Genomic DNA, 57,671 nt, shown 5'->3' on the forward strand with positions numbered 1-57,671 from the left:
TATTGGGGGTCAGTTCAATTGCAGGGCTTTTTACTTTCTGCCGCCACCTCACTTCCCTCCCCCTTCTCTGAAAGTTTAAGAAATGAACAATCACCTACAGAGATCAAGGTTTTCTACTTCTGTTCTAAACAATCAGTCAGAATTGACGCATTAGGCATACAGCATTGGACATGCTGACACTCAAAATCTAAAAAGAGTGGCTCATTAGAAGGGAACACAACCTGTAACGATCGATAATAATCACTGATTTTAGCTTTGCTTACTTTTTGTCAAGCTAATTTTATATTTTTTGAGGTGTTTCAAATCCCCGACAATTGCAGTATGTCACTCAATGGCTGTCATCTAGAGTTGAGTCAGACGTGTCATCAAAAGAAAAGCAGTCCACTGCTTCTGAACGTCTGACAAAAGACGTCGTACACAATCTACATGCGTTTCGAGAGAGGGATGATTCATGCGTAAAAATCGCCAGGTAACTGATCGTGAGGTCATGCTGGACACCAATGCTCAGTTAGTCACAACAACGGATCTGCAAGGTGTCATCACCTATGCAAACGAAGAGTTTGTCGCAATCAGTGGCTTTAGCAGTGAAGAGCTGGTTGGGCAACACCACAATATTATCCGCCACCCGGATATGCCCAGAGCGGCCTTTGGCGATTTGTGGAGCCACCTCAAAGCAGAAAAGCCCTGGCGTGGTATTGTCAAAAACCGTTGTAAAGATGGCAGTTTTTATTGGGTCGATGCCTATGTCACCCCGCTTTATGAGAACAACCAGGTTTGTGGTTATCAGTCTGTTCGCCGTAAACCGACCCCAGCAATGATTCACACCGCAACACAGATCTATCAGCAACTGAACGATCAGAAAAACCCGTACGGCGTTCGATTATCCAGTTGGGCCAAACTGGGCATTACCGCCTTCTTTACCGCATTGACCGCGGGTCTGACTCACTGGTATTTCCCTGGCTATGATTACCTCTCCGCTGCAATACCATTTATCTTCATTGCGATCCTTTGCCGGGGTGAATTTTTTGCAGTACCCCAATTTTTTCGTCAACTTTCAGAAGATTATGACGCCCTGACCCGCATCGTCTATTGTGGCAATGGCCCGACTTCCATTGCTGATTTTCACCTGAAACTCAACGATGCCAGGCTAAAAACGGTGCTGGGCCGTGTGGATGATGCCGCAACCACCATCCGGGAAGTCACCGATGAACTGACCGACGTCACCATTCATACCCGAGACTCCATCACCAATCAGGATAAAGACACACAACATATTGCATCCTCGATCAACCAAATGTCGTCCGTTGCCACAGAAATTGCTCAGAATACCCAGCTCACAACCGACAAGGTACTGACAGCGCAGCAAAAATGTGCCCAAACGACCAAAGTTCTTCAACTGACTCAGGACAACATCAACGATCTGGCCCGGGACACAGAAAAAGCCGCCGAAACCGCTCAATCACTGGTCAAAGTTTCAGAGCAAATTGAAACCATGATGATGGAAATTCAGGGTATCGCGGAACAGACCAACCTGTTGGCTTTGAATGCTGCCATTGAAGCTGCCCGTGCCGGTGATCAGGGCCGTGGTTTTGCCGTGGTCGCCGATGAAGTTCGCGCCTTATCACAACGTACTCATGGTGCCACAGAAAACATTCAGGCCAGCATCGTGAACATCAATGCCACCCTGAACCAATGGCAATCGACCTCATCAGAAAGTATTGAAAAAACACAGCAGTGTGTATCCCACACCAATGACACCGCCGCGAGCATCATGGAAGTGGTGGCGATGGTCGATGAAATTGCCGAGATATCGACGCAAATCGCGACCGCAGCAGAAGAACAGGGAGCAGTGGCCCAGGAAATCAGCAACAATGTTCACCAAATTTCCACGTCCTCTTCCAATAACCTGTCCATGATGACGCGCATGGAAGAAGCCGCGACGCAAATGCGCGAAAAAGTGACCTCTCTGGAGGGTCTGAGTAAATCTTTCGGATAAACCCGTTCAGTTCCCCCTGAAACCGCAGTGGCTTTCCGGTTACTGCATCTAAGAGAAAGGCCGCAGATGCGGCCTTTGTTCTCTGAGCGGTTTACAATTCAGGCAAATCCCAGGCTGAAATCGATTTGTTCAGCAAGATGCGGGAAATCAATCAATGGATTCCGGTTCCCCTGTACCGCAAAAATCGTACTATTCCGATGGCGCTCATAACGGCTGACCGGATGTTGCTGATGCCACTTCAGCAAAATATTCAGCCGATCCAGTTTCATCTCATTGTGATCATCACCAATGACAAACGGGTAACGCAGCAAGAAATAGAGTGTTGCACGGGCAACTGCCCCGCGCCCGTTTTCCGGTTCAAACTTATTCCCTTCACGACGACCGCAAGCGGTATGCAACGATTCATCCAGCGGATCAAACTGCCAGTAAGGAATATTACTTCTGAAACTGTTACAGTCGGGTTCACAGGCAAACAGATGGTGCATATCCGCCCGCATCGGGTTGCGTTTTTCAAACCAGGATTGCGGCACCACATGTTCACAATTGAACGGGAGTGAGGCTTCCAGTATATCTAACGCCTCTGCCCTTGCGGCTTCAGAGAGCAACCCTTCCGATTCAACCTTCATCCGCATTTCCTGCGCATGCTGCTGAATCATAGCTTTCTCAGCACGAACCACCTCTTCAGGATCAAGCACTGTTCCGGAATAGATATTTCTCAGTTTGCCGAATTCATGGCGATCAACAACCGGATACAAGTGCTCCAGACGGGCCTCTCGATAAGACAACTGCGTCGTATGTGTTTGACTGAGCAATTTCGACAACGCTTTATACAAATCTTCCGGCGGCAGCGTCAGATCAACATTGGCGTAATAGATCTCTTGACTGACTTTATCCGCATCAGGGTCGTAATAATCAAGTCGGGTCCGGTCTGGGGGACTGTCCGGAATGTGATCTGCGTGTGTACCTGAAATGACAATCGGAGGTTCCCGGCGTTCTGCATCTTTAACAACATGCGTTCCGGGGTGCTGGGTTCCCAACAGGCTGAGACGCAGCTTTTCTTCGGTCATCGGCGCAATATTGATCCGCAAATACAAGTTCGTTGAATCCTGCCCGTCATGACCAACCACTTGTGTGTTCGGTTGAAGTTGCGGATGAACGGTCGATTCAACATCACCTGTCGGCGGTGTTGCCGTGAAAATGGCCTGATAGAGTTGTTGCGCTGAAGCAGTCATGCCAGTCACAACGTCATCCGTTTTTTTCAGAATTTCGCTGATACGAACCCCTTCATTGGCCTCCCAGTGGATTTGCCCCTGCGTCATCGGATTACCGTCCCAGACACTGCCATCGATCAGCAAAATATTCCCGCGTTCATCCCGCTTGGGTTTACCAGCATGGTGAAGCGCCACTACATCCCACGCATCATTACAGACAGGTGAGCCGGATGACCCCTGCTGGGTATCGGTCACGTAATGCAGGAACGGTCCTTCCTTGCCAATAATTTTATTTTGACGCACAGAGATCTGTTTCGGCTCCCCGAGCGGATGCTGAATGATGTTCACGTGTTCGCCGACCAGTGCCTTCCCCGTCTGCCGGATGAGCGGGTTAAATCCATAATCGGCAATTCGGTCCCCTTGTGAATTCACCGCTTCGACAGCGACCAAGGTGAAATCTAAGTGCTCGTCTGTAAAAAAGAATGTATCTGGTAACAGCCGGAAAAAAGAAGACTGACTCATACCGGCAGACGTTAGCCGAAAGTTCATCTCCAACATACTGAACCGGGCCGTCGTTTCATTTTCCAGCACATGGTTATTGGTCATCATCAGCCGGGGGGATACCATAAAGCCCGTGCCATGACCAATCAGTCCAAATTCAGACCGGACATTCACCCGGCCAACGGTTTTCGCAATCCGTGCCCCCCGATATAAGAAAGAAATGGGTAGTAATTCATTAAACAAGATAATTCGTTCCAGCAAACTGCCATGACGATCGTCCAAATCAATTAATTTTTCATCTTCTCTTTCCTGAGTAATATTCTTTAATCTGAACATTACCCGTTCTTTCTCTTCGACCGACTGCCAGCTTTTCTTCCCTTTCAGCACATTATCCAGTTGATTCAATTGTGCATCTACATCTGGAATTCGTTTTTCCACTTCACTCAGCAGCTTATAATATGATTTCGTACGTTCTTTCATCACCTAGCCCTTCATGCTGCAAACTGAACATTGCAAACCACTGACACCAGAGATTTCAAGCACTGAAACGATGCCATTGGGAGGAGTATTACAGCCTAATGGCCGTGGGAGTCTCTTAAGTTTGATAATCCTTTCACACAATACAAAATCAAGCAGGTTCACTTATAAAACCCCTCATTTTTCAACGACTCATTATAAATAATTATTTAACCTAACATATTAACTCCTATCATCGATATCATTTCGCCATACCTCGAACAAACAACAATGTAAACAAGCACCTGAACAGAAATCAGCAATTCTCACAATAGAAACAATAAAGTAAGATGAATTATATTATCTATTTTATATGATAACCCTAAAGGCTAGTAAATATTATGGTCAATGAAGATGATCTCCATATCCTAGAGACGCAGATTAATCACTCTGCAAATGAAATTCGATTCATTCTCTTATTTCTTCTAATTGCAGAGGTGTTTATATTAATCACCCTTTCAGGAATTTCCGATCTACAACTATTGATGCGAAAAGACATGTATGCTATTCCATTTTTAGGATTCAGCGTGGACGTTGTAAACTTTTTTATTTTTGCACCTCTCTTTATTGTCACCTTAACCTATATTGTAAACTCATCACTTTTTGAACATTGTAAGATTCTTAAGTTATTTGAAAACAATAGCCATGAGACTAAAAACATAAAAACAAACTTTATAAACAGAATATATTGCCACAATAACTCATTAGAAAAGAACTTAATAATTATCAGTATTTCAGCTCTTACATGCATCACCCCTAATTATATACAGTTTTATTTGATGGCACGATTCCTTGATTATCAAAGCTGGATAATTAGCCTCTACCACCTCTTAATTATAACTACCACCACATTCATTTCCATTTACTTTTGGATTAGAACATCAAACGAAAACCTCATGAATGAGAGCTACAATGATCTAAAAAAAACTTTATCATACATACGAAAAAATATATATTTAAAAGGCATTGAAAATAGTCCGAGATTACCTGCCCCTATAAATTACCTCATGACTATAATCTTGTTTTTTTTATTCAATTACTTTCACTCACTATTAATAAAACACTACGACTTCACAATTAATGATACTATCAAAATTTATAGTACAATAAACTTAAAAAACCTGCATACAATAATAAACCCCAATTACTCAATGTTTATAATCAATCTAATTTCAGTTATTTCAATATCAATTGTATACAGGCGACTTCACTCTACAACAATCGCACTTATAATACTCTTTGCCTTCATAGAATTTATATTTTTTCTGAAAAGAGATGATATTATATCCAATGTAAACACAATTATACACCACATAAACAACATGGGATACATATACCTAATCATTATAGCTTCATCCATTGCTTACAAGTCAAAGTTTATTCGATTAACAATCTACAAATTATTATATAAAAAAACATATAATTATAGAAAAACAAAGTTAAGTGAAATATGCTTTTCAGGCATAGAGCTATGGAATTTCATTGAGATATCAATGATCCTAACATTAATAATATGCTCATTTTTTTTATTCATGATTCTAATAACACTACTAACATTTGGTAAATTTCACTCGACACATCTTTCTTTTATTAACGATATCTATCCAAGAATAGATGTCTCTGACAAACAAGTATTTGAGCTATCAAAATCATCAAATCTTTTTGAAATAAACAATCTTGATAGTTATGAATTCACTCAAAGTATAAAAACATTAAGAGGTTGTGTTAGTTATAGCAATGAAACCTGTCATTACATTGATCCGATAAAAATAAAAAACAGAAATCTATTGTTTGCAAATTTTTCAATGAGTAAAATGTATCAAGTTGAAATAACTAATAGTGATTTAAGGTTTAGCAATTTCTATAAATCTCATTTAGAAGGTTCTAAAATTCATTTCAGTAACCTTAGTAGTTCGAACTTCACCCTTGCTTTTCTACAAGGTTCTGAATTCCTACAAGTGATATGGGATAATTCAAAATTAATGTATACTAATTTATCTGAATCCGGAATATACGCATCTAGCCTAATAGACGTAAACATGTGCCATGTCTCACTAAATTACTCAAGCATAAGAGAAAATAAAATATCTTGTTCATCAGAACAAAATATCGATAAAAATTGTAACTGCAACATAAGCATTTCAAATTTTTCCCCATTAATTATAATTGACAATAAAATTTCCAATTTAAGTATAAACTTCTTAGACAATAAAAACAAAAGCAACCCTATAATACTATTTCGTAACAATAAAAAAATTGATGGTCCTGAAAATTCCGCCGTGGAGTTTAACATGCGAATGGGTTTTAACTCAGGGTTAATATACATTACAGAAAGTGATTATAAAATAACGACCGCAGATTCAGAAAATTTAAATAACTTCCAAAAAAAACTCGAATCAAAATTAATTCCATTCACTGAAACTTCTTCCAATGAAACTTTTTCAAGCCTCAAAGAAAAATATATTAATCATATCCATAATAATTTCAACCACAACTCTCCACCTCAAACACACCTTTATATTATAATGATATTAAGCAGCGTGTTATACAACTCTTTGAGTCATAATGAAATACGCTACAATCTTATTGGAGCTGAGTCGGAATTAATACAGCTTCTATTTTGTAAATTTTATAAATCCAGTAATAAAACATTCGAAACAGAGCAAATCATTAACTATTACAAGCAAATCATTAACAATAACCGTCATCTTGAACAAAATAAAAAAGATTTACTAATAGAAAATATATTTACACCTAGTGAAACAAATATTGATTGCTTCAAAGAATACATAAACAAAAAAACTAATGGGGCAAAACCCCATTAGTTTATAGTTTACAACAATTATTATTATTACAACGTACCCACCCATCCGGGCATGCACTTGCAGTAAAGCTTATAGGCGTACAAGTCAAAGCGATCAGTGCGATTAGAATCAATAACTTTTTGTTTCCTCTTAATTTGACCATCACTCTGTCCTCTTGCTGATTCAAATACAACACCTTATGCAATAAGTATGATACTGAAAGTTGACTATTTCCAGTTCGTGATTTTAGGGTTTATTTTAAGGCACTTACGACTTGGGGATACACTATCAGGAAAGACACATCAAGGAAAAGTCATTACTCCTCATTCCAGCTCCAATGAATTCATATCAGAGCCTTTTCAAAGAAATAAACCAACCGTATTACGGTTTCAATTGCGAATATTTCTGTCCTCGCAGTTTATATTTTACAACAATGCCCACCGTGACACGGCACCCATCCATCCGGGCATGCACTTGCTGTAAAACTAATTGGCGCACAAGTCAAAGCGATCAGTGTGATTAGAATCAATAACTTTTTGTTACCTCTTGATTTGACCATCACTCTGTCCTCTTGCTGGTTTAAGAACAACACTTTACTCAGTAAGTATGATGCTGAAAGCGGGTTGTTTCCAGTTTGTATTTTTTGGGTTTATTTTAAATCACTTACTGTTGGATGACTCCTGATCGTCAGCATGTCATCTAAAATACGCATAAAAACACATATTGATTACAAGAAAGACGGCTACAACGCATTAAATTGCTACCCAAAGTACTGGGCTGAATGCCTTAGTAATTTCCCCTGAAGCCGCGTGAATCAACGATATCAACGTAAGACACTAATATAAAACAGTTTCTCTTGCCTTCCTTGATTGTTCACACCCGTTTTCATTTGCCTCTTTTTTGTCCCCATCAGCACATTTCGAACGATTTTTCGAAGCGTTTGCCCCTTTTTTGCCCCCATAATTCCAGGTCAGACAGACGACAAAGCCTGAGCCAGATTTCATTAGATTTTCCTGTCTTCCCTTTGTAAGACTTATCCCACCAAAAGATAAACTTCTAACAAGGTTCTGGACAGAAATGAGTTGAAAAATTCGATTTTATCAACTCATTATCATTAGATAAACTTATGATGAAACCATAAATGATTGGTAGTAAAAATCAACGTATATTCAGATACTTCCTATATGCAATGTGTACAGACCATGTAATTTGACCTTCTCTATTTTGGTGCGTTCTGAACAGGTCTGGATCATCACAATAATGAGTGAAATATCTACCACATTCACTTTTCTTAGATATTAAACCCAGCTTATATACGAAAGCACCAAGATCTTCTGCATCTTTATATTTAACACCATCAATGATAGGAATCTCACTTATTTCTCGACCACGAATAAAGTTCGCTTCAAACAAATCAACCAACTCGTTAAACGTATACTCCTTTTGCTTTGCTCTAAAACAATCAATTAAATTATCAAGTTCTTCAAATTGGTGTTTATGTTCTTTAATCAAGTCACTTTTTCGGTTTTTACCAAATTCACTCAATATTTCATCTATATGATGAAGGTATACCCTCTTTCCTTGTGAGTTTGACCTTTTAGCTTGTTTCGCTGACATTCTACACAATTGTCCCATCCAACGCGGACGTTTATTAGAGAAAGATGAAATTGCATCGAACATTGATGTTTCTTCTTTGTTCACCCAACTAATAGGGTACTCAAATACTAATTGAAATAACTTATTATAGTCTTTTGTATATTTATATTTCGCTTCTGGACTGCTTGGGTGTTTCCGCTTTACATAAGATAATATTTTGTTGGACAACATATCTCTCAAGTGTCTATTGGTCCACACTATTTCAATGATATACTGCTCCCATTTATCTAAGTCTTCAAGGTGCCTAAGGTTTTGCCAAACATCAGATCTAACAGTAGCTCTAATATTCAATTTTTTCATATCGAAAGCTAAAGAGCGAACTGCACTGAAAAACGACCCTACTCTTGCTTGATACTCTTCAGTATCAACATATTTAGCGTCAATATCATCAATAAGCAACCATACCGATGAATCTTTATGCTTGCTTTGATAATTAGATAACACAGACTCTAAATTTTCTGGAATATTATCTTTCACCTCTGTATTAATAACAGGAATCTTACCTTTAATTCGAGATAATATACCGCCAATAAAGTTCTTACTTTTTAAACCATCAAGCTCTGCAACCTCTACCATTGAAATTGAGTTACTTGAAGCTGCAAAGCCAATAGTATTTCCAATTTCAATAATAACTTTTTTGCATATAATACGCTTCCAGTAGTTTTCAAGATATGCTTGATCTTGACCACGAAAGTCACCTAAACCAAGTAATTCATTACCTGTAACCCTTACAACTATCGGATTATCATATTCATCATTATGCCTCAACTCATAATCTAACTTAGATAAAAGAGCAGATTTTCCCATTCCTTTTCGAGCACTTGCAACACATAGCTTATTATCTTGATCATAAAAATCATAAAAATCCTCATGATCAATATAATAGGAATTGAGAACTTCTAATATTTCATCTTCTCCAGCGTCATTTCCAAATAAATTTTTATCTTTTAAATTTACAACGATCATCCATTTTCCTATTAACGCTAACTAGACAACATAAGTCGTAATTTGTGCCTCTATGATGCCGACCTCACGAATAAAATTCAAATATTAATCAATGCGTTAGCTCTAATTTTGAGAGCTTAGGTAATGATGTGTAGCCTAAACCGATACACTCGTCACTTCGGATAACTTAAAATAAGGCTAATTGACATCAGTAGCGTATAAGTCAGCTTTCCCACTAAACGATTTTGGGGTAAAACCTTGCTAAACACCTACACATCCAATAAATCGAAATATAGAACTTCTACTAACCAATTCCACTTTCAATCAATTAAACGTTAATCAAGTCACGTTACGCATAACGCTATTTGAAGCGCATCAACAAAAGCGGCCACTCTGAACACCTGTTGGTGATGACCATAGCGGCCAAAAATTTTTTTTTCGCGGGGGTCGACCTCGTTTGCTGTGTTTTCGCCTTCAGAAGAACCTATGTTTCAAGCACATCACCTCTATGCAGAAGCAATGTATCAAGGCTGGAGTAGACTAACCGCTTGAATCAGAGCGTATTGAATAGTTCGGTGGATTTGCTTGTTAACCGATAAGCTTTACTAGGATCCTGTCGACTTCAGCTCGACGGTTCAAAAATATGATTTTTGTCACAATCATACATTATGCGCTACTTCTTCTTGGTTCTACCCTTATTAAGAACTCGCTCACATAAGGAATAAACTATGCCTACATCAGATAAAAAACATGTCAACTTTTCAGAAGAACATGAACTTAACAACCGTTTACGACAAAACGACAAAAGACAAACAGAAGCAAACCGAGAACAATTAAAAGAAATAGGGAAGCAGGCAAAAGAGGACTTAGGCAAGACACGACTAACCCATGCCGAATTAGATAATGCCATCAAGAAAAACCAGAAGGATTTCGAGTAATGTCTGATAAGCCAACTGTCTTCGAAATTACTCTAGCCTGGAAAGAAAATGGAGTGATTCAATCAAACCCGAATCCCATCTTGATGGATTTTTGTCCTAGGGTTGGTGATGTTATAAATCTAGATGGATACTACCAAGAAGTGATTTCGGTCGAGTACAAATCCACCCAATCCATATGGCCTACGGTTTATGTCAATGTGATTGGCGACGCTAATGCACATGAAACTTGGGTTGCAAGTAAGCTATCTGAATCAAACCCAAAATTTTTTTGGGTGTAGTAACAATCAATTCTAACCCTCGGGTAATCTGTAAACATACTCAACCCCACCCGCCGGACACGCGTATGCCTGGCGGGTGACATAGGCTTTTTCAAAGAGCCGCCGCAGTAACGTACTCGCCCATGCACTACCAGGACAGACACACTATGGAAAAAGTCATTACGCCTCATTCCAGTTCCAATCAATTGATCTCAGAGCTTTTTCAAAGAAATGAATCAACCCTCTTACGGTTTCAATTGCGAATATGTCTGTCCTCGCAGTTTATGACGAAGTAACCGGCTCACCCTTCCCTGTAAATTGCAGCACTCGCTGCTATGTTTACTCAGCTTCAACTGCCCAAGATTTACCGATACAAAACTGCACCACAACCCTCTGTTTTTCTGTCCTCCTTCATGCTCTGAACGTGCTTGAACTACGCTTGAACGGGACCTTTTAGAGGCGATATGATGCAAGTTCATCCACGCGAAATCGCGGGTTTCACAAAGCTAGTAAGTGTGATGTGTACCCGTTATAATCCCCGCCTCCTGAACCTGAGGCTAAAATATGCACACTGACGTCACGCCAATTAACCGCTATCCGAAATACTGGGCTGAATGCTACGGCACAGCGCCATTCCTGCCGACCACCCGAGAAGAAATGGACGCGCTGGGCTGGGATAGCTGTGACATTATTATTGTGACCGGCGATGCCTATGTCGATCACCCCAGCTTCGGGATGGCGGTGATCGGTCGTGTGCTGGAAGCTCAAGGGTTCCGGGTAGGCATTATTGCTCAGCCGAAGTGGGACAACAAAGATGCCTTCATGGCGCTGGGCAAACCGAATCTGTACTTCGGGATTACTGCGGGCAACATGGATTCCATGATCAACCGTTATACGGCGGATCGTAAACTGCGCCATGACGATGCCTACACGCCGAATAATGAAGGCGGAAAACGACCAGACCGCGCGGTGCTGGTGTATTCGCAGCGCTGCCGTGAAGCTTATAAAGATACTCCGATTGTACTGGGGGGGATTGAGGCCAGTCTGCGCCGTTTAGCCCATTACGATTACTGGTCGGATAAAGTGCGTCGTTCGGTGCTGTTCGATGCTAAAGCCGACATTCTGCTGTTCGGCAACGCCGAACGTGCCTTGGTGGAAGTGTCGCACCGCATTGCCACAGGTGAAGACGTCGCCACCATGACCGATATCGCGGGCACGGCGGTCATCCTGAAAGAAGCCCCGGCGCATTATAAAATCATCGACTCCACCCGCATCGACAAACCGGGCAAGGCGATGGTGATGCCGAACCCTTACGCCACTGAAGAAGTCTGTGAGACCAATAAAAGCAAAGCTGAAGAAGAACCGGCGAAAACTCAAATCACAGCTCAGACGGTTCAGATTCAGCCGTCACGTCACGATGCCTTCACCAGCGCTGTGCGTTTGCCGTCTTACGAAAAGCTACGCAACGACCGAATTCTGTACGCCCACGCCAGCCGTGTGATGCACCTGGAAGCGAACCCTTACTCCGCCCGTGCCCTGATTCAGTTGCACGGCGACCGCGAGCTGTGGGTGAACAAGCCGCCAATTCCACTGACGACTGAAGAGATGGATTTTGTCTTTGGCCTGCCTTATGCGCGGGTGCCTCACCCTGCATACGGAAAAGCCAAGATTCCGGCGTATGACATGATCAAAACCAGTGTGAATATCATGCGCGGCTGTTTCGGGGGCTGTTCGTTCTGTTCGATTACGGAACACGAAGGCCGAATTATTCAGAACCGTTCACAAGAGTCGATTCTGCAGGAACTGGAAGACATCCGCGATAAAGTACCGGGCTTTACCGGCACAATTTCGGATCTGGGTGGCCCGACCGCAAACATGTACCGTCTGGGCTGTTCTGATCCGCGGGCGGAGAAGAACTGTCGCCGTCCGTCGTGCATCTTCCCGAAAATCTGTGAGAAGCTGGATACCGACCACAAGCACACCATCGACCTGTACCGCAAAGCGCGTGAGGTTGAAGGCATCAAAAAGATCATGATTGCCTCGGGTGTCCGTTACGATCTGGCGATTGAATCTCCGGAGTACATCAAAGAACTGGTGACGCACCACGTCGGCGGTTATCTGAAAATTGCCCCGGAGCACACAGAGAAAGGCACGCTGGATCTGATGATGAAGCCGGGCATGGGTACATATGACCGCTTCAAAGAATTGTTCGAAAAATACAGTGCCGAAGCAGGCAAGAAGCAGTATCTGATCCCGTACTTTATTTCAGCGCATCCGGGTTCAACCGATGAAGACATGCTGAATCTGGCGCTCTGGCTCAAGAAACATGATTACCAGTGTGATCAGGTCCAGAACTTCTACCCGTCGCCGATGTGTAACGCCACGGCGATGTATCACTCCGAGACCAACCCGCTCAAGCGTGTGAAATACAAACAGCGCGACGATCTCTTTGTCGCGAAAGGCGATCGTCAGCGCCGTCTGCATAAAGCATTACTGCGTTATCACGATCCGGCCAACTGGCCGCTGCTGCGTGAAGCACTGGTCAGCATGGGCAAGAAACATCTGATTGGTGACCGGCCTGACTGCCTGATCCCGGCAGAAGGCAGCGAAGCCGCGCTCACGCCGGCGAAACGCCGAGGTTCCAGCCGTCACGGTGCCAAACGCTTTGCGACCAAGCACCCGAATCAGCCGGATATCCGGAAAGATGGCACCGCGAACCGTCAGGGCTCAGGCAAGCCGAAAGCTCATGGGACAAAAGCGCAAGGCACTCAAGGAAAAGGACGTCATCAGAGCAATCAAGGGAAGCCACAAGGCAACGGCCAGCGCCCGGCGCAAAACGGGAAGCCGCAGTCCCGAGGCAAACCTGCTGCGAAACGTGGCGCAAGAGCCTGACGGCCATGCTTACGTTTCAGGTTGCCGTGCATCAGACAGTGACGTACTAAACAGCACATATCAGACTGACTGAAAAAAGAAGGCAAGCGCATTGCGCTTGCCTTTTTCTCATCTGAAGCAGGGGAAACTTCAGTCGGAATAACCGTTAAGCCACGACTTTTTCAGGGGCTGCCTTCGTGACATCGTCACTCATAAAGCACTGATGCAGCGCACAAATCGCCCCCTGATAATCACTGTCTTTCACCACGAACTGGACATCGACATTGCGCAAAGACGCATGCGCCGCTTTTGGACTGATTTCCTGATCCAGCAAAGCCAATACACCCTGACTCATGGTTTGGTTGGTATCAATCGCAGAACCGATGACAGAAATCAACGCCACCATTTTTCCGGTAATCTTGGCTTTCGGATAACGCTTCTCGGCTTTCGACAAGACTTTATTCTGGCTCGATGAACTGCCATCCAGATAGTAAGTCACTGAGTTCGCGTTCATCTCTTTACTGATCAGCTGAACATTTTCTTCACGGATGATTTCCATCAACTCGTAGCTGACATCCTCAACCTGACCAACCATCGCCTGATCAAACAAATGCAGTGCAAACACCTTGTCACGACCCGCAATGATTTCAGCCCGGTCTGTCTCCGGATGATAATCCTGAGAGATCACCGTTCCCGGATGTTCAGGCTCAAAAGTATTTTTCACTGCCAGCTCAATACCAGCGCGGCGCAGACCGGAAGCAGCATTCGGGTGAATCGCTTCCATACCCAGATTGGCCAGTTGATCGGCAACATCGTAATTGCTCTTTCCAATCGGGCGTACATGCTCAGGGCCAACAATCCGTGGGTCGGCACTACTCAAGTGATATTCTTTATGGATCACTGCCCTTCTGGCCTGACTCAATACCGCCAGACGGCTGAACGTCATTTCGCTGTAGCCCCGATCGTAGGTTTTCATCAAACCTTCTTCACAATGGACATAGCCGGTGACAATCGGTAGTTCTTTGCTCAGATCAATATCCTTGATGGCATCCAGAATCACAGCATCCAGATCGCCCTGAACATTGTTCTCTGCCCCCCAGCCGGACAAATCAACAAAGCGTGAGTTGATCCCTAAATTGTTCAGCATCAGCGTGGTATTGAACGCAGAATGCGCTTCACCAATCGAGGATAAAAACTCACGGATCTGAGGCAGATAACTTGCCAGTGAAAACTGACCGTACTGACAGGTTTCCAGAATATTTTCAATGCAGGTGATCGCATTCGCAATCCGCTCTTGCACGAAGTTGTCGGCCCGGTTCCGGCAGAACAAGTCGGGAAACATGGTGTCGTTTATCAGCAGCATCCGCTGCTCAAGCGTTTTGAGTTTTTCGCGCCAGACATCATTCCGTTCAGCGATATAGCGGAAAATTCCGGGTTCACCGGTACGCTTGCATTCCAGCAGTGCGTCTGTAATACCACCATAAGCTGAGACCACAAAAATACGCTGATAAGGATTCTCGGGATAGAGCAGGATATTATCCATCACTGCATCAAACGCAGACATGGAAGTACCGCCGATTTTTTCAACGGTATGAGTCATGGGAACTCCTTATTCTTTTCATCAGCAGAGGAAAACGCCTCTGACTTGATGGCATTGAAAGGTGGCTTGCACCACCTTTCGGTTGACCCTCAGGTTCATCATGCAAGGAGGGTCATTCACTTGCAAAGCACAGGGTGATGATTATTCAGCAGCCGGGTAGACGCCATCAGCATCATGGACTTCCATCCCGGTCAGGGGCGGGTTGAAGACGCACGCCATCACCATGTCGACCCCTTTGTTGGCACGCAATTGATGCTCGTCGTGCTTATCCAGAACGTACAGAGTGCCGGGTTTAATCTCATAGGTTTTGCCATCGGCAGTGGTCTGAATTTCACCTTCACCGGAAACGCAGTAAACCGATTCCAGGTGATTTTTATAGTGAATATGAGTGTCTGTATTGGCAAAAATTGTCGTGATATGGAACGAAAAGCCCATATTATCGTCACGCAGCAACATGCGAACACTTTCCCAGTTTCCATTTTCTGCGACAATGCGACGCTCGCTGTCACGGCACTCATCCAGGGTGCGTACAATCATTCTTATTCTCCTTAAGACGCTTTCTTTAATTCTGACTTCGCAAATTCGGCGACGGCTTGCTCAAAGATGTGCAGCCCTTTTTCCAGTTCAGCTTCGCTGATGGTCAGCGGACAGAAGAACTTCAGCACTTCATCATTCGGACCAGCAGTTTCGATAATCATACCGTTTTGAAAACACAGCTTACCGATAGCGCCAGCAAACTCGCCTTCATGACAGGCAATCCCCTGCATCAGGCCGCGGCCTTTCATCTTCTCAAAAACCGCCGGGTACTGTTTCAGTAACTTCTTCAGGGTGGCATTCAGCTGTTCAGCACGGGCATGAATGTGCTGCTCAAACTCATCGTTGTGCCAGTACGCTTCAATCGCGGCCGCTGCGGTAATGAATGCATGGTTGTTCCCACGGAAGGTCCCGTTGTGCTCACCCGGCAGCCACAGATCCAGCTCGGGTTTAAGCAGCACGATCGCCATCGGGGAGCCGTAACCACCAATTGATTTCGACAGCGTCACCATGTCCGGCTTAATGCCCGCAGGCTCAAAGCTAAAGAATGTCCCTGTTCGGCCACAGCCCGCCTGGATATCATCCACAATCAGCAAGATATCGTGACGCTGGCAGAGCGCGCTCAGGCGTTGCAGCCAAGCGTTTGAAGCGACGTTCAACCCCCCTTCACCCTGAACCGTTTCCAGGATGACTGCGGCTGGCTTATCCAGACCACTGGAGTTGTCGGTCAGCATCGTTTCGAACAGTGTCAGGCCATCCAGATCGGCGTAACCTTCATAAGGCAGACGTGTCACACCACTCAGTGCCATCCCTGCGCCACCGCGGTGGTGCTGATTACCGGTTGCAGCCAGTGCGCCATAAGACACACCGTGGAAACCATTGGTGAAGGCGACAATGTTCTGACGTCCTTTTACTTTACGTGCCAGTTTCAGTGCCGCTTCCACGGCATTTGTCCCGGTCGGACCGGTGAACTGAACTTTGTAATCCAGACCGCGCGGGGTCAGGATGTACTGCTTCAGGTTTTCAAGGAAGGCCGCTTTGGCTTCCGAATGCATATCCAAGCCGTGCGTCAGGCCATCCTGATCGATGTAATCCATCAGTGCTTTTTTCAGCACCGGGTTATTATGGCCATAATTCAGCGCACCGGCACCTGCCAGGAAGTCCAGATAGCGCTCACCCTCTCGGGTGTTCAGCCAGCAGCCTTTCGCGGATGAAAACACCACCGGGAAATTGTTGGCATAGCATTGAACATTTGATTCCTGCGCATTAAAGATATTCATGACTTATCCTGTTTTGTCGTGATTTATTGTTTCAGTGGAATGCGATAGAGATATTCCGAATCATGCTTACCGTCGAAATGTTTCTCTTCATCAAGGAACAGCGAGACTTCACCTAAGTTGCCGTTCGCCTGATCCACTTTCTTAAACAACGCCCAAGAGGCTTTATTGAGGCGGGTGATCGTTGTTTCGATATTGCGAATATCGCTAAGCTCATCACGCGCCAGAAGTTGTTGAATCATCTGAAAAGCGAGCCCTCGACCACGTGCTACTTCACTCACGGCAACCTGCCAGATAAACAGCGTGTTCTCTTTTTCCGGAACCCGATACGCTGAGATAAAACCAGCCAACTCATGATCAAGCTCAGCAAGAATACATGTGTCTTTGAAATGAGTTGTCTGCAGGAAATTGCAGTAAGAAGAATTGGTGTCTAACGGGGGACAAGATTCAATCAGTGAGTGCACTCGATAACCATCTGAACGTTCCGGTTTTCGAAAAACAAACTCTTCCTGAGTCTTGCTCGATGTTTCTTGGGCGAGAGCCCATGGTGCTGATGTAATCATTGATCGCCACATTGTTTAGTGCTCTAATGAATTCAGAGACAATTATAGAGCCAGAACTTGGAATATCAACCCCATGAAATGGCATACATTGAGACGAAAACAATTAACACATTGATTTTAAAAGACTTAAATTAAAAAATAATTACAAAACAAATAATTATAGAACTAATTATATTTGTATCATCAAATCGACATCAAAACGATGTAACCAGCGGGCCGAAGCGCCATATCAATCCCACTGGCAAACATCGGTACATCAGGAAATTCGTGCTGGCTGCTGGGTATTGAGCGTCCAGTGGTGAGCCATCAATGCCACCGCAGGCTCAGTGGCATCCAGAAAGTGAGGGAGCGCGAAAAGAAAAAGGAGAAGAAGATAAAAGAAGAAGAAAAAGAAAGTGAACCTACCTGACTAATTCCACAGCCATAAACACAGCAATGGCAACTCCTGCGCAGATCAACATCCCAATCAATAAGGTTTTCTGTTTCTGCTCATCCAGATAACGCGCCAGAAATACGGCTACTGCAATGAGCAATACAATCACAGCAAATTTAAGCATGTTCTTCCCCTGCTTAGTCGTCAATCGTTGTCAGAGTCGCCGATTGGCGAACCTCAGAAAATGGCTTTGTGTTCTTCAACTTAGCATGATTTATCGGCCCGGTCTTGCCACTCATTGCTGCGGACGACTCAGATGACGGATCCTCCGCATCAAACACCTGATTCTTCCCTTGCGATTTGACACGATACAGTGCCTTATCTGCCTGAGAGATCGTTGACTCCATCCCCTCCTGCAGCAAAGCAAAGCCAACACTGACCGTAATTGAGCAGGACTTATCAGACACCCGGATTTTTTGCCCCGCCACACTGGCACGAAAGGCTTCCAGCCGTTCTTTTGCCTCGTCGATATCTGATGCCGCCATCAACACGGCAAATTCCTCACCACCATAACGACACAAGACTGAATTCGCCCGGAAACCACGCTTCATTAAGGCGGCAATCATCAGGATCACCTTATCGCCAAACAGGTGTCCGTAGGTATCGTTGATCGATTTGAAATCATCAATATCGATCATCGCTAGATAGTATTGCGCTTGGGTCTCAGCCAGCCGTTGTTCCATCTGCTTTCTGAGATAGTTCTTATTCTTCAGCCCGGTCATTTGATCTTCACTGCGAATGTGCTGTGTGAGCAGCAGTTGATTCAGCGCACTCAGCGTATAGTTCACGATCATTTTGACAAAAAACGGATAGGCCATGCCGGGCTGGCAGATATACAGAACACCCACAAGCTGATTGGTCGGAATATGGCCTGAGCGAGCGGTATTCACCAGAGGCAGTCTGATGCAGGGCACATTCGGTGAAATTTGGCGAACAATCAGATCCTGCTCCGGCTGACAATCCCGACCAAGTTGCTGACAGCCGGACAAACGGCAAAATAAGTCTGTTGGCACAGCCACCCGCAAATGATGATGCGGCTCTTCCAGAACACCTTCTTTTTCATTCATCACAAACAGGTAAACCTGACTGCAGCCAATGGTGTTCTTGAGCAGCTTCGTGAGCTGTAAGTGCAAATCCTCAAACTCTAAGGCTTCAAGCAACTGGCCGCCGGTTTGATGCACCCTGCTGTGGAGATAACCGACCAGCAGAATAAAAAACAACATGGCCAGTAATGTCCCGCCCACCACACCGAGTTTGAGCGCATTCGCCGTGATTTCCTGATTGCGGGTTCCCGAAAGCAGCACCCAGCCAAAACGTTGATTCGTCTCATACACACTGAACTTGTACTCATCCTGATATGCATAAGAAGGGATCTCTCCTGCCTGTTCGCCATTCAGAATGTCATCCAGTATATCTGGTGACAGACTCACAGATGCCGTCCCTAACCTTGACGGATCAGGGTGAATCACCACCTGCCCGCTTTCCGATTCAACCGCAAAGACATAACCGTCTTTCATCGTTCTCAGGCTGGATAAATCTTCCGACATTGCACTGGCATCCAGTTCAATGACAATTCTGACATCACCTTTCCCCGGAACTTCAAGCGCCCGGGTCAAGGCAACACACCACTTTTTTGTACTGTTGCTGCGATAAAAGGGAGATAAAAAAGTTGCTCCGGACTGTTGAGCCTCGGCATACCAGGGTCGATGCCGCACCCGGTCTGCAACGTCTTCAAACTTCAGACGATTCGTCCCGTAGTAGGTCGAATCCATCAGCAACCCTACTTCCAGAAACTTATTTTGATGATCAACCACGTACTGAGCCGCCGTCAGAAATGTCGCAATATCTTCTTTATCCTGAAGAATTTCAGACAATAAATAGAGCTGGTTATTGGCTGCCGTATAGTGCTGGTTCAAATAATCCTGCGCGACGCTGATATTGGCCCTTGCCTGAGAATACGCACTTTCCCGGATGGCTTTGTAATCGGAATAACCAATATAAACCAAGGTGGCAATGAGCAGCACAAATAAAGGAAGAACCAGATTAATCAGATATTTAGGTTTAAAATCCATTTAAAATATCTTTCAACAAAACATGAATCACCATATGAATCCGGTCGATTATATAGTAACCGTTGCGTCCATGTCGCAGGCTAAATGACAGAACTGACCGGTCCGTCGCTAATTAAAACAAATTCATTGCAATGAACCCGTCACCGGAACGACACCGCTTCGTCACAGTAAAAAATTACGCTTTTCCTGAAACTGATACCTTGATAAACAGGTCCAATCGACTATGGGAAAACACGCCTACCGTACGCTTTGGTTGTCAGACATTCATCTGGGAAACCGGGATTGTAAGGTTGACTACCTGCTGGACTTTCTGACACGACACCGGGCCGACACCATCATCTTAGTTGGTGATATCGTCGACCTCTGGTCACTCAAATCCCGTTATCACTGGCCGGAAAGCCACACTCGGGTGATCCGCCTGCTCCTTGAAAGTTCTGAACAGGGTTGCCGGATTATCTATATCCCAGGCAACCATGACGAAGCCATTCGAAAGTTTATTCAGTTTAATCTGGGGAATGTTGAACTGGCGCACCGTTACCTGCACACCAGCGCCAGCGGTAAACAGATTCTGGCCTTGCATGGTGATGAATTTGACAGCATGGTTTGCCACAGCAAACTCACATCACTGCTGGGCGATGTCGGCTACGATCTGTTACTGTTCCTGAACCGCTGGATCAATGCCTATCGCCGGGTAACCAAACAACCCTACTGGTCACTGGCAAGCTATATCAAAGCCAGAGTCGAAAAAGCCAATATTGCGATTGCCCGTTTTCGTCATGCCGCAGTCACCATGGCCAAGCATAAAGATGTCGATGCAATTGTCTGCGGCCATATCCATCACCCCGAAATCAAAGATGAAAATAATATCCTCTATCTGAATGACGGTGACTGGATAGAAAACTGTACCTTTCTGGCTGAGCACTATGATGGGATCATTGAATTGATCCGCTGGACAGAACATGCAGAACTTCTGGATAGCTCCGATAAATTCAGAGTCAAACGCGACAAACCCTTGGTCATGATGGAAGAAAAGCACGAAGACCGCGAAGACCGCGAAGACCGCGAAGACCGCGAAGACAAGGTTGCATAAAAGAGAAAGGGTTGAATAATAAACGGCAGAAAAAAACGGCGGAAGCCTGTGCTGTCCGCCGTTTTTTCTGGATCCGCAGATCCCTTAAGCCGTGCTGACCAGACGAAGCAGCACCTGAACCGGGTGTTTCATTTTGATCTGCTCAAAACGTTTCACCTGGCTTCGGCAGGAATAACCGGTCGCCATGCATCGCTCACCGTCCAGCTGAGCCAGATTGGGTTGCCAGCTCAAACCAAACACCCCTTTTGAAGTCTCCAGTTTGTCTTTCTCATGACCAAAGGTGCCGGCCATGCCGCAGCAACCCACCGAAACCGCATTGAGCTGAGCGCCGAAGTGACGGAAGATTGCCGCCCATTCTTTCTCGGCATTAGGCAATTTGGTTTTTTCGGTACAGTGCGCAAAGAGATGCCAGGGTTGATCATCACGTGCCTCAAAGGCATCCAGCTCATTCAATAATGGGGTCAGCCATTCATGGGCCGTCATCACTTTAAAATCACCGCGCTTGTCGCCCAGCATCTCGTTGTACTCGTCGCGGTAACAAAGCACCAGCGCCGGATCAACACCGACCATCGGCATGCCTAAAGCATCCAGCTGATTCAGAAAATCTGCGGTATTCCGTGCAGTTTTCGCGAACTGACGCAGGAAACCTTTCACATGCTGTGCTTTTCCGTTTGGCTTGAACGGCACCAGCATCGGCTTCTTGCCCAGCTTCTCAATCAGCAGTACAAAGTCACGGACAACTTCAGCATCGTAATAACTGGTGAACGGATCCTGTACCACCAGCACATACTGCTGACGCTCTTCCGCCGACAGCGCCTGTAACCACTGCAAATCAAACCGCGTCGCATGATGACCGGTCAGCCCCTGCATCAGCGTCGGCACGGACAGTTCAGGCATATCCACATAGCCCAGCATTTTTTCAGTCAGAGATTTTGACCAGCCGGGCCGCATGGCGGCATTCACCAACGACGGCGCTTTGGCCATCAGCGGCAGATAATTTTCAACATAAGCCACCAGATAGTCTTTGGCCGGACGCTGATAGCGGCTGTAATAAATATTGAGGAAACGAGACCGGAAGCTTGGGACATCAACCTTAATCGGACACTGACTGGCACAGGCTTTACAGGCCAGGCAGCCGTTCATGGCTTCCATTACCTCATGGGAATAATCATACTGGTGACGCTGACGCCCGAAAGTGTTGCGGAACCGATCGATGATCTGCTTCACCGTCAGTGATTTTTCCATCAAATTCTGCTCGATCCGAACCGGATCAACGCCTTGTGCTGCCAGTAAACGCAGCCACTCACGCACCAGACCGGCACGGCCTTTCGGGGAATGACGGCGATCAGCGCTCACTTTCATCGACGGACACATCGGCGAACTGGTGTCGTAGTTAAAACACAGGCCGTTGCCATTACATTCCATCGCCAGTTTAAAGCTGTCACGCACCTGAACCGGGATTTGGCGGTCAAAATAGCCGCGTTTCGGGCCATCAACTTTCACCAGCTCGGCATCACTCGCCAGCGGCGTACAAATTTTGCCCGGATTCAGGCGGTTGTCCGGGTCAAATGCGGCTTTGATTCGGCGCAGTTCCGTGAAAAGTGCTTCACCAAAAAACTCAGGACCATATTCAGAACGATAACCTTTACCGTGTTCCCCCCACATCAGGCCGCCATATTTTGCCACCAGCGCAACGACCTGATCCGAGATTTCCTTCATCAGTTTTTCTTGCTGCGGGTCACACATATCCAATGCCGGACGTACGTGCAGTACCCCGGCATCCACATGGCCAAACATGCCGTAGTGCAATTGCCTGTCGTCCAGCAACTGGCGGAATTCGACAATAAAATCAGCCAGATTTTCAGGCGGCACACAGGTATCTTCTGCAAACGGAATCGGTTTTTGCCAGCCCTTCGCTGCACCCAGTAACCCTACCGCTTTCTTGCGCATGTTGTAGATCTTGTTGATGCTGTCGAGATCGTCACACACCTGATAGCCGATAATGCCCTGCTGACCAATCAGATTGTCCAGACGCTCGCACAGCGCCTGAACCTGTTCTGCAATCAGTTCAGGCTCGTTTCCGGCAAACTCAACAATGTTGATCCCCTGCATGTCTTTGCCCGGTACATCCGTCATCAAATCACTGACTGTATGCCAGACAATATCCTGCCGGGCCAGATTCAGTACTTTCGAATCGACCGTTTCGACCGATAGCGCTTTGGCTTCGACCATCACCGGCGCATTTCGCAACGCCGCATCAAAACTGTCGTACTTGATGTTCACCAACTTGCGGGCTTTCGGAATCGGCGTGATATTGAGCTTCGCTTCGGCAATAAACGCAAGTGAGCCTTCCGCACCACAAAGCAGTCGGGCCGGATCAAAACGGGTCAGCGCATCGTCGTAAACATGCTTGAGATCGTAACCGGTCAGAAAACGGTTCAGCGGTGGGAATTTGTCGAGGATCTGCTGACGGTTTTCACGACAGACACGCGCCGCAACAGCAATCGCTTCTGCCACCTGACCCTCAGCTTTTGACAGCGCGGCAACGCCGTCTTCCGTGAGCGGCTCTGTATCCAGAACCGAACCATCGACCAGCACGGCTTTCAGCGCCAGGACATGATCTGAGGTTTTTCCGTATTGCAGCGAGCCCTGACCGGAGGCATCTGTATTTACCATGCCACCAATGGTCGCACGATTACTGGTCGACAAATCCGGCGAAAAAAAGAAGCCATGCGGGCGCAGTGCGTCATTGAGCTGATCTTTCACCACCCCGGTCTGTACCCGTACCCAGCCTTCTTCCGGGTTAATTTCCAGAATCTGGTTCATATGGCGGGACAAATCAACCACAATCCCCGGTGTCAGAGACTGGCCGTTGGTTCCAGTGCCGCCGCCGCGGGGAGAAAAACTCACCTGCCGGTATTCGGCTCGCTGACCAATTTGACCCACCCGGATCAGATCATCGACATTTTTCGGAAACACCACCGCCTGAGGCAGTTGCTGATAAATACTGTTATCGGTAGCCACCGCCAGGCGGCTGGCATAAGTGCGTTCAACATCGCCAGAAAAACCTGCGTCTTCCAGCGCATCAAGATAGGACAGCACAACGTCGTTAATGCTGTGCTCATACGTCAGTGCGGGTAACATTGCTCTCCTTGTCCAGTCTAGGGCTCGCCTAATTCCACTGGCTCCATTCTCTGTTAGCCTGACAGGCCTTATTGATATAATCGTTTGCCTTCACTTTACCGCACTCAGGACATGAAACAAAGCATTAGGAGCCGAGAACCTTTCAGAACTCAGCCCCTGAAAAACGCCGCTTACGGCTTCGATTCCGGCTCAGCCAGAAGTCTTAGCATGATGGAAGATCCGGCAACCACCCAGAGTGCCAGCAGGAACGCACCTGCGGCACGCAGGCTTAAAATAATCGGGCTCACTGAACAGGCATTTGCCAGCACCGCTGAAAAATAAGCGATCCCACCGGCCCCCAGCAACAGGCAAATCGCCACGCAGAAATGACGTATCACCGACAGATTCAGACTTCGTTTCGGCAAAGCATCCAGGCTGAGAAAAACCCCCAGAGAAATTGCAAACAGGTAAGTATGTTGCGGGAGTTGCGTCAAACCGGCAGCAACGCCGGTCAGCACTGTAATCCCCAGCCAGATCGACTTACCGCGAATTGTTTCCGGCGTGATCAGACGGGAAAAAGAAACCAGCAGCAGAACCCCAATCAGCATGGCAGCCAGCGTATCACTGATAAAATGAACCCCGTACCAGACTCGCGCCGTTGCTTGCCCCAGCACCAGAATCGACAAAGTGAGCAAACCCACTTTGCCATGATGCCAGGATTTGCCCACACAAAATTTCAGCCACAGCATCCCCCAAATCACAGTGGCCAGCAAAGTGTGACCACTCGGAAAACCATAGCCGTATGCTTCACCATTTTGCAGATCCGGGATCAGGTAAAAAGGTCTCGGTGAATGCAATACATTCTTCAGCCAGGTTGAGAGCAAAATGGTCACAATCGCGGCGGCGACCAGTTGTAACATCGCGCCCGGACCCAGAAGGGAGGCAACCACCACAATCAGCAGGAAGACAAACCAATACTCTCCCGGTAAATTAAACAACCACATCAGGCTGTCAAACATCACTCTGGCGGTATCCGGTAAAGCTTTTCCCCAGGCCTGAAACTTCTGTATCACAGGCAATTCCGCCTGATGCAATCCGTTTGCTTGCGAACGGATATCACTGAAAAAAACGACCTCACTTTCAGGGGTTGCCTGCATCCACTGATAGAGATAGATCATGTCCCCCGGATAACGGTATTCCCCCTCCGCCAGTGTCAAAGGAGACATCAGGTAGACATTCTTGATCTCGGAGCCAAAGTGCTGTGCTTGCCAGGATGCAACTTTATGACGTTGATAGCTGTCAGAACGGTCAGCTACCAGAATGGGCTGTTTCGCCACACAGGCAAAAATTGCAGCTCTGTCGCGATACTGAAGCAATTGAACCACATCGACATCCAGCCCGGTTTCTTCTTTGGCTTCTCGCTGAGCCGTCAGGCTTGCCGTATCCCGGTTATCAATATAACCGCCGGGTATCGACAGCTTCTGCGAGATCACCTCTGAAACCATAATCATCTTCTTGCCGTATCGAATGACGCAGGCTGCCCCCACCAAATCCGTCGGCTGCTCAGGCTGTGAGATCACTGGACGAGGGATGTTCTCAGTATTTTCCTCTGTCGCACTTGCAACACGAGGCATCAAGACCATGCCGAACAGAAACAACGTCAGAACGAAGAAGCATACAGGGGCATACGGATAAGGATCACGCTCTCTGATCACTGGAAACCTTTGCTATATAACAATTACCGTGAAAGATTTTAACAATGTGCGACATATGCCACCATGAAAAAAGGCTTAGTGTGTGATGCTATGGTAATTTCATTTGCCTGCAGCGCGTACTGACGCTTTACGGCTGCGTGAGAAATTCCCACAATACATCAATCTCTGATGGTCGGTGAGACAAAGATGACCCAAAGCCCCCCTGCGGTTCTTGCAACCGAATACTACCGAGAGAATTTCGAGCTACTGTTAGACACCGTCCACCAGCAGTACCGGGATTTGCTCAGCCAGTCTGAACGACACTGGGTTGCCACCTACCATGATTTGCCCGTCAGCGCGAGGCTGCTTTATATTCGGCTGCTGTCTCGCAAAGGCCAGTTCTTCCGCATCAGCAAACTTCATTATGCTGAAATCAGCCCAATGCATCTTGCGGTTCAAGCGCTGGATGCATGTGGTTTTATCACAATCAACCGGGCAGACTGGCCAATGCCCGAATTACTGTCTCTGTTCACTAAACCTGAGTTGCTCAGCCAATATCATGCCAAAGCCTATCCTGAATTATGGGCCAAAAACAGCGCATTAAAACAAGCGCGTAAACCCGAACTGATCGAAGCGCTGCTGAGTGCAAATCTTTCCATGTTATCCCTACAGGAAACGATTGTTCATGTTGAACATCAGGCGCACCTCAACACATTTCTGCTGTTATTTTTCGGAAATCAGCATCAGGATTTAAGCCAGTTTGTGCTGGCCGATCTGGGTCTGCACCAATTTGAGTGCTATCAAACAGACACATCGACCCGACTGTTTCAACAACGGCATCACATCTTGCAATGGTTGTCGCTGGAAGCGCTTGCCCGACAGTATGAAGACAGTTTCGGTCACAAAAACAGTCAGAACGGCAGAGAAAACATCACACGGGAGCAATTTGCCCGAAACCTCCCGAAGACCCTCCACTGGCAGCCGCTGGAAAGACGCCGGCAAAGGCTGCTGAACCGAATCGGGCGGGATCTGGAACGCCAGGGCCGTGACGATCTTGCCCTATACCTGTACCGGCAAAGTACATTGCCGCCCAGCCGGGAGCGACAAGTGCGCATTCTGGACCGGTTGAACCGTCACCAGACCGCACTGGCCCTCAGCGAAACCATGCAACGCTTGCCTTACAATGAGGAAGAACGGGAAGTCGGACAACGACTGAACATCAAACTTCGACGCACTTTGGCGTTACCCTATGAGCCTCCCGCCAAAGACTGTTTCACCGAAGACACCCTGACCCTGCCCGCCACCGGTCAGCGTGTTGAGCTGGCTGTCGCTGAACATTATCAGCAACAGGGCTGGCACGTCTATTACACGGAAAATGCCCTGCTTTGCGGTTTATTTGGTCTGGCTTTCTGGGACATTATCTTTGCACCCGTCCCGGGTGCGTTTCTGAACCCGTTTCAGCGGGCCCCTCGGGATATGTACCACAGTGAATTCTGTGAACGCCGACAGCCGCAATTATCAGCCCGGCTTGAAGCCATTCGTTCAGCACGCTGGCACGATTGGCTAACTGTCTTTGAACAAAAATCCGGCCTCAGTAATGACTGGGTCAACTGGTCGCTTCTGTCCCCGGATTTAATCAGGCAAACGGTGCAGTGTTTAACCGGGGAACAGCTTTACGCAATCTTGTCTCGTCTGTTATTCGATCCGCGCCACAATCGCAGTGGTCAGCCAGATTTGGTGATGTTCAAACAAGGCAACATCAAATGGGTAGAAGTCAAAGGTCCCGGGGACACGCTTCAGGCGAATCAGAAACGCTGGCTGCGCCTTTTCCGGCAACTGGATCTGGACGCCAGCATTAACCATGTTCGCTGGCAAATGTGAACTGACTCAAGGAAGGTAAAATTGCTGTCAATTTAAGAAAACAAAGGGGTTCGAATAGTCGTTTAAAGCTTGTATGAACTAAGCTCTATTCACCAGTAGTACAGATTTCAGTGGTGCGATCATGAAAGCGACAAGAACGATTAATAAAATCCGCTACGGTCGGAAATCCGGCCCCATGACAGCCTACATTTATCACGATAATCTGACCGAACTCAATTCTGAACTGAACCCATTTGTCCTCTGGGATCACTTTGATGCCAACGGAATTAAAGAAGAAACCGGGCTCGATTACCACGGGCATTCAGGGATTGAAGCCTTTAGTTACCCTGTCACTGGCACCTTACACCATACCGATTCCTGTGGTTGTTCTGTCACGATGCGAACAGGTGATGTCCAGGTAATGACATCGGGCCGGGGAGTGATTCATAAAGACACCATGCAACCACTGGGTGGGCGCGCTGAATCCTTCGCGCTCTGGACCGCGCTCCCGGCCGGTGATCAAGAGATGGCTGATGCCGCCAGTCAGTACGTCAGTACCGACAATTTGCCGTTGGTCGAAGAAATGGACGCCACCACAAAAGTGTTAATCGGCCAGTATAAAGATGCCACCAGCCCACTGACATCCAGCATTCCTGTCACCTATCTGGATATTATGATTGCCCCTTATGGCGGCTGGTACTGGGAACCGGATGTACAGCAGCAGGTCGGTTTTGTGTATCTGCGCTCAGGGTCTGTCTATATTGGTGCCAATCAGCTGTATCCGCAGCAGATGGGCATCCTGAATCCCTCAACGCTGCCTATCCATATCAAAACCAGCCGAAAGGGAGCGCGACTGTTCCTGGTACTGGGCCAACCCCTCGATCAGCCCCTGCTTTGCTCCGGCGGTTCGGTTCATTCCAATCAAGAGAACCTGCATCTGGGCAGTGACACAATCAGCGCTCTCATGGAAAACCAGGCCGTTCACCAGCCGTCCTGACGCTGTTTCTGACTTTGACTGTTACTTACTCACGATGGCCGAACTGACAGGTTCCGTCTGACTGAAACCAGACTGCCTGCGTTTTCTTTTTCGCAATCAGCAACGGGCCATCATCGAAAAATAAAAAATTCTTCCAGTGACGCCGGAACACCGCCCAGGTGGTTTCAATCAGGTTGTATTTCTCATAACAGAAATAAACCGGTGTGTTGTCTTCCCAGCACAGAAACTCAGCTAATGCTTCCGGCAAGGCTGGATCATCCCCATCCCAAGCGTTTTGCCAGTCGACGGATTCAATCCAGTTTTTATCCTGATTCGGCCAGTCACCACTTCCGAAATGATCGGCATCCGGGCTTTGCGCACTAATATGCTCTCGCCACAGAATCGCCGAGCGCGCCTGAGTCAACGGTTTAATTTGAGCCAGATCCTCAGCCGGAACAGGCATAGAAGCGTGGGTAAAAATCCACTTGCGGGAATAAGCGTTGATATCAATATAGTGCATGATCAAATTCGGAAAACAATGAGACCGGGAAATGTACCGCAGATAACGATGCGATGCCAGAAAGGGCCGAATTTTGTCCGGAGAATTTCGCTGAAAAATACAGCAACAGCATGAAACTGAACATAGCACTGGATAGAAGACTGAACGACAAGGGGCAGCCCTGACAGGACTGACCCCGACACGTCATTCTCACTGATTTCGTGCGTTCAACCGGAAAATTCGGGATCAATGTATTCACAGAACCTCATGCCCGTAGCAAGGTCGACGATGCCTTCCCATCACCAACCGCTGATAGCATGAATCTGATCCGTTTTTTCAGGTCCGTTTTTCAGGTTGATTTTATTTCGCACTCCAGAAATTGCTGACCCAGCCACCTGTCTGCTCATCAAAATGATTGCCACTGAATAAGTGATTGTCACCATGGTCAGTCACATGCGCTCTGGATTCCAATAACTGATAAATATGGTTCGCCATAGGATCATCGCTGCCTTCAAGCCGTTTTCGGGTCGCAACCTCCTTAATAATTTGCAGCCGATAGGCACCGTTTGCCTTCTTCATCCTGTCCTCCCGCACTTTTTTCGCTCACTTTGCTTCTGATACATGCCGCAAGGGCTCATAAAACATAGGTTCGGACCTCAAAAGCGTCAAATTTTCGACATCTCATTGTCATATTGATTTGCTACCACCAAGAAAAGGAACAAACCACTTTTCAAGTAATTAGCCTTTCCGGTTGTCTCGGAAAGGGGACGGTTTCAAATGAAGATTCATTTAAGCGGCTGAATTTACTGGCATTACCCTGACATAAAAACTTCATACATCAGCCATGATACTGCTCTGGGTTTTTCAGACCACAAAGCATAGAAAACTGGACGTTTCCGTCACTCACAGTCAGGTAGCCGGAACTCATCCGACGGAATGATTGTCTCAGCTATGGATAACAAAAATAGTTCTATCTGCTAAGTTAATCATGTGGCCAGTTGATTGGTCACATTCAGACTCTGGGAGGTTTTGTGAGTCGTTTGATAGTGTCTGCTTTCCTGACGTTCAGTATGGCGTCGTCTGCTGCAGTTGCATCCCCACCCGTGGAATGGCACCAGTGTGTCAAAACGATGACCTATGACCTTTTCTATGGCAGCCATAAAATCGGCTTTTTTGAGCGGAAGCTGAGCTGGGAAAACAATCAGCAGGTCGATATCCGATCCCGCAGTAAACTCTCTGCGCTGGTTGTTAAAACGAATTTTGAACAGCAAACCCGCCTGGTTTGGTCGGAGATGAAAAACTCTTTCATCACGCAATCCTTCAATCGTAGTATTTCAGGTTTAATCGATGGCAGAACTCGCGGCCAGTTTAATCAGGATGGTACCCGCTCCGATATCGTCAATGACGGTGAGAAGCTGAGTTTTAACAGCGGTGATCTGCCGTTACTGGATGTGGAAGCGGTGGCCAGCCAGATGCGCCTGAATCTGATTCAGGGCAAAAAAACGTTTGATTTCAAAATGCAGGAGTCCGACGATGTCAGCCATTACTACTTCAGCGTTGCCGGAGAAGAAACCCTGAATACCAACTACGGCAAAGTGAAAACCATTCGGGTCGAACAAATCAAAAAGCCCGACCGGGAAGTGAATTTGTGGTTTGCGCCCGAGCTGGACTACCAACTGGTCCGTGGCACCTATAAGCGAAAAATTCTTGATTTAAAAGCCGTTCTGCGCAACAAGCGTGAAGTCTGCCCTCAGAGCTACTTCACCCATAATCTCAGTGAGATGACGGCCAAATCAAGCGCCATTGCCCCCTGAGACTTATTTCTGAAACGCTTTTCCGCCCATGATTTTCAATGCCGGCGTGCCTCGAATAAGCGCCTCTCTGGCAAACGGCTGCTCACAGCCGGGGCAATGACAAGGGACCACCGTGTGATCTTTGACGATGCGTTCCTTGAAACACTTGACCAAAGCCCCCTTCCCCCCTTTCCGATACTTCAACAGCAGGGTCCGGCACTGACTGCAATAGATCTCGACCGTTTTTTCCGGGCCTTTTTTATTGGGTTTAGCCATGAACCCTCACCGGGTGGATCAGGCGGTCAATCATGGGGAGGTGTGCGGCTTCAACACCAGCCAGATTCCCATACTTTGGTGCCTCACGGTCGTTTTCCAATGGGTGGTGCCACCCTGAAGTAGTTTCAATAAACGTCCGGGCAAAAGCGTCTGAAATCGACAAACATCCAGCCAGCACCGTATCGACATACGTTTGCATAATCGGGTTATGCTGGCACGGCGGTGCCGGATTCGCTTTGACATAAACCCAGACCGGCGCATCAAATTGCAGAATGTCACGCTGAGTGATCTGTCCGGGATCAACCTCGATGCGGGTATATCCCCGTTCCCTGTGATCAAAATGCATCAATGCCTGTTCTTCGACGCGTACCAGCACACCATTACAACGCCCTTCCCCGGGCATGGCCACCAACGGTGAAATGCTGTAAGTCCCATCCACTTTCCCCCAATGGCGCTCCAGCCCTTCCACAACAGCGGGAACAGCCTGACCGGTCTGGCCTGTCCGCTGACGCGATGCGCGATTAATTAAACTACCGTAACCAAAGATGTACATCGAATCCTCCACAAAAGACCTACAACCCGCATGAATATACCCCTCTGACGATGGCCAACCTAAATATGGCAAACCCTAATAGGGCAAGCCGAAAAAGTGCGAGAAACGTTGCCATGCTTTGCGCAATGATACCAAATCGCCACGAAGAAATCGGATGTCTTTACCCGGGCGCGCTTGCGCCAGTCTGGGCAAATCAATCCGGGCCACACAGCCCAATTTAGGATACCCCCCGAGGGTCTGTCGGTCGTTCAGCAAAACTATCGGTTGCCCGTTGGGTGGGATCTGCACCGCCCCCAGTGCGATCCCTTCAGAAACAATGCCCGCCGGCCCCCCCAGTATCGCATTGCCTTCCAGCCGACAGCCCATTCGGTCACTTTCAGGCAACACATGGTAGTGATTGTCGAAGAACTGATTGCGGGCATCGGGCGGGAATAAATCCCACTGAGACGACATCAGTAAATGCAGTTCAGCCGGACTGTCATAATCGGGAATAAAACGAGACGGTACATATCGAGGGCGGTGACGAATCAGACTCGGACGAATGGGTAATTGATCCCCCAGGGCTAACGCCCTGCCCTGCACACCGCCAATCTGATTCCGGATCACCGTGGCACGACTGTCTAAGATCCGGGGCACATCAATGCCCCCCTGAATCGCCAGATAAGCACGCAACCCGCTGCGGGCATAACCCAGTTGCAGGGTCTGTCCCTTGCGCATGACAAACGTTGCCCAACTGTCGACCGGTTCGCCATCCAGACTGGCCTGCATTTCCGCACCGGTGAGCGCACATTCAATATCTGCATGCGCCCTAAAACTGGCCTGACCCACCGTAATTTCCAGCTGAGCGCAGTCCATCGGGTTTCCCAGCAGATAATTAGCCCAGCAATAGGCATGCATATCCGCCGCACCGCCCTGACTGAGGCCCTGCCGGGCAACGCCCAGCCGGCCAGTATCTTGTACCAGGGTGAGTGCACCGGGGCGCATTACTTCCAGTGTGGCCATATTTCCCCTCCGAGAGACTGAAAAGTGGTTCGGTCAACGGGTTGAAAACGGACCTGATCTCCAACCTGAAACGGTGTCATCGGCGCCTGTTCCGGGTTGAACAGTGGCTTTGGACAATTGCCGATAATTTGCCAGCCGCCGGGAGACTGCGACGGATATACAGCGGTTTGCTGATTGGCGATACCGACACTGCCGGGCGCGACACTGAGTCGGGGTTCTGCATGACGCGGCGTCGCAATGGCTTCGTCCACGCTGGCTAAAAACGCAAAACCCGGCGCAAACCCGATCGCACAGACGGTGTATGTCTGCCCACAGTGCAGCGCAACCACCTCGTCAACACTCAAACCTTTTTCATCCGCCAACGGCACCAGATCCGGCCCGACGTCAGGATGGTAATAGACAGGTAATTCGATGAGTTTCCCCCCCGGATGCGTCAACAGGGGCTTCGCCTGCCAGGTGTCATAACACAGCTGAATTCGCTCTCTCAGCAATCGTTCGGTCACTTTATCCGGGTGAAAATGAATCAGAATGGAGGTATAAGCCGGCACAATGTCGATGAGCTGATTCGAAAAGTCAGCTTCAACCTGGCTCGCAAGCCGGGCAATGAACGGGGTCAGGCTGAGATCGATCTCATCAGACAGCTGGACCATCAGGCAGGTTTCTGAAACGGAATCAAATCGAATCATATGGTCATCGCCTTTCTGATGTCGGCAATCGTGGCAATTGATTCCGGATTGTCACCATGGACGCACAAAGTATCCGCCTGCAATTGCAATATTTGGCCACTCAATGTTGTCACCTGTCCGGATGCCAGTTCCAGTGCCTGTTGCAAAATTTTGTGGTGGTCATGATGCACCGCGCCGGGCTGGCTTCGTGCCACCAGATTGCCCTGCTCATCGTAAGCACGGTCTGCAAAGGCTTCAAACAGCAAATTGACCTGATGTTGCCGCGCCATGGCTTCAATGACACTGTTATCCCTTTTTGACAGCACCATCAGGCTCAGGGGGATATCTCGCTGGCGGTTCATCGCCGCCATAGCAGTCAGAATCGCTTCCAGCACCACCGGTTGCCCCATGAGGTCATGGTAAAGTGCACCATGTGGCTTCACATAGGCAACATGGCCACCATGCAACTGGCAAATCGCCTCCAGTGCACCGGTCTGATAAGCCACCAAATGGCGAATAGCGGCAGGGCTGTGGGGAATGCTGCGTCGGCCAAATCCGGGTTTGTCGTCATAACCGGGGTGCGCACCAATCACGACCTTGTGCGCAATGGCACAGGCAACCGTCTCCGACATAATGTCGGGATCTGAGGCATGAAAGCCGCAGGCAATATTCGCCATATCAATCCAGGGCATCACGGCTTCATCATCTCCCATTTGCCAGGAGCCGAAGCTTTCACCCATATCACAATTCAGTTTCATGCAAATCCTTAGCGCTCGCTGAAATCATCCTACCTGATTCAATTATAACGAGTTTGCCAAAGATTCACCCAAAGCCACAAGCAATGCCTTGTGACGATGACAACACCATCAACTTATCCAGACAATTCGAAGTCTTCACGGCTGCCACTTGAAACTAAATATTGAGGTAAGTCACGCACAGCTGGTCGGCATCGACTGAATCAGGCAATTCCAGAAGCGTTTTGGCGACGGCTTTTTCCCGGATTCCTTCGACCACCCGGATGCCGCCCCCTTCGTCAGCGCGTAGTGAATTGATGCTTTCCGGCAAAAAAATCATCCACAAGATCCCGTAGAATTTATGAATCCGGCTGGTATCTTCCCGGGTATAGAGCGTTTTTCCCTGATGTTCGATGGTCACTTTACTCTCGACATGTGAGAGCCAGTAGGTCGGGAATAATCCCAGGGTATACAGAGAAATCGTACCGGCAATATTATCATCGCCACCGTCTTGACCCGTATCGATCGAGACTTTCATCTGATAGCTGGATGGCGTATCCCCGCAGCCATCCACGTAGCGATCCACAATCACGTCTTCCAGATCGCCTCCCACGTAACCGGCGCATCCTTGTAGCATGCAGCATGTGATGAGACTCAGAAACATCCTTTTCATCGACCGACCTTTCTGTTGAGCGGGTATGTTCAGTGTAAGCCAGGTTGCATACGTCAGCGCCGTCTTCTGGAATTCCCGCGAGTAAAAAAACGGCCGCTCAATGAGCAGCCGTCGATTCAGTCATGCAGAAAAGTGTTCAAACAAAACACATTACTTCTCTACACGGTTCATGTATTTATGTTCCAGCGTGTTCACACGGATACGATCACCATTGGCGATGTACTCCGGCACCTGAACCGTCAGACCTGTACTCAGGACAGCAGGCTTGGTCCGTGCGCTGGCAGAGGCACCTTTAATCGACGGATCGGTTTCCACGATTTCCAGATCAACGGTGGACGGCAGTTCCAGCGCAACCGGTGCACCATTTACAACCAGCACATGCAGGCCCTGAATCTCTTCGGTGATGAACAGCAACTCTTCTTCAATCACCTCTTTATTGAAGTGATACGGCGTGTAATCTTCATTATCCATGAAGATGTACTCTTCGCCGTCAATGTAAGAGAAAGACGCAGGATGGCGGCTGAAATCGGCCAGCATGATGATGTCATCAGCCTTGAAGCTCACGTCCGCTTTCGCGTTCGTCGCCACGTCATACATACGCATCCGGTACAGGCTGCTTCCAGCGCGGCCGCTTGGGGTTAACTTGCTAATTTCCTTAACAAAGTAAACCTTACCTTCGTGTTCAATGGCTGCAGACTTTTTAATCTCACTCGCCTTTGGCATTGTCATAACTCCAATTAGTCGTTGGTCGCGAGAAAATAGCATGAAACGGCATGAAGACAAGTAGGCAATAAGAAAAAAGTGACCTTTCCGGACACTTCAGATGTCCTGATACAAAGCCATCACATTTCAGCTGGCTTCTGCATGTGAAACCAGCTGAAAATACGACAGTTAAGGCGTCGTTTGTACGTACTGATAAGCGATATAAATTTGTGCGCCAACCGGTGGAATCGCAGCCCCTGTAAACACAACAGATTGCGATAAAGGATAATACTGCCAGCCGTCAACGGTACTTCTCGGTACATCAACCCCATCGACTTTCACCGACAGTGATGACGACAGGATCTGATGGGTCGCAGCCAACGACAACTTATACCCCGCACTGGTTGCCCCGGCGTTATTGGCGACTGTATTCATGAAACTGTCATATTCGGATATCTGATCGATATTCAGTACTTTCCCCAACGTTGCTACCGCTAAGTCATCATATTGACTGCGACTTGCATCGCCGGGTTTCACAATGGCGTAAACACGGTAGCCATTATCGACAAACAGGTTCTGGCTGGGATCAAACGGCTGCGGTGTGCTTCCGTACTGGCTTGGCTCATCACTGACAATAATCACCGACATCGACGCTCCGGTGCGTGGATAACCCGCCAGCGTTACCGTACCGTTGACCGGATCCAGCGACTTCTCTGCAAACCAGATCCCTCTTTCGGTCGCGCTACCGCTTGTTCCCGGAATGAAATCCGTCTCAATCTGACTGGCATCATGCGTAAAACCCACACCTCGGAGTACATCTGTATCTGTGGTGATGGTGCCCACTTTAAAATCAATCCCGGAGGCACCAATGGTATTGATAAAACTCTGAGTCATGCTGCTCAGCTTATTCTGTTCATCTGACATACTGCCTGAGTTATCAATCACGAACAAAAAATCCGCTTTCGAGGTTGTTTGCTCTACGGCGCGGAACCAGTCAGCCTGTAATTCCAGCGTACTACCCAATGCGGCACTGATATTTTCAGAGGTCGTGGCACTGATAACATCAGCATAAAGGTCTACGTTATTTTTATCGACCAGCGTCGCCGTGATAATCAGGCTATCCGTTGGCTGCAGATAACTCACGACAATATCTAACTGAAATTGCATCGCAGCGACTTCAGTGGAAGCCGGTGTTAAGGTATCCGTCGCACCGCCAATCTGGTTCACCGCCATTTGCTGAAGCAGAATTTGCAGCAGATTCGTCGGCAGCATACTGCTGATGAGCGTGATATTGTAGCTCGCTGAAACATCTCCGCCCTCCAGAATGGTTTGCGAAAACTGATCGATCCGATCACCGGCCGACGGCAAGTTGTTACTGACCGCATTCACCATGGTTTGCAGAATCTGCGCTGCTGTTGTTCCCTGATTCAGCGCACCACGTTCCGCCACAAAGCCCACCAGCTCCGTGCTTTCCGGCGTTGGAATGGCAGCCATCCGCATCAGCGATTTCACCGACGCTGTTTTCGGATCCCCGTAAATCACAGTGCCTGTGATATCGCCTGTCACCGGTGACATGGTAAAGTCATCCGGCAGGAAAACCTGACGGCTCTCCAGTGAAACGGTTTGTGTTGCCGAAGGCGCCTGACTCACCGTGATGGTCACCGACTTCGTTTGCAACACCTGTTTGCCGGCACTGTCTTTTTTCTCGATCGAGACACGATAGGTAAACTGCCCTAACTCACTCCCGGCCTGAAGGTCCAGAATGTTCTGCTCATTCTGACTTCTGGGTTGCAGTGGCTTACCGGCTTCATCTTGCCAGACAATCGCATCCACCGCAGACGGATTCGTAATGGTTGCTTCCAGGACTGAGTTGCCATTGGTTACAATCGTTGATGGAGAAGCGGTCAGCGCGTTAATCACAGATTCCGGCGCATTCAGAGAGCCATCGCTGCATAATATCTGAGTCTCTGTCACTTCATCGCTGTCGAGCACGCTGTTGGTATTTTTATCAACCCCAAGAAATATTTTCTGGCCACCTGCCGGACAGTTCACATCATCCTTGGCAATAAAGGCAATCCCCACCAACGCCTGATCAAAAATGGCACTTCCCTCACCATCTGTGCTTTGCTGCCCGTTATTACAGATGTACTTGGAAGAGACATACTCTGCTGCGTCCAGCTGAGCGTTTTGATTGTCGTCATACCCCGCGATAATCCGGACGCCACCTGTGGCGCAATTCTCGTCATTCACGGCCAGCACTTCTGTTCGGATCATTGCCGTTTTGGCGGATCCAGAGGGATCATCGTTATCATCATCCCAGCAGGCCGTTAACGTGCTGGCCATAATGGTCAGCATTGCGACTTGAATGTTCCTTTTCATTTTTTCACCTAGCACTTTGACATTGAACGGTTTTACATTCGAGACAAATCACCGTCTGCGCCTGATGCGTTCCATCAGGCGCACGTCAGACGTACATCGATTCGGAATGAGTCGACAAGTTGCACCAAGCTCATATCTGCAACTATGCAACGGAGTGTGGTTGAATCCATTTCTAAATGGAACATAGGTTGGGATTTCAGAGGGTGAAATTCATAATTCCACCAAAAAAATTTGATGTAATCGGCATCATTATCTTTCAACTGACCCGCTAAAACGGCCCAGAAATAAAAATCCCCCTCGGCTTTCACCTGAGGGGGATATAAACTCAACTCAAAACAGCGACTGACTCAGGGTTCCAGATTCATCACGATTCGGCCCGTGATCTCCCCTTTCATCATGTCATCAAAGATATCGTTAATCTCTTCCAGTGCTTTCACTTCAATGATGGCTCTGACTTTCCCTTCAGCGGCAAATTGCAGACATTCCTGCAGATCTTGCCGGGTGCCGACAATCGAACCAATCACTTTAATTCCGTTCAGCACGGTATCAAAAATCGGAATCGGCATTTCATCCGGTGGCAAACCAACCAGCACGCAGCTGCCACCACGGCGTACAGAACGGTACGCTTCTTCAAAGGCTGGCTTAGACACCGCCGTACACACCACGCCATGCACGCCGCCTACCAGACGATGAATGGCTTCCGATGGTTTTTCTTTCATGAAATCGATGCAATGCTCAGCACCTAACTCTTTTGCCAGCGCCATTTTCTCAACACCGGTATCCACAGCGATCACATTCATGCCCATCGCTTTGGCATATTGCACGGCCAGATGACCCAGCCCGCCCACACCAATCACGGCCACCCACTGACCCGGTTTCACCTCGGTCACTTTCAGTGCTTTATAAGTCGTGACACCGGCGCAGAACAAGGGCGCAGCGTCGACATAAGATAACCCTTCCGGGATCTTCACAACATACTCGCCATGGGCCAGACAATATTCGGCGTAACCGCCATCAACAGAGTAACCGGCATTGTGCTGATCCAGACACAACGTTTCCCGTCCGGACAGACAGTATTCACAATGACCGCACGCTGAGTACAACCAAGGCACACCCACACGATCGCCAATCTTGAGGTGATGAATCTCACTGCCCACCTGAACAATTTCGCCCACCCCTTCATGACCCGGCACCAGTGGCATTTTCGGCTTCACCGGCCAGTCACCATGACAGGCATGCAAATCGGTATGACACACACCACAGGCATGGATTTTCACCAGCACATCACGAGGTTTCACAGCAGGGACAGGGATATCTTTGATTTCCAGCTTCCCTTTGAATTCATTCACAACAGCGGCTTTCATCGATCCGGCTCCTATACGTTATTGAACAGCCATTGTTACGCAAAAGGTCGTTGAAAATATGGACTCAGATCAATATTCACTTTGTTTTATATCAATCTATCCTGTTATCAATAGCAGCTATTGCTGTTTTGTTGCTGTTTTTTGCTCAGGGTGCTTTGACATTCGGAGGATGCTGATGATGAAAGCACAGGTGTCATTGCCTGTGCTTCACTTGAGGTCAGGCGTGGGATCAATTCAGTGTGACTTTGGTCGAGATGTCCGTCGAGGCACTCAACACTAAACGCCCAATTTCAACTTGGGTTGACGTATTTAGCACATATCGCGTGTCATGTTCTGGAATATAGTGATGTTTGATGTCGTAAATCATCGTGCCACCCCCCAATAACTCAGCATTCGTCCCACTGAGAATATCCAGTTTTGTTTCAGGCTGTACCTTCAAATCGAAATAAGCTTTCTGATCTTCTACTTTCTTCAGCGTAAACAGAACATTCACTGACTCACTCAGTTGATGATCAGACAAGTCATCAATGGGCATTTTGACAGGCAGTGTTTGGCCAATTTCAAAGGTCTTTTGATCAAGATCCATGTACATCGCGGCCTGAGGCAGCAAATCAGTCACGTCACCATCATCAAATTGAATCTTGGAATCACCGAGTGTTTTTTCATAGTGAACCTTGCCATTCGCAGAGCGCGTCGCTAATAAGCTGACGCCTTCGAATTTAGACGGTTCCTGACGCGTTAATTCCTTGCCAGAACCATTTTCAGAAGAAAAATTACGATATTTCTCAATATTCAGTTCGATTGGCACGGAACCATCGGCTGCAAGGTCAGCAGTTGAAACTTTCACAACCCTTTCCGACCTCATCTTCATATCGTCGGGTATCGCGTTGAGAAAAGCCCTAAGTTCTGATGTTTTTCGGCCCTGATAATCCATATCCATTGCTATCGTGAAACTTTCTTCTACGGTAAATTTTTGATTCGGCTGGAAGCTCAGATCAATCGTCACAGAATCCTGAGCAAAAGCAGGAAACGCAGCCAACTGGACACAGAATAACAATGCTGTTTTTTTAATATTCATTGATTACAACTCATTTAAAAAGAATTTCATCAAGTATGCTCATACTTTGATAATCAATGAGTGAATGCGGTCACTTTGCCAGAGAGAATAAATCATACTCAACAAGTATCACCCGTTGTGATGTTCGGTTCTGACAAATACCTGCTTTGGGCCCCCATGAGGCTATGCTGTATTGACCGGGCCAACAACTGGCAGCAATCATAGCCAGCTGTCGACCGCAGATATTTCAACAGTCGGATTGATTACAAGGCACTGAGATCTCCCAGTGAGAAAAACAAGGTTTCCCCGGAACTGTCATCGACCCCATCGTTGTCAGTGACTATAAAAGCCTGACCGTGATGATCAATCGCTAAACCTTCAACTTTATCCACCACATAGCCACCGGTAGATTTCAGCTCAGGAAGGAGATCACGGACCACTTCTTTGCGAACCAGCGGCAAATCTGCCCCCAGATCTGCCGGATGGAGATCTTTCAGCCGGACCCGCGTGATCTGCTTGATTGCCGCCTGCGCTCCAATCTGGTTATCCCGTTCGATCAGATACAGAGAATCGCCATATGCAGCGATTTCAGACAGCCCAACCCAGCCGAAATCAACCGCTTCCAGCGGATATCGGACTGCCTGCCAGCGTTTCTCTTTCAGATGATACGCCAGCAACTTGGTGGTATTTTTCGGATCATCTTTCCAGGGACGCTGTATCGCAACCCACAGCACATCACCAACTTTGGTCACCCCCTCAGCGCCGAACCGGGTTTCATGTTCCAGCAGTCGATCAGGGAAATCGACCTGCGCCAGAATCTCACCCTGAGCATTCACATGATACAAAGCATGCGGCACTGCTTTCTTGCGGTTGCCTTCAGACGCAAGCCAGAAACCACCGTTTCCGTCGAGCGTGATCCCTTCCAGATCCAAACCCTTTGCGGCCTTCCCGTCACGGGTCACCGGAATCATGCGCTCAATCAGAGCCGGCTGCTGACGGGCATCCACCTGAAAAATCGCGGGCTGTTTTTGATAGAAACTATCATTCACCGCATATAAACGTCCCGAATGTTGTTCATCGGCAACCAGTCCGGACAATGCCCCCCAGCCAATCGGCTGACCATTGCGCATCACCGACTGAATTTGTGGATAGACGGCTGCGCCCTGACGCCATTCATAGACCATGACATGGGCACGTGCACCGCCATCTTTCCCCAAATCCGTCTCATTGGCTGTAACAAACAAAGCTCTGTCAGCCAGTGCAATGGCTGACTCCGGCGACATTCCGGATGGCAATAACTGAACAAACTCAGGCGCAGCGCCGGTGTCCCGGTATACCCCGACAACAGAACCACGCTCAGACAACACAAAAATATACTGCTGACTACCAAAGGTGCCAACCGCCAGCCCTTCCGGCTCAATGCCTTTATTTTCAGAGCGTTTCTCCGGATAATGCCCGGCCAACGCGGCACGATGTTCAAAATCCATCCCTGATTCGTAAAGCACTTTGCCCGTTGTATCGAAGATCGTAAACCCACGGGAGCCGCCCTGATAATCGCCTTCATTGGCCGTGACGAAACGGTGATCATCCAGCCATTTCACTGCATCCGGTTCACGACGGACCTGACGCAACGCCCCCTCAAAATGCAAAGCTTTTTCTTCTTTGATATCGACATGATCCAGATTCACTTCCCCGGCAGAGAAATGATTGATCACATTGCCACTGCGACCATCGACAATCACCAGATGGTTATTTTCCTGTAAGGTCACGACAATCTGATTTTGAGCATTGATCGCAACAAATTCCGGCTCAGGATCAGACGGTGCGATTGTCGCCAGCCCGGTCAGATTGACCCAGCGCTTTGCATCACACTGGGGAACCCCGGATTGGAGTGGAATCACCACCAGACCGCCCGCAGGTAATTGCGGCAGCTTCCCGTCATTGAGATCTTCATCGCGCTCATTTTCAATCGCGACCGCCAGCAACGACTTGTCCGGAGAAATAGCGACCGAGTCCGGCTGCCCGCCTAAATCACAACGGGACACTTCCTGCCGCGTTGAAATCCGCCAGTGGGCGAGATAGCCGCCCGGGCGTGTGTAGCTCTCTGAAGTATTGACGGCAATCAGTGCTGAATCACGGGTCACATCCAGCGACGTCGGTTCACCATCCAGTGCAAAGAAACCGGCTGGCTTCGGCTGCCGTGGATCGTTCAAATCCACCACCCCGATGCCTTTTGCAGGGCTATCTGTATACAGAACGAAACGCTGATCATCCGTGGCTGAAATCATCTCTGCCGAAGTTTCATTCTGTTTTGATTGCGTCGCCGGAAGGTTCAGATAGGTTGGAAAAGCGCTGATGCGCTGAAAGGCCCACGGGATGTCCGTTTTTTCTGAAGCCGCATACGTCAGAGGAGAGATCGCAGACAGGCCAGCCGAGACCGTCAGTGCCAGCCATCGTACATTGCGTTTCATCGTCATTCCTTAACTGATTCAAAAGACACAATTTTTAAACAGATGTGTGACAGCGAGGTGACGAAAGCATGTCACAGATGCGACATCCGTTGACGTTCAGATTCTCGACAAGAACCCCTTTTTTCGACAAGAACCCTGCCCCATCAACACATCAGCGAACCATCCAAATTAGTTGTAAATTTACTACAAATTGGCAAATTCAAATCACAAACTGGCAGAAAATCTTGCCAGTTTCAATTTAACTTACGAGTCAAATTTTCTTGTCTTAAAGGTCAGCTTTTGGTTAAATACACTCCGTTTGGCGTTATTCTTAGTCATAGAGAAACTGAATGTTGTCCCAGAACCAAATTTCACACCTGAAGTTATTTTTCTTCACTGTGCTGATCAGCCTGTCTTTCCCGATCGGCAGCCATATTACAGCCACCATGGATCCGCTGGTCGTCACTTGGATGCGCTACCTGCTGGCCAGCCTGCTGTTTGTGGGTCTGCTCGTGATGAAAGGGCAGTTCCGTATGCCTTCAGCCAAAGATCTGGGTCGCTACACGCTCATCAGCCTGCCACCGCTCAGCTATTTTGTTGCCATGTTCATCGCGCTGCGTGACACCAGTCCGTTAGATGCCAGCGCCCTGTATACCACCGTCCCGCTGATGAGTGCTGCACTGGCAGCGGTGATCTTTCGACGCCGGACTTCACTCGCCGTCACTCTGGCACTGCTGGGCGGCATGTTGGGGGCCGGCCTGATCATTTTCAGGGGCGACCTTTCTGCTATCGGTTCTATTGCCATGACGCCATCTAACAAGATTTATCTGCTGGGCTGTCTGGGCATGGCGCTGAACCCCATCATTGTGAAGAAATGCTACAAAGGCGAGTCGTTCGTACATCTGACCTGCTGGACCCTGATTTGCGCCACTGGCCTACTAACGGTCGCAACCGCACCACAGCTGATTGAAACGCAGTGGACACACATTCCGGGGGATGTCTGGCTGGGTATTGGATATCTGGCTGTGTTTGCCACCGCCATCAGCTTCTTCCTGTTCCAGCAAGGCAGTGTGGCACTTGCGCCAGAGCAGGTCTCTGCCTATACCTACCTGATCCCGGTGCTGGTGCTGCTGGTCAACCGTTTCACCGGCAACTTCGTTCCCTGGGAAGAAGTCAGCTATGGCGTAGTCACTGTGCTGCTGTCCATGGCGGTGATGATCCGCCGCGGTACACCGACCAAACCGGCAGTGCCCGCACCACAGGAACAACAGGCAATTGCCGAGTAATTCAATTCAAGCCGGGGAACTGCCCCGGCTTTTTTGTGCGACATCCTTGTTCCTGAGTCAATGTCCCGGCCCTGCTTTGCCAATACTGTGAATGAGTATGGCAACCAAGACAGGCGACCCGTATGACACCCAGACAATCCTTCCTTTGTGAACAACTGCGACTCATCGACGGTGTTGCCCCTTCTCCGGTCAATACGCTCGGCAAGCACAGGAAAATGACCCTGAGTCCCTACCAGTTTTACCGGGGGTCGGCACAGCTTTTCTACGCTGACCTCGCCGAAGGCATGCTGAATTTACCGGACAAGTTACTGGTCAGACAGGGTAAAACGGTCGTGATGGGAGATTGTCATCTGGCCAACTTTGGCTTTCTGACCGAAGAAGGCTCTCATGGGGATCACGTGATTTTTTCCCCCAATGACTTTGACGATGCCTGCGTTGGTTATGGCATCTGGGATCTGGCCCGCTTCCTGACCAGTCTGGCACTGGCGGGGGATTATGGTCAGGGGCTGCTGACAGGTCAATACCGGATAGACGAAGTCAAGATTTCTGACGATTTAACGGCAGTCAGTCAGGAAGATATCAACATCGCCTGTGAGGCATTTCTATCTGCTTACCGGAAGACTTTACGACGCATCATCAACAATGAAGATGAACGGTATCAGGTGCTGAAAAAGTTTAAGAAAGGCCATGTTCTCAGAAAATATTGTCAGAAAGCCGCCAGACGGGCTGCCGGCGGAGAAGATTTTGAAACCAAAAGCCAGCTGGCAAAATCAACAAAATTGATAGCGAACAAGTTACAGTTTGCCAACCGACCAGAGAAGTTTGAACGCCTTGATCCACCCCGCTACGCCGAGCTAGAAACGACCTTTCGTCCTTATCTGAATGATGCAGTGCTGGATATCGTTCAGCGTCTGGGTGCCGGTGTCGGCGCAAACCATGCGGACAGATACTACTTCCTGGTTGGTTCAGCTGGTTTATCCGGCCATGCTGATTTGCCATGCTGCCACATTGTTGAAGTCAAACAGCAGAGTCCGGCGGCTCCCATCCTTGCCTTTCCGCATCTCAGCCCGGCCAATACGCTCAACCCGGCTCACCTGGCCGCAAATTGCCAGCGCCGGCTTCAGCGTCGTCCGGATTTACTGCTGGATGAAGTGTTCTGGCATGATCAGCACTGGCTGGTTCGGTCACGCCACCATGCCCGTCTGTCGGTCAAACCGGAAGCTTTAGTCCTTCACCCTCACGAACCCGGTCAGGCATTCCGTCAATATGCGAAAGCTTGCGGTCGGGCGCTCGCACTGGCCCATTCCCGGGGGGACCGCCGCTCTTTACGGTTTGAGCAATTGATGGTTCAGATACTTCCTGAATGCGACAAAATGTTAATTAAGGATTGCCTGAACTACAGCCAACAGGTGATCACAGACCACGCGCTGCTCTGTGAATTGCTATAGCCCACCGCTCAGTCTTCATCAATCCGCGACTGGGCCGAATGGTCATGATCGCCCCAGGCGCGGTACATTCCTTCGGTATTGAAGCACTGCACCAGATTTCCCCGGGTTCGACGGCAACACAACAGCTTTTCTAACGTTTTCCTGATTTATTCCGTCGGCAACGCTCAGAACAATACTGAACGCTATCCCAGCAGTGTCGCCACTTTTTACGCCAGGTAAAAGGACGTTGGCAAACCGGGCAGAGCTTGGTGGGTAATGGACTGAAAGTCATTGGTATTTAGAGAAATTTCCTGTGTTTGGCATACGGGCTGCCTATGGAGCAACACAGAGACAGTGCTCAAATCCAGACCAGATAGTCGGTGGCTTTTTCCCGCAGGAAAGCAAATTCCTGAAACAGTTCCAGCACTTCACCGCCCCGCCGGTATCTGAGCAACATGCCCCGATCGCCCATCGACATGGCACCGTCAATATATACCCGGTTCCCGCACACTTTGGGTTTCAGCCCGGTCACGATGTTATGCCCCATCAGGACAGCATCAATATGGGCAATATTAGTGTGAGCATCATGGGTGAAGGCTTTCCTGTCCCACAGCGCATAGGTCTTGTCTTCCTGCGTCAGGCATTCTGCATCACATTGGCGGGTAAAGTGCTGCCAGTCATAAGGTTCGGGGACACCGGCGTGAACTAACCCTATCTGATGACCATTAATTTGCAGGGTGTAACACAGGGGCAGCGAGGCAGCAAACGCCAGCATCTCCGTGAGCGTTTCCTGATCACAGTCTTCATGCCAGCGGCCGCCATTCATGAGCCACAGTGCTTTATCGCAGCCCTCATGAATCGCTTGCAGGGCCATTTGTTCATGGTTGCCCTGAATCGCATAAAACGCCGGGTTTTGCTGGACCTCCCGGAGGAGACGTAAGGAATCTGGCCCACGGTCAATCAAATCGCCCAGAATAAACAACCGGTCTCTGACATGACCGTTCTCTGGATACCGGAAACCGACTTTATTCAGCACATCCTGCATCAGCCCGAACTGACCATGGGGATCAGAGAGAAAATAAATATCATCGTGTGTATCGAGCTGAAGGTATTCATGCATCGCTTTGCCAGCCATGTCATTCCGGTGCCTGAATTAAGTTTAGCAACAGAAAATTCCGGCCAACAAGGTCCGGACTGAATCTCAGCATTCAGCCCGGCACAACAGCGCTTAAGGTTCCCGTCTTTCCGGCTGAGCGCTATGCTTCTGACACATGCGCATTCAACGCTTCACTCATGAAATATTGCTTCGCTTGCTGACCGACAAAGCATCGCCCCGGATTATTTCCCGCCATCCATTCATCCGGCCCGAATAAATCAAATAATCCAACTTTCACCAGTGTCGGAATTGCCAATGCCAGTTCTTGTTCGACCTCACCGCGTTGACCCGCGTTATAAAGTTCAATGTTATGGAGCATAGTTGCCACCGTGCCAGTCTGTACGGTGCTGCCATCTTTCAGTTTCACCGCCGGCAGATTCTCACCTTCAGCAACCACCTTTCGGTTTATTGATCCCAGTTGCTCGGTATTTTCCAAAATAGTGTCTGACATGTTTCGCTCTGCAATGGATTAAAAAGGGCCTCCATCTTACGAATAATGCACTTCGTTTCACAGAAAAGTTTGCAGTCATGATGCAATCATGGAAATCAGCACAGACATCAGTCCCCTGAACGAAATCGGAATTCAGAGAACTGACCGGAGAAATGCATCAGGATTCACCGTCTTCCTTCGCAATGGCTTTATAAATGTTCGCGCCAATTGCGGCACCAACAATCGGGGCGACCCAGAACAACCAGAGCTGTGCCAGAGCCCAGCCACCGACATAAATCGCCACACCGGTGCTTCGGGCCGGATTCACAGAGGTATTTGTCACCGGAATCGAAATCAGGTGAATCAAGGTCAGACACAAACCAATTGCAATCGGCGCAAAACTGGCCGGTGCTCTTGCATCCGTCGCCCCCATGATGACAATCAAAAACATCATGGTCATCACCACTTCGCAGACCAGCGCGGAGATCAAAGCATAGCCCCCCGGTGAATGCTCGCCATAACCATTGGCTGCGAAACCAGCGGAAACATCAAAGTCTGCCTGACCGGAGGCAATCACATACAAGACGCCGCCAGCGACAATCCCCCCTAAAACCTGAGCCGCGATATAAGGGAAAAGCTGATTGGCCGGAAATCGCCCGCCAGCCCATAAACCAACCGACACCGCCGGATTCAAATGGCAGCCAGAAATATGTCCAATCGCAAAGGCCATCGTCAGTACAGTCAGACCAAATGCCAATGCCACGCCCGCAAAACCAATGCCCACTTCAGGAAAAGCAGCAGCCAGCACAGCACTGCCACAGCCGCCAAGTACCAGCCAGAACGTACCTACAAATTCAGCCAGATATTTGTTCATTGTCTTACTCCTTCCAACCAACCGATCAAATCTTGTTATTCCAAACAGCCGGTTCCTGTCTTTGCGAGCGTCATGAAAAGAAAAGAAATGAAAAATGCGTCTGACAAGTGCAACGACGTGAGCGGGCTGTTTTTATCAAACAAGTATATGAAACGAGCCGAGGTCAGCCGGCAGCGATGACTGAGAATATCGACTTTAAAGCAATATCTTAATCAAGAGATAAGGAATGAAAGATAAAAATGAGAGAGAACCAAAGAAGCGACATATCGCCAAACGTGAGACTAAGTCTAAAACGCCGCCAGCAATCCTACTGGCGGCAGAAAAACCGTATTCAGAGGTGAAATTAACGCCACATACGCGCCATGACATCGACAGGATTCTGACGAATTCGATGCCAGACCGTCATCACCACATGCCCAATCACAAAGGCAAACAGCAACCAGCCGAGTTCACCGTGCAGGAGATTGCCCAGACCGACCATCCAGTCAATTTTTCCAGTGTCAAACCCATCCATCAACGGTAATCCCAAAGGAGAGAATGCTTTTCCTGAACCATACTGACGCATCATCGCCAAGGCAGGAATCACCAGCATCAATACATACAGCGCCTTGTGTCCGATCAGAGCGGCTTTGCTGACAGACGCCGGACGTCGTGACAGATTGATCAGCGCCCAAGCGAAACGCAGAATAACAAACAGCAATAATAAAAATCCCAAAGGCTTGTGTATTCCCCACATCAATTCATCGAGCCAGGAGTCTTCAAACAGAAATCTGGCGATGGCTGTCAGAAACTGTACAGACAACAAAAGTGTCATTCCCCAGTGAAAAAAACGACTCACGTTGCCATAACGTTCATGATTATCAAAAACCGACATAAAATTGTTCCTTTTTTGCTTCCAGTGCTGATAAGGCTATTTATTTTCAGATCTGTTGACCCTTGCACTATATATAGCCAGACGAAGCTATAGACACAATTTTTGATCAATATATCCGAGGCTGACAAAAAATTTACGTTGATTGACATAACAGAAAAAAATGGGGACTCACACCAGCCATGTTGGGGTCATTGAACTCTGCCGCACGTGATAAGAAGCACCTGACGCAGAACATGACAGGGTCCCGGAAGCGTACGCTTACAAATAGCGCACTGGCGAATGATGTGGTCGATAAGACGACCACGCTTCAAAACGAGGATATCCTCACACGCATTTTCAAAACATAAAACCAGTGCCATGTTTCATTCAGAATCGTCGGCCATTGATACTGAACAAAACATATTTCCTATCCGAATCAAATCATCAGTATCAATAATATCAACATCACAAATGATGCAATTAATCCTATCCATCCCAGAATGATACTGGTTGACTCCGAATATTTGTCATTCAGATTTGGAAATAAAATCACCCCTAAAGACGCCAATGGCATCAATGTGAAGATAAAACCGGCTTTGCCAACAACCTGAATCTCATCGCTGGCAAAGTAATAATGAACCCCCGCATAGATCATCGTCACGATAGCGGCAAGAATGGCATCGGCATAAATAACGCCGTCTTCACTGAAATATAAATAAAACGCAATGAGCCCCATTGCTGTCAGAGCTAACACCATAGTGAACCTCAATGGCCATACGCTGAGAAAGCGCCTTGTCCGAATCATCCCTGAGCACGTTCAACACTCAACGTGCAATTTTACGCAGCGCCTTCAAATCTTCACTCTCGAACGCTTTGGTCTTTTTGGAAGCCACAAACAGAAAGCCAAACACGATCAGCATCACTGCCAGATTTAAGGGTGAATCCACCACCAGCATCGAAAATGCATTCAAACAACCGATAGACGCAGCAATCAACGTTTGATTGGTCAGCGACTTCACGTGCTGAATCGCTTCCTCTTCCGACATCGCCAACACAGAATCGGCTGCAAGAAACATCCCGGCTTCACGACAGGCTTCATACTGTCCCTTAAGATCCTCAGGACTGTTCTTCTCCCGTGCACTGTACTGAAGCCCCTTCTTCATCACAAAATATGTATTCACGCCACCCTCAAAAAAACTTCTCAAATCAACCGGATCATTCAGGCAATTTGCTATTCCCATGCCTGCTAACGTTAGGCGACAACCTGAAACTGTACATTTAGCATGCGCTGACGAACATGCTCAGGCTCGCAAAATCCACCCTGCAAATTTGCCATACCGATAGCGAATGTATATACATTGTATATGCGCGATTCAGAGTGAGCCGGAATGGTCAGTCGCAAAAAATCGAAATCAGGCAAGAAAGACAGTCAGCTCATCATCAGAATCAATGGTGAGGAACGGGATGCCTTTGTTGCATTGTGTGAAGAGATGGATACCAGCGCAGCACGTGAAGTGCGCCGCTTTATCCGTCAGTTTGTGAATGAGAATACTCAACCCGAATAACCGGGCTCTGACGTGCATATCCGCTAACGATCAGGTTGATATGTTAGGCAAAAGCAGTTCCTTTCCTGTCAGCCATTTTCTCAATGAACCCACAGGAGATAAAGAAATGGCAAAAGTTACCAAGAAAGCGAAAAAACTGAAAAAAGAAATCAAAGTGCGTAAAGCGAAAGTTGCGAAGCACGCTGATAAGCTGAAAAAGCTGAAGAAAAAACTGAAAAAAGCCTGATTTTTCAGTGAAATCAATCCGATGGCTACGAGCCATCGGATTTTTGGTTTTTTGATTTACTCGCCGTTAAGCCGTTAAGCCTGCGCTGCTCATCAGCAAACGAAATAACCAGGATATGCAGGCCAATACCGCCACACTGGCCCCCCAAATGCCTGCCAGCCATAACCATTGCCGAAATGTCTTCCTCAACACCGGTTTCTCCTTCTCTAAGATAAATTGCCTGTCTCGTTCTTCAATCAGACCTTTTCAGTGATAGCTTTCTTCCGCGCTCACCTTGCCGCTGAACACCGAATAGCTCCAGAAGGTGTATCCAAGAATAAACGGAATGATAAAGAGTGCGCCCACCAGCATAAATCCCTGACTCTGAGGTGGTGCTGAGGCTTCCCAAATGGAAATATCCGGCGGAATAATATTGGGCCACAGGCTAATCCCAAGTCCGCTGAACCCCAGAAACACAATCCCCAGAGACATCACAAACGGCAGTCGCTCTTTCTGCTTTTGTACCGAGAGCAGAACAGCTTTTGCCAAAAATACAGTCAGCAAAGGCACCGGCGCAAAATAAATCAGGTTCGGCAAACTGAACCAACGCGCAGAAATCGCTTCCTGTGCCAGCGCCGTCCAGACACTGACAACAGCAATGATGACCAGCAACAACCACAGAATTTTGGGCGTCACCCGATACATCAATGCCTGTAATGCACCTTCTGTCTTCATAATCAGCCAACTGCTGCCCAGTAAAGCATAAGCAACGACCAGTCCCAGCCCACAGAACAGTGCGAAAGGTGTCAGCCAGTCAAACGGGCCACCGGCAAAATGCCGCGCTGTCACCGGAAACCCCTCAATCACTGCGCCCACAACCACGCCCTGACTAAAGGTCGCAACGATGGAACCCACCATAAATGCCTTATCCCAGAAGCCAAGATGAGACGGCAATGCCTTAAAGCGGAATTCAAAGGCGACGCCTCTGAAAATCAGCGCGATCAGCATGATCGTCAGCGGAATGGTCAGTGCGTCAATAATCACGGCATAGGCCAGCGGAAAAGCGCCAAACAGACTGGCTCCCCCCAGCACCAGCCAGGTTTCATTGCCATCCCACACCGGGGCGACCGTATTCACCATCAGGTCTTTCTGTTGACTGTCTTTCACCATCGGCATCAGAATGCCAATCCCCAAATCAAAACCATCCATCGTGATGTACATCAGCGTGGCGAAGACAATGATGCCAAACCACAAAACAGACAAATCCACACCCATAACAGCGTCCTTTTTCTCAATGACTCATTCAAACAATGGAACCGATTAAATTCGGCCTGAAACCGTTGGCAGATCATGTTCTTCCGCCTCATGATCGCCGTCAGGTCCAAGCTTGATCTGATGCACCATGTAGTAATAGCCAACCCCAAACACAAAACTGTAAACCACAAAGAAAGTGAGCAGGCTGATGCTCATATGGAGATCCCCGTGGGCCGACACCGCAGACTGTGTTTTCAGCAAACCATGAACCACCCAGGGCTGACGACCGACTTCTGTCGTGATCCAACCAGCCAGAATGGCAATCAGACCGGACGGCCCCATCCATAAGGCAAACTTCAGAAAGAATGCATGGTGATACAGCCTGCCCTTTTGCCGCAGCCACAAGCCCAACACACCTTGCAACAGCATTAACAGCCCGAGTCCGACCATGATTCGGAACGACCAGAACACCACTGGCGCAAAAGGCCGCTCTTCTTCAGGAAAGTCTTTCAGTGCCGGGATCGGCTCTGTCAGGCTGTGTTTCAGGATCACGCTCGCCAGCGCTGGAATTTCAATTGCATAGTCCGTCCGCTCCTGCGCCATATTCGGTAAGCCGAACAGAATCAGCGGTGTTGGCTCGCCACTGGAATTATCCCAGTGCCCTTCAATTGCCGCGATTTTAGCCGGTTGATATTTCAGGGTATTCAAGCCGTGCAAATCGCCGATATAGGCCTGAATGGGCGCGACCAGCAACAACATCCACATCGACATGGAAAACATCTTTCGAATGGCACTGCTTTGATTGCCTCTCAGCAGATGCCAGGCCGCCGAAGCGCCGACAAACAATGCAGAACTCAGAAATGCCGCAACCGTCATGTGCAGTAAACGATACGGAAATGAAGGATTAAAAATCACAGCAAACCAGTCGACCGGCACAACCTGACCCGCCACGATTTCATAACCCTGTGGCGTATGCATCCAGCTGTTTGAAGCCAGAATCCAGAAAGTCGAGATAAGCGTCCCCAGGGCAACCATGCAGGTGGCAAAGAAATGGAGGCGATCGCCAACCCGTTTCCAGCCAAACAGCATCACGCCCAGAAAACCGGCCTCCAGAAAGAAAGCGGTCAGAACTTCATAAGTCAGCAGCGGGCCGGTGATACTGCCGGCAAACTCAGAAAAACCACTCCAATTGGTACCAAACTGATACGCCATCACCAGCCCGGACACCACCCCCATACCAAAATTCACCGCAAAGATTTTCGACCAGAAGTGATACAGGGTTTTGTAGTCTTCCTGGCGGGTTTTCAGCCATAGCCCTTCCAGAACAGCTAAATATGTTGCCAATCCAATGGTAATCGCTGGGAAAATGATGTGAAAAGAAACCGTAAAAGCGAACTGAATTCGCGCAAGCATGAAAGCATCAAGCCCAAACATAAGCTTCCTATTGAGTCGTTATAAAGTACGCTTATATTGAAAGAACCCTGTAATAAAAAAAGATACAGAAAAGCGCTCAAAACCTATAACAGTTATATTAAAAAATTGTTATATTTCCGCCTTATCACTCTTTTCAACCGGACGACACGTTGGCCAAATATGAACAACTGGCGGCACAGATTCGCCAGCAGATTGAATCCGGCATCTGGCGCGCCGGGGAACGCATGCCATCACTGCGGAAACAGACGGAACATTCAGGCATGAGCCTGATGACCGTGATGCATGCCTATCAGTTGCTCGAATCCCAGGGATGGCTGATTGCCCATCCCCGTTCCGGATATACGGTGGCCGACAACATCCAGAGTGTGACCGAACCAGAGAAAGCAGCCGTTGAAACCGCGGAATCTGTCGATATCAACAGCTTTATTTTTGATGTCCTGCAGGCCAGCCGGAAACCCTACATGGTGAACTTTGGATTTGCTTACCCGGACCCCGGTCTGTACCCCCGGCATCAGGTCAATAAATCGCTGATGCATGCCGCCCGCAACCTGCCGGTTTCCAATGCGCTTGATAATCTGCCGCCAGGCAATGACACATTACGGACGATGATTGCCCAGCGCTACGCTGCGAAGGGCGTCAATATTTCCCCGGATGAAATCGTAATTACAGCCGGTGCGCTCGAGGCCCTGAACCTGAGTCTTCAGGCCGTGACCCGACCCGGGGACTGGGTGGTGGTTGAATCGCCAACGTTTTACGGTGCACTCCAGTCATTGGAACGTTTCGGCCTCAAAGCGCTGTCTGTCCGGACAGACCCGAAAACGGGTATCGATCTGGATTCTCTGGAAAGAGCATTCCAGTCCCATCCGGTCAAAGCCTGTTGGCTGATGACCAATCATCAGAACCCGCTTGGTTTCACACTGACTGAAGGAAAAAAGCGCCGCCTGATTTCACTACTGAAGAAGTATCAGGTCGCACTGATAGAAGATGATGTGTACAGCGAACTCTATGCTGGCACAGAGCAACCTTTGCCCGCAAAAGCCTTCGATACCACAGGCAATGTCATGCTGTGTTCTTCGTTTTCAAAATCATTGGTTGCCGGATACCGCATCGGCTGGGTGGCTGCAGGCAAACGGGCCATGGACATCCAGAAGCTTCAGTTAATGAGCACCCTGACGACCAGCGTACCGATCCAGCTTGCGCTGGTCGATTATCTGAACACCCGTCATTATGAACGCCATCTGAAACAGCTCCGGCGTACACTGGACAAAAGAAAGAAAACCATGTGCCAGTTACTTTCCCGGACACTTCCCCCTTCCGTTGAAATCATTCACTCCGAAGGTGGTTATTTTGTCTGGCTGATCCTGCCGCAGCATGCGGATGCCATGGCGATCTACGCGCAGGCGCTGGCAGAAAACATCACGCTGGCCCCCGGTGATATGTTCTCACCCGGCACACAGTTTAACCATTGTCTGCGACTGAATACTTCTTTTGAACTGGATGAGCGGCATACCCAAGCAATTCACCAACTGTCTCGAATCATTCAGCTTCACATCGGTCATTCACACTGAAGCGCCTCATTTGCGCTTCTTCTTACTGCGCTTTTTCCGGTGGGCAAGATTTCACTCCCCTTTAAGAAGGCGCCAATAAAATCTCACGGTAAATAAAAAACCAGCACATATACCCCCAATTAAGAAAAAATCAAACATCGTCTCTCTTTTAGATGAAGGAAATAAATAACTACCCGTAAAGTGTCTGTCACTATTCATAAATTGATAAGACATTAAGTAATACACACCCAGACCAACCCCAGCGGAAATTAAAGCAACCTTCATAGACAGAACAACATCCTTCAACTGTTCTTCCCTCTTTTCAGGGTTTAAAATAAAGAGGAAAAAGTTAAAGAAACAGCCTAGAAATTTGAAAATCGCAAAAAACGAGACAAAAAACGCACCTGTATGGAGTAATGTACCTAGCAAAAAAGAAATGAATGGATGAGATATCAAAAGGTAGCAATAATAAATCATCACAAATATTAAGAAAAAACCATAAATTCTCTTACATATGAGAGTTAATAAATTTAATTGTTTTCGATATTTCATTCGAACTCCCCAATTTCGTTTGTTTTTTGTTCTATTTTCAGTTGTCTGTGCACTCTTTTATTCAATGCAGCGTAGGCATTCATTCTATGGATAACGCTTGAGCGATCATCTCGGCGATAAGAAGCACATCGTATTTTGTCATCGTTCACGCCAGCTTGCCTTCAATTCATGTGAGAATGATTCCCGTATCTCAAACTAACCTTGAGCGTCGCCGATAACTTCGCAGAATGGGACAAATAAGTCTTCTTTGATAGTCATCAAAGGTTCAAAACTTCACCCTGGATACCAAACCCAATCAAAGCAGTGCGATCAACAATAATGAGCCAAAAGATTCCATCTGGGTTCCGGTGTTTTCAAGTTACCACTGTCAAAGCGACCATGAGATCACTTTGATTTAAAATAACCGCATCACACTGAAATCAATTCCATCTGACAGGAAAAAATAAGATGACTTTATCAACCTTAAAATTTTTAACATAAGACCAAATGAATGATAAAACGCCCCTACCCCAACTCCGGAAAACAACAAAAAGGCAATCAAACTGTGTATAGACTTATAAATTAAATCCTTCTCCTCTTTTCTGAGTATGATTGATTTCAAGTAACTCAGAAACGACCCAATGGAGGCAAGTAAATGAATGAAATAAAAATAAATGCGTTCAAGCTCACGAAAGTGATAATAAAAAACCGATATAAGAGAAAGAGTTTTAAAAATAACTATAGAAGTTCAAATTTTTTCACCGATTAATCTAGTTTCCTCGATTTCGTATGCGCTGACAGAGAGGATAAAATATGACACATATCTCATAACCCTCATTCGCGCATCTCCATCGGGAAAAAACCGAAACTCTGGCTTTATTCAGTTTTCTATGATTGAAAAAACCGATAGCTGTTATTGATAAAAACGTCTTTATTCGATTGACAGTCGGACTATATTCAAGTGTGTAAGTCAGAAGGTAACTGTCAAAACCAACCTCAATACCAAGGAACCAAGGAGTCTTGTATGAGTCATGGTAAAAGTGCCGCTTCAGGTGGCTGTCCGGTGATGCACGGCAGTAACACCAACCTACGCGGCTCAGGAACACGCAATGAAGACTGGTGGCCCAATCAACTGAATCTCAAAATCCTTCATCAGAACGACAGAAAGTCAAACCCGATGGGTGAAGGCTTCAATTATGCGGAAGAATTTAAAACGCTCGACCTCAAAGCGGTAAAACAAGATATTGAAAATGTGCTGAAAACATCGCAGGACTGGTGGCCCGCAGATTATGGTCACTATGGCCCCCTGATGATCCGGATGGCCTGGCACGCCGCAGGCACCTACCGGACTGGCGATGGCCGTGGGGGCGCATCCACCGGGAATCAGCGTTTCGCGCCATTAAACAGCTGGCCGGATAACGGTAACCTGGATAAAGCCCGTCGCTTGTTGTGGCCTGTTAAACAGAAATACGGCAAGAAACTCTCCTGGGCTGACCTCTTTATTCTCACCGGGAACGTTGCACTGGAATCTATGGGCTTTAAAACCTTTGGGTTTGGCGGTGGACGGGAAGATATCTGGGAGCCAGAAGTGGATATCTACTGGGGTGCCGAAGATGAATGGCTCGGGAACACACGTTACAGCGGTGAACGCGATCTGGAAAATCCGCTGGCAGCCGTTCAAATGGGTCTGATTTACGTCAACCCAGAAGGCCCGGACGGTAACCCGGATCCCGTCGCTTCCGGCCGTGACGTCCGTGAAACCTTCGCCCGGATGGCAATGAATGACTATGAAACCGTGGCGCTGACTGCCGGGGGTCACACCTTCGGGAAATGCCATGGTGCCGGTGACGCTGCACTGGTCGGCCCGGATCCGGAAGCCGCACCGATCGAACAGATGGGACTTGGCTGGAAAAACGCCCACGGCAGCGGGAAAGGTCGGGATTCCATCACCAGCGGCCTTGAAGGTGCCTGGACCCCAACGCCAACCCAGTGGGACAACACCTACTTTGAAATGCTGTTGGGCAATGAATGGGAACTGACCCAGA

Annotated in this window: 48 protein-coding genes (1 of these 48 running past the window's edge); 14 read left to right on the top strand and 34 right to left on the bottom strand. The window is 48.0% G+C overall.

The features are described from left to right. Positions 1 to 451 precede the first annotated feature (451 nt). Positions 452 to 1,996 carry a methyl-accepting chemotaxis protein gene (locus tag EA58_RS15645; protein WP_036754852.1) on the top strand — a complete coding sequence of 515 codons (1,545 nt, stop codon included), beginning with the start codon at positions 452 to 454 and terminating at the stop codon, positions 1,994 to 1,996. Positions 1,997 to 2,094: 98 nt separating this feature from the next. Here EA58_RS15645 and EA58_RS15650 read toward each other — a convergent pair whose 3' ends face one another. Further along, positions 2,095 to 4,188 carry an endonuclease gene (locus EA58_RS15650; protein WP_051642143.1) on the bottom strand — a complete coding sequence of 698 codons (2,094 nt, stop codon included), beginning with the start codon at positions 4,186 to 4,188 and terminating at the stop codon, positions 2,095 to 2,097. 932 nt (positions 4,189 to 5,120) lie between these two features. Between EA58_RS15650 and EA58_RS15655 the strand changes: the two genes are divergently transcribed. Then, positions 5,121 to 7,049, top strand: coding sequence for a pentapeptide repeat-containing protein (locus EA58_RS15655; protein ID WP_161781064.1), 1,929 nt, complete (start codon positions 5,121 to 5,123; stop codon positions 7,047 to 7,049). Positions 7,050 to 8,186: 1,137 nt separating this feature from the next. On the opposite strand, the gene EA58_RS15660 is transcribed toward EA58_RS15655, so the two are convergent. Next, positions 8,187 to 9,650 (bottom strand): P-loop ATPase, Sll1717 family, encoded by a 1,464-nt coding sequence (locus tag EA58_RS15660; protein WP_036754857.1) that lies wholly within the window; start codon positions 9,648 to 9,650, stop codon positions 8,187 to 8,189. Between the two features lie 707 nt (positions 9,651 to 10,357). Here EA58_RS15660 and EA58_RS15665 point away from each other — a divergent pair. From EA58_RS15665 to EA58_RS15675, 3 genes are all read left to right on the top strand, one after another. Beyond that, entirely contained in the window at positions 10,358 to 10,567 is a 210-nt protein-coding gene (locus EA58_RS15665) for a hypothetical protein (protein WP_036754858.1), read from the top strand. Beyond that, positions 10,567 to 10,845 carry a hypothetical protein gene (locus tag EA58_RS15670; protein WP_036754863.1) on the top strand — a complete coding sequence of 93 codons (279 nt, stop codon included), beginning with the start codon at positions 10,567 to 10,569 and terminating at the stop codon, positions 10,843 to 10,845. Before EA58_RS15665 ends, EA58_RS15670 begins: the two co-directional genes overlap by 1 nt. A gap of 543 nt (positions 10,846 to 11,388) precedes the next feature. After that, positions 11,389 to 13,716 carry a YgiQ family radical SAM protein gene (locus EA58_RS15675; protein WP_036754865.1) on the top strand — a complete coding sequence of 776 codons (2,328 nt, stop codon included), beginning with the start codon at positions 11,389 to 11,391 and terminating at the stop codon, positions 13,714 to 13,716. A 145-nt stretch (positions 13,717 to 13,861) separates the two neighbouring features. Here the strand turns inward: EA58_RS15675 and EA58_RS15680 are convergent, their stop codons facing one another. From EA58_RS15680 to EA58_RS21080, 6 genes are all read right to left on the bottom strand, one after another. Then, positions 13,862 to 15,295 (bottom strand): aspartate kinase, encoded by a 1,434-nt coding sequence (locus EA58_RS15680; protein WP_036754868.1) that lies wholly within the window; start codon positions 15,293 to 15,295, stop codon positions 13,862 to 13,864. 141 nt (positions 15,296 to 15,436) lie between these two features. Further along, a complete protein-coding gene (locus EA58_RS15685) occupies positions 15,437 to 15,832 on the bottom strand; it encodes an ectoine synthase (RefSeq protein WP_036754870.1) in 396 nt (131 codons plus the stop codon). Between the two features lie 11 nt (positions 15,833 to 15,843). Further along, complete coding sequence (ectB, locus tag EA58_RS15690; protein WP_036754873.1) at positions 15,844 to 17,109, bottom strand: diaminobutyrate--2-oxoglutarate transaminase; 1,266 nt, start codon at positions 17,107 to 17,109, stop codon at positions 15,844 to 15,846. Between the two features lie 23 nt (positions 17,110 to 17,132). Next, the gene (gene ectA / locus EA58_RS15695) at positions 17,133 to 17,669 is read right to left on the bottom strand and encodes a diaminobutyrate acetyltransferase (RefSeq protein ID WP_036754876.1); all 537 of its coding nucleotides are present in this window, start codon (positions 17,667 to 17,669) and stop codon (positions 17,133 to 17,135) included. 401 nt (positions 17,670 to 18,070) lie between these two features. Then, complete coding sequence (locus EA58_RS21730; protein WP_161781065.1) at positions 18,071 to 18,226, bottom strand: hypothetical protein; 156 nt, start codon at positions 18,224 to 18,226, stop codon at positions 18,071 to 18,073. Between the two features lie 13 nt (positions 18,227 to 18,239). Continuing rightward, the gene (locus tag EA58_RS21080; protein WP_051642144.1) at positions 18,240 to 20,174 is read right to left on the bottom strand and encodes a sensor domain-containing diguanylate cyclase; all 1,935 of its coding nucleotides are present in this window, start codon (positions 20,172 to 20,174) and stop codon (positions 18,240 to 18,242) included. Between the two features lie 223 nt (positions 20,175 to 20,397). Here EA58_RS21080 and EA58_RS15705 point away from each other — a divergent pair, with 223 nt between their 5' ends. Next, the gene (locus tag EA58_RS15705) at positions 20,398 to 21,264 is read left to right on the top strand and encodes a UDP-2,3-diacylglucosamine diphosphatase (protein WP_081819711.1); all 867 of its coding nucleotides are present in this window, start codon (positions 20,398 to 20,400) and stop codon (positions 21,262 to 21,264) included. Between the two features lie 84 nt (positions 21,265 to 21,348). Here the strand turns inward: EA58_RS15705 and ydiJ are convergent, their stop codons facing one another. Then, positions 21,349 to 24,408 carry a D-2-hydroxyglutarate dehydrogenase YdiJ gene (gene ydiJ, locus EA58_RS15710; RefSeq protein ID WP_036754878.1) on the bottom strand — a complete coding sequence of 1,020 codons (3,060 nt, stop codon included), beginning with the start codon at positions 24,406 to 24,408 and terminating at the stop codon, positions 21,349 to 21,351. A gap of 170 nt (positions 24,409 to 24,578) precedes the next feature. Further along, the gene (locus tag EA58_RS15715; RefSeq protein ID WP_051642145.1) at positions 24,579 to 26,102 is read right to left on the bottom strand and encodes a phosphatase PAP2 family protein; all 1,524 of its coding nucleotides are present in this window, start codon (positions 26,100 to 26,102) and stop codon (positions 24,579 to 24,581) included. Positions 26,103 to 26,288: 186 nt separating this feature from the next. On the opposite strand from EA58_RS15715, the gene EA58_RS15720 reads away from it, so the two are divergent. Continuing rightward, positions 26,289 to 27,962 (top strand): VRR-NUC domain-containing protein, encoded by a 1,674-nt coding sequence (locus tag EA58_RS15720; RefSeq protein WP_036754992.1) that lies wholly within the window; start codon positions 26,289 to 26,291, stop codon positions 27,960 to 27,962. A gap of 121 nt (positions 27,963 to 28,083) precedes the next feature. Next, positions 28,084 to 28,938 carry a pirin family protein gene (locus tag EA58_RS15725; RefSeq protein ID WP_235199629.1) on the top strand — a complete coding sequence of 285 codons (855 nt, stop codon included), beginning with the start codon at positions 28,084 to 28,086 and terminating at the stop codon, positions 28,936 to 28,938. Between the two features lie 25 nt (positions 28,939 to 28,963). Here the strand turns inward: EA58_RS15725 and EA58_RS15730 are convergent, their stop codons facing one another. Then, the gene (locus tag EA58_RS15730) at positions 28,964 to 29,437 is read right to left on the bottom strand and encodes a DUF2947 domain-containing protein (RefSeq protein ID WP_036754881.1); all 474 of its coding nucleotides are present in this window, start codon (positions 29,435 to 29,437) and stop codon (positions 28,964 to 28,966) included. 339 nt (positions 29,438 to 29,776) lie between these two features. Then, complete coding sequence (locus tag EA58_RS15735; RefSeq protein ID WP_036754883.1) at positions 29,777 to 29,995, bottom strand: hypothetical protein; 219 nt, start codon at positions 29,993 to 29,995, stop codon at positions 29,777 to 29,779. A gap of 452 nt (positions 29,996 to 30,447) precedes the next feature. On the opposite strand from EA58_RS15735, the gene EA58_RS15740 reads away from it, so the two are divergent. Next, on the top strand, positions 30,448 to 31,230 hold the full coding sequence (locus EA58_RS15740) for a DUF3108 domain-containing protein (RefSeq protein WP_152548074.1): 783 nt from the start codon (positions 30,448 to 30,450) through the stop codon (positions 31,228 to 31,230). Positions 31,231 to 31,233: 3 nt separating this feature from the next. Here EA58_RS15740 and EA58_RS15745 read toward each other — a convergent pair whose 3' ends face one another. The 11 genes from EA58_RS15745 to EA58_RS15800 form a co-directional block, all read right to left on the bottom strand. Next, entirely contained in the window at positions 31,234 to 31,485 is a 252-nt protein-coding gene (locus tag EA58_RS15745; protein ID WP_036754885.1) for a hypothetical protein, read from the bottom strand. Further along, on the bottom strand, positions 31,478 to 32,038 hold the full coding sequence (locus tag EA58_RS15750) for a gamma-glutamylcyclotransferase family protein (RefSeq protein ID WP_036754888.1): 561 nt from the start codon (positions 32,036 to 32,038) through the stop codon (positions 31,478 to 31,480). The genes EA58_RS15745 and EA58_RS15750 overlap by 8 nt, the downstream gene beginning before the upstream one ends. Positions 32,039 to 32,113: 75 nt before the next feature. Continuing rightward, the gene (locus tag EA58_RS15755; RefSeq protein WP_036754891.1) at positions 32,114 to 33,040 is read right to left on the bottom strand and encodes a 5-oxoprolinase subunit C family protein; all 927 of its coding nucleotides are present in this window, start codon (positions 33,038 to 33,040) and stop codon (positions 32,114 to 32,116) included. Further along, a complete protein-coding gene (gene pxpB / locus EA58_RS15760) occupies positions 33,022 to 33,726 on the bottom strand; it encodes a 5-oxoprolinase subunit PxpB (protein ID WP_036754894.1) in 705 nt (234 codons plus the stop codon). Before pxpB ends, EA58_RS15755 begins: the two co-directional genes overlap by 19 nt. Continuing rightward, positions 33,723 to 34,463, bottom strand: coding sequence for a 5-oxoprolinase subunit PxpA (locus EA58_RS15765; protein WP_036754897.1), 741 nt, complete (start codon positions 34,461 to 34,463; stop codon positions 33,723 to 33,725). The genes pxpB and EA58_RS15765 overlap by 4 nt, the downstream gene beginning before the upstream one ends. A 154-nt stretch (positions 34,464 to 34,617) precedes the next feature. Next, the gene (locus tag EA58_RS15770; RefSeq protein ID WP_152548075.1) at positions 34,618 to 35,112 is read right to left on the bottom strand and encodes a hypothetical protein; all 495 of its coding nucleotides are present in this window, start codon (positions 35,110 to 35,112) and stop codon (positions 34,618 to 34,620) included. Between the two features lie 150 nt (positions 35,113 to 35,262). Beyond that, a complete protein-coding gene (gene efpL / locus EA58_RS15775; RefSeq protein WP_036754903.1) occupies positions 35,263 to 35,835 on the bottom strand; it encodes an elongation factor P-like protein EfpL in 573 nt (190 codons plus the stop codon). Between the two features lie 168 nt (positions 35,836 to 36,003). After that, a complete protein-coding gene (locus EA58_RS15780) occupies positions 36,004 to 38,193 on the bottom strand; it encodes a vWA domain-containing protein (protein ID WP_152548076.1) in 2,190 nt (729 codons plus the stop codon). Positions 38,194 to 38,540: 347 nt separating this feature from the next. Next, positions 38,541 to 39,557, bottom strand: a complete 1,017-nt coding sequence (adhP, locus tag EA58_RS15790; RefSeq protein ID WP_036754909.1) for an alcohol dehydrogenase AdhP — start codon at positions 39,555 to 39,557, stop codon at positions 38,541 to 38,543. Between the two features lie 229 nt (positions 39,558 to 39,786). After that, on the bottom strand, positions 39,787 to 40,635 hold the full coding sequence (locus EA58_RS15795) for a hypothetical protein (protein WP_036754913.1): 849 nt from the start codon (positions 40,633 to 40,635) through the stop codon (positions 39,787 to 39,789). Positions 40,636 to 40,877: 242 nt separating this feature from the next. Further along, positions 40,878 to 43,091 (bottom strand): esterase-like activity of phytase family protein, encoded by a 2,214-nt coding sequence (locus EA58_RS15800; protein WP_036754915.1) that lies wholly within the window; start codon positions 43,089 to 43,091, stop codon positions 40,878 to 40,880. A gap of 323 nt (positions 43,092 to 43,414) precedes the next feature. Here EA58_RS15800 and EA58_RS15805 point away from each other — a divergent pair, with 323 nt between their 5' ends. After that, positions 43,415 to 44,350 carry a DMT family transporter gene (locus EA58_RS15805; protein WP_051642148.1) on the top strand — a complete coding sequence of 312 codons (936 nt, stop codon included), beginning with the start codon at positions 43,415 to 43,417 and terminating at the stop codon, positions 44,348 to 44,350. A 122-nt stretch (positions 44,351 to 44,472) separates the two neighbouring features. Further along, entirely contained in the window at positions 44,473 to 45,798 is a 1,326-nt protein-coding gene (locus EA58_RS15810; RefSeq protein WP_081819713.1) for a DUF2252 family protein, read from the top strand. Positions 45,799 to 45,928: 130 nt separating this feature from the next. Here the strand turns inward: EA58_RS15810 and EA58_RS21415 are convergent, their stop codons facing one another. The 7 genes from EA58_RS21415 to EA58_RS15840 all read right to left on the bottom strand — a co-directional run bounded on the left by EA58_RS21415 (position 45,929) and on the right by EA58_RS15840 (position 50,271). Next, entirely contained in the window at positions 45,929 to 46,069 is a 141-nt protein-coding gene (locus EA58_RS21415; protein WP_081819714.1) for a DUF2256 domain-containing protein, read from the bottom strand. A gap of 66 nt (positions 46,070 to 46,135) precedes the next feature. Then, the gene (locus EA58_RS15815; protein ID WP_051642150.1) at positions 46,136 to 46,912 is read right to left on the bottom strand and encodes a metallophosphoesterase; all 777 of its coding nucleotides are present in this window, start codon (positions 46,910 to 46,912) and stop codon (positions 46,136 to 46,138) included. 121 nt (positions 46,913 to 47,033) lie between these two features. Continuing rightward, positions 47,034 to 47,384: a DUF7709 family protein gene (locus tag EA58_RS15820; protein WP_036754918.1), complete on the bottom strand. Its 351-nt coding sequence runs from the start codon at positions 47,382 to 47,384 to the stop codon at positions 47,034 to 47,036. Positions 47,385 to 47,541: 157 nt separating this feature from the next. Next, on the bottom strand, positions 47,542 to 48,237 hold the full coding sequence (gene aqpZ / locus EA58_RS15825) for an aquaporin Z (protein ID WP_036754921.1): 696 nt from the start codon (positions 48,235 to 48,237) through the stop codon (positions 47,542 to 47,544). 343 nt (positions 48,238 to 48,580) lie between these two features. Further along, complete coding sequence (locus EA58_RS15830) at positions 48,581 to 49,111, bottom strand: cytochrome b (RefSeq protein ID WP_036754925.1); 531 nt, start codon at positions 49,109 to 49,111, stop codon at positions 48,581 to 48,583. 415 nt (positions 49,112 to 49,526) lie between these two features. Further along, a complete protein-coding gene (locus tag EA58_RS15835; protein ID WP_036754928.1) occupies positions 49,527 to 49,847 on the bottom strand; it encodes a hypothetical protein in 321 nt (106 codons plus the stop codon). Positions 49,848 to 49,914: 67 nt separating this feature from the next. Further along, positions 49,915 to 50,271: a hypothetical protein gene (locus EA58_RS15840; protein WP_152548077.1), complete on the bottom strand. Its 357-nt coding sequence runs from the start codon at positions 50,269 to 50,271 to the stop codon at positions 49,915 to 49,917. Positions 50,272 to 50,478: 207 nt separating this feature from the next. Here EA58_RS15840 and EA58_RS21880 point away from each other — a divergent pair, with 207 nt between their 5' ends. Next, on the top strand, positions 50,479 to 50,655 hold the full coding sequence (locus tag EA58_RS21880; protein ID WP_200872191.1) for a hypothetical protein: 177 nt from the start codon (positions 50,479 to 50,481) through the stop codon (positions 50,653 to 50,655). 292 nt (positions 50,656 to 50,947) lie between these two features. On the opposite strand, the gene EA58_RS21420 is transcribed toward EA58_RS21880, so the two are convergent. Genes EA58_RS21420 through EA58_RS15855 form a run of 3 tightly spaced genes read right to left on the bottom strand, consistent with a single transcriptional unit; the run spans position 50,948 to position 53,548 of the window. Continuing rightward, on the bottom strand, positions 50,948 to 51,073 hold the full coding sequence (locus tag EA58_RS21420) for a DUF2474 family protein (protein ID WP_152548078.1): 126 nt from the start codon (positions 51,071 to 51,073) through the stop codon (positions 50,948 to 50,950). Between the two features lie 54 nt (positions 51,074 to 51,127). Then, a complete protein-coding gene (cydB, locus tag EA58_RS15850) occupies positions 51,128 to 52,135 on the bottom strand; it encodes a cytochrome d ubiquinol oxidase subunit II (protein ID WP_036754937.1) in 1,008 nt (335 codons plus the stop codon). 45 nt (positions 52,136 to 52,180) lie between these two features. Then, positions 52,181 to 53,548, bottom strand: a complete 1,368-nt coding sequence (locus tag EA58_RS15855) for a cytochrome ubiquinol oxidase subunit I (protein ID WP_036754940.1) — start codon at positions 53,546 to 53,548, stop codon at positions 52,181 to 52,183. A gap of 149 nt (positions 53,549 to 53,697) precedes the next feature. On the opposite strand from EA58_RS15855, the gene EA58_RS15860 reads away from it, so the two are divergent. Then, positions 53,698 to 55,116 carry an aminotransferase-like domain-containing protein gene (locus tag EA58_RS15860; RefSeq protein ID WP_036754943.1) on the top strand — a complete coding sequence of 473 codons (1,419 nt, stop codon included), beginning with the start codon at positions 53,698 to 53,700 and terminating at the stop codon, positions 55,114 to 55,116. A gap of 51 nt (positions 55,117 to 55,167) precedes the next feature. Here the strand turns inward: EA58_RS15860 and EA58_RS15865 are convergent, their stop codons facing one another. Further along, the gene (locus tag EA58_RS15865; protein WP_036754946.1) at positions 55,168 to 55,647 is read right to left on the bottom strand and encodes a hypothetical protein; all 480 of its coding nucleotides are present in this window, start codon (positions 55,645 to 55,647) and stop codon (positions 55,168 to 55,170) included. A gap of 1,003 nt (positions 55,648 to 56,650) precedes the next feature. On the opposite strand from EA58_RS15865, the gene katG reads away from it, so the two are divergent. After that, positions 56,651 to 57,671, top strand: partial view of a catalase/peroxidase HPI gene (gene katG / locus EA58_RS15870; RefSeq protein ID WP_036754949.1) — the 5' portion only. 1,190 nt of this gene lie beyond the right edge of the window; only the first 1,021 of its 2,211 coding nucleotides appear in the window; its start codon is at positions 56,651 to 56,653; its stop codon lies beyond the right edge, outside the window.

Source organism: Photobacterium galatheae (assembly GCF_000695255.1).
GTDB lineage: Bacteria > Pseudomonadota > Gammaproteobacteria > Enterobacterales > Vibrionaceae > Photobacterium > Photobacterium galatheae.

What these genes read in the sequence shown, in the direction of transcription:
- efpL (WP_036754903.1), bottom strand. Translation starts at nt 35,835, where the DNA reads ATGCCAAAGGCGAGTGAGATTAAAAAGTCTGCAGCCATTGAACACGAA.
- EA58_RS15645 (WP_036754852.1), top strand. Translation starts at nt 452, where the DNA reads ATGCGTAAAAATCGCCAGGTAACTGATCGTGAGGTCATGCTGGACACC.
- ectB (WP_036754873.1), bottom strand. Translation starts at nt 17,109, where the DNA reads ATGAATATCTTTAATGCGCAGGAATCAAATGTTCAATGCTATGCCAAC.
- EA58_RS15745 (WP_036754885.1), bottom strand. Translation starts at nt 31,485, where the DNA reads ATGGCTAAACCCAATAAAAAAGGCCCGGAAAAAACGGTCGAGATCTAT.
- cydB (WP_036754937.1), bottom strand. Translation starts at nt 52,135, where the DNA reads ATGGGTGTGGATTTGTCTGTTTTGTGGTTTGGCATCATTGTCTTCGCC.
- EA58_RS15650 (WP_051642143.1), bottom strand. Translation starts at nt 4,188, where the DNA reads ATGAAAGAACGTACGAAATCATATTATAAGCTGCTGAGTGAAGTGGAA.
- EA58_RS15810 (WP_081819713.1), top strand. Translation starts at nt 44,473, where the DNA reads ATGACACCCAGACAATCCTTCCTTTGTGAACAACTGCGACTCATCGAC.
- EA58_RS15725 (WP_235199629.1), top strand. Translation starts at nt 28,084, where the DNA reads ATGAAAGCGACAAGAACGATTAATAAAATCCGCTACGGTCGGAAATCC.
- EA58_RS21880 (WP_200872191.1), top strand. Translation starts at nt 50,479, where the DNA reads ATGGTCAGTCGCAAAAAATCGAAATCAGGCAAGAAAGACAGTCAGCTC.
- EA58_RS15820 (WP_036754918.1), bottom strand. Translation starts at nt 47,384, where the DNA reads ATGTCAGACACTATTTTGGAAAATACCGAGCAACTGGGATCAATAAAC.
- ectA (WP_036754876.1), bottom strand. Translation starts at nt 17,669, where the DNA reads ATGATTACATCAGCACCATGGGCTCTCGCCCAAGAAACATCGAGCAAG.
- EA58_RS15705 (WP_081819711.1), top strand. Translation starts at nt 20,398, where the DNA reads ATGGGAAAACACGCCTACCGTACGCTTTGGTTGTCAGACATTCATCTG.
- EA58_RS15755 (WP_036754891.1), bottom strand. Translation starts at nt 33,040, where the DNA reads ATGGCCACACTGGAAGTAATGCGCCCCGGTGCACTCACCCTGGTACAA.
- EA58_RS21415 (WP_081819714.1), bottom strand. Translation starts at nt 46,069, where the DNA reads ATGACTTTCAGTCCATTACCCACCAAGCTCTGCCCGGTTTGCCAACGT.
- EA58_RS15670 (WP_036754863.1), top strand. Translation starts at nt 10,567, where the DNA reads ATGTCTGATAAGCCAACTGTCTTCGAAATTACTCTAGCCTGGAAAGAA.
- EA58_RS15815 (WP_051642150.1), bottom strand. Translation starts at nt 46,912, where the DNA reads ATGGCTGGCAAAGCGATGCATGAATACCTTCAGCTCGATACACACGAT.
- EA58_RS15660 (WP_036754857.1), bottom strand. Translation starts at nt 9,650, where the DNA reads ATGATCGTTGTAAATTTAAAAGATAAAAATTTATTTGGAAATGACGCT.
- EA58_RS15735 (WP_036754883.1), bottom strand. Translation starts at nt 29,995, where the DNA reads ATGAAGAAGGCAAACGGTGCCTATCGGCTGCAAATTATTAAGGAGGTT.
- EA58_RS15855 (WP_036754940.1), bottom strand. Translation starts at nt 53,548, where the DNA reads ATGTTTGGGCTTGATGCTTTCATGCTTGCGCGAATTCAGTTCGCTTTT.
- EA58_RS15750 (WP_036754888.1), bottom strand. Translation starts at nt 32,038, where the DNA reads ATGTACATCTTTGGTTACGGTAGTTTAATTAATCGCGCATCGCGTCAG.
- ydiJ (WP_036754878.1), bottom strand. Translation starts at nt 24,408, where the DNA reads ATGTTACCCGCACTGACGTATGAGCACAGCATTAACGACGTTGTGCTG.
- EA58_RS15780 (WP_152548076.1), bottom strand. Translation starts at nt 38,193, where the DNA reads ATGAAAAGGAACATTCAAGTCGCAATGCTGACCATTATGGCCAGCACG.
- EA58_RS15685 (WP_036754870.1), bottom strand. Translation starts at nt 15,832, where the DNA reads ATGATTGTACGCACCCTGGATGAGTGCCGTGACAGCGAGCGTCGCATT.
- EA58_RS15730 (WP_036754881.1), bottom strand. Translation starts at nt 29,437, where the DNA reads ATGCACTATATTGATATCAACGCTTATTCCCGCAAGTGGATTTTTACC.
- EA58_RS15675 (WP_036754865.1), top strand. Translation starts at nt 11,389, where the DNA reads ATGCACACTGACGTCACGCCAATTAACCGCTATCCGAAATACTGGGCT.
- adhP (WP_036754909.1), bottom strand. Translation starts at nt 39,557, where the DNA reads ATGAAAGCCGCTGTTGTGAATGAATTCAAAGGGAAGCTGGAAATCAAA.
- EA58_RS15865 (WP_036754946.1), bottom strand. Translation starts at nt 55,647, where the DNA reads ATGAAATATCGAAAACAATTAAATTTATTAACTCTCATATGTAAGAGA.
- EA58_RS15795 (WP_036754913.1), bottom strand. Translation starts at nt 40,635, where the DNA reads ATGAATATTAAAAAAACAGCATTGTTATTCTGTGTCCAGTTGGCTGCG.
- EA58_RS15655 (WP_161781064.1), top strand. Translation starts at nt 5,121, where the DNA reads ATGAATGAGAGCTACAATGATCTAAAAAAAACTTTATCATACATACGA.
- EA58_RS15805 (WP_051642148.1), top strand. Translation starts at nt 43,415, where the DNA reads ATGTTGTCCCAGAACCAAATTTCACACCTGAAGTTATTTTTCTTCACT.
- EA58_RS15680 (WP_036754868.1), bottom strand. Translation starts at nt 15,295, where the DNA reads ATGACTCATACCGTTGAAAAAATCGGCGGTACTTCCATGTCTGCGTTT.
- pxpB (WP_036754894.1), bottom strand. Translation starts at nt 33,726, where the DNA reads ATGATTCGATTTGATTCCGTTTCAGAAACCTGCCTGATGGTCCAGCTG.
- EA58_RS15770 (WP_152548075.1), bottom strand. Translation starts at nt 35,112, where the DNA reads ATGAAAAGGATGTTTCTGAGTCTCATCACATGCTGCATGCTACAAGGA.
- EA58_RS21080 (WP_051642144.1), bottom strand. Translation starts at nt 20,174, where the DNA reads ATGGATTTTAAACCTAAATATCTGATTAATCTGGTTCTTCCTTTATTT.
- EA58_RS15800 (WP_036754915.1), bottom strand. Translation starts at nt 43,091, where the DNA reads ATGACGATGAAACGCAATGTACGATGGCTGGCACTGACGGTCTCGGCT.
- EA58_RS15665 (WP_036754858.1), top strand. Translation starts at nt 10,358, where the DNA reads ATGCCTACATCAGATAAAAAACATGTCAACTTTTCAGAAGAACATGAA.
- EA58_RS21730 (WP_161781065.1), bottom strand. Translation starts at nt 18,226, where the DNA reads ATGCTTAAATTTGCTGTGATTGTATTGCTCATTGCAGTAGCCGTATTT.
- EA58_RS15720 (WP_036754992.1), top strand. Translation starts at nt 26,289, where the DNA reads ATGACCCAAAGCCCCCCTGCGGTTCTTGCAACCGAATACTACCGAGAG.
- EA58_RS15830 (WP_036754925.1), bottom strand. Translation starts at nt 49,111, where the DNA reads ATGTCGGTTTTTGATAATCATGAACGTTATGGCAACGTGAGTCGTTTT.
- aqpZ (WP_036754921.1), bottom strand. Translation starts at nt 48,237, where the DNA reads ATGAACAAATATCTGGCTGAATTTGTAGGTACGTTCTGGCTGGTACTT.
- EA58_RS15835 (WP_036754928.1), bottom strand. Translation starts at nt 49,847, where the DNA reads ATGGTGTTAGCTCTGACAGCAATGGGGCTCATTGCGTTTTATTTATAT.
- EA58_RS15765 (WP_036754897.1), bottom strand. Translation starts at nt 34,463, where the DNA reads ATGAAACTGAATTGTGATATGGGTGAAAGCTTCGGCTCCTGGCAAATG.